This is a genomic window from Chitinimonas sp. JJ19, from assembly GCF_036961565.1.
In the GTDB taxonomy this organism is placed as follows: Bacteria; Pseudomonadota; Gammaproteobacteria; order Burkholderiales; family Chitinimonadaceae; genus Chitinimonas.
In genome coordinates, this window is sequence record NZ_JBAMDD010000010.1 from 1 (window position 1) to 57,671 (window position 57,671).

General features: G+C 60.9%; 47 protein-coding genes. 32 read left to right on the forward strand and 15 right to left on the reverse strand.

Translation table 11 applies throughout. The annotated features are described in order from the left end of the window. The first annotated feature begins 173 nt into the window (after window positions 1–173). From V7714_RS13225 to V7714_RS13285, 13 genes are all read left to right on the forward strand, one after another. Window positions 174–1,166, forward strand: coding sequence for a hypothetical protein (locus V7714_RS13225; protein WP_335710160.1), 993 nt, complete (start codon window positions 174–176; stop codon window positions 1,164–1,166). Between the two features lie 326 nt (window positions 1,167–1,492). After that, on the forward strand, window positions 1,493–2,362 hold the full coding sequence (locus tag V7714_RS13230) for a ferritin-like domain-containing protein (protein ID WP_335710161.1): 870 nt from the start codon (window positions 1,493–1,495) through the stop codon (window positions 2,360–2,362). A 10-nt stretch (window positions 2,363–2,372) separates the two neighbouring features. Then, window positions 2,373–2,870 (forward strand): D-glycero-beta-D-manno-heptose 1-phosphate adenylyltransferase, encoded by a 498-nt coding sequence (gene rfaE2, locus V7714_RS13235; protein WP_335710162.1) that lies wholly within the window; start codon window positions 2,373–2,375, stop codon window positions 2,868–2,870. A 4-nt stretch (window positions 2,871–2,874) separates the two neighbouring features. Then, window positions 2,875–4,200 (forward strand): mechanosensitive ion channel family protein, encoded by a 1,326-nt coding sequence (locus tag V7714_RS13240; protein ID WP_335710163.1) that lies wholly within the window; start codon window positions 2,875–2,877, stop codon window positions 4,198–4,200. Between the two features lie 58 nt (window positions 4,201–4,258). Continuing rightward, complete coding sequence (locus tag V7714_RS13245) at window positions 4,259–5,455, forward strand: DesA family fatty acid desaturase (protein WP_335710164.1); 1,197 nt, start codon at window positions 4,259–4,261, stop codon at window positions 5,453–5,455. 120 nt (window positions 5,456–5,575) lie between these two features. Then, window positions 5,576–5,926 (forward strand): RidA family protein, encoded by a 351-nt coding sequence (locus V7714_RS13250; RefSeq protein ID WP_335710165.1) that lies wholly within the window; start codon window positions 5,576–5,578, stop codon window positions 5,924–5,926. Between the two features lie 76 nt (window positions 5,927–6,002). Continuing rightward, window positions 6,003–6,620, forward strand: coding sequence for a MarC family protein (locus tag V7714_RS13255; protein ID WP_290332989.1), 618 nt, complete (start codon window positions 6,003–6,005; stop codon window positions 6,618–6,620). 33 nt (window positions 6,621–6,653) lie between these two features. Next, window positions 6,654–7,310: a ribose-5-phosphate isomerase RpiA gene (rpiA, locus tag V7714_RS13260; protein WP_335710166.1), complete on the forward strand. Its 657-nt coding sequence runs from the start codon at window positions 6,654–6,656 to the stop codon at window positions 7,308–7,310. Window positions 7,311–7,456: 146 nt separating this feature from the next. Beyond that, window positions 7,457–8,155 carry a phosphate signaling complex protein PhoU gene (gene phoU, locus V7714_RS13265; protein WP_284198166.1) on the forward strand — a complete coding sequence of 233 codons (699 nt, stop codon included), beginning with the start codon at window positions 7,457–7,459 and terminating at the stop codon, window positions 8,153–8,155. 102 nt (window positions 8,156–8,257) lie between these two features. Beyond that, window positions 8,258–9,754 carry an exopolyphosphatase gene (ppx, locus tag V7714_RS13270; RefSeq protein WP_335710167.1) on the forward strand — a complete coding sequence of 499 codons (1,497 nt, stop codon included), beginning with the start codon at window positions 8,258–8,260 and terminating at the stop codon, window positions 9,752–9,754. 1 nt (window position 9,755) lies between these two features. Further along, the gene (gene corA / locus V7714_RS13275; RefSeq protein ID WP_335710168.1) at window positions 9,756–10,814 is read left to right on the forward strand and encodes a magnesium/cobalt transporter CorA; all 1,059 of its coding nucleotides are present in this window, start codon (window positions 9,756–9,758) and stop codon (window positions 10,812–10,814) included. Between the two features lie 215 nt (window positions 10,815–11,029). Beyond that, a complete protein-coding gene (locus V7714_RS13280) occupies window positions 11,030–11,971 on the forward strand; it encodes a DMT family transporter (RefSeq protein ID WP_335710169.1) in 942 nt (313 codons plus the stop codon). Window positions 11,972–12,237: 266 nt separating this feature from the next. Next, complete coding sequence (locus V7714_RS13285; RefSeq protein WP_335710170.1) at window positions 12,238–13,533, forward strand: NupC/NupG family nucleoside CNT transporter; 1,296 nt, start codon at window positions 12,238–12,240, stop codon at window positions 13,531–13,533. A gap of 78 nt (window positions 13,534–13,611) precedes the next feature. Here the strand turns inward: V7714_RS13285 and aceK are convergent, their stop codons facing one another. Both aceK and V7714_RS13295 read right to left on the reverse strand, forming a co-directional pair. Continuing rightward, entirely contained in the window at window positions 13,612–15,381 is a 1,770-nt protein-coding gene (gene aceK / locus V7714_RS13290; RefSeq protein ID WP_335710171.1) for a bifunctional isocitrate dehydrogenase kinase/phosphatase, read from the reverse strand. Further along, a complete protein-coding gene (locus tag V7714_RS13295; protein WP_335710172.1) occupies window positions 15,381–15,971 on the reverse strand; it encodes a pseudouridine synthase in 591 nt (196 codons plus the stop codon). Before V7714_RS13295 ends, aceK begins: the two co-directional genes overlap by 1 nt. Before the next feature lie 159 nt (window positions 15,972–16,130). Between V7714_RS13295 and icd the strand changes: the two genes are divergently transcribed. Beyond that, a complete protein-coding gene (gene icd / locus V7714_RS13300; RefSeq protein ID WP_290332996.1) occupies window positions 16,131–17,363 on the forward strand; it encodes an NADP-dependent isocitrate dehydrogenase in 1,233 nt (410 codons plus the stop codon). A gap of 433 nt (window positions 17,364–17,796) precedes the next feature. Here the strand turns inward: icd and V7714_RS13305 are convergent, their stop codons facing one another. Further along, complete coding sequence (locus V7714_RS13305) at window positions 17,797–18,000, reverse strand: cold-shock protein (RefSeq protein ID WP_284198174.1); 204 nt, start codon at window positions 17,998–18,000, stop codon at window positions 17,797–17,799. A 312-nt stretch (window positions 18,001–18,312) separates the two neighbouring features. Between V7714_RS13305 and clpS the strand changes: the two genes are divergently transcribed. Together clpS and clpA are read left to right on the forward strand one after the other, a co-directional pair. Then, window positions 18,313–18,621, forward strand: coding sequence for an ATP-dependent Clp protease adapter ClpS (gene clpS / locus V7714_RS13310; RefSeq protein ID WP_284198175.1), 309 nt, complete (start codon window positions 18,313–18,315; stop codon window positions 18,619–18,621). Then, window positions 18,621–20,894, forward strand: a complete 2,274-nt coding sequence (clpA, locus tag V7714_RS13315; RefSeq protein ID WP_335710173.1) for an ATP-dependent Clp protease ATP-binding subunit ClpA — start codon at window positions 18,621–18,623, stop codon at window positions 20,892–20,894. The genes clpS and clpA overlap by 1 nt, the downstream gene beginning before the upstream one ends. A 60-nt stretch (window positions 20,895–20,954) precedes the next feature. Here clpA and V7714_RS13320 read toward each other — a convergent pair whose 3' ends face one another. The 5 genes from V7714_RS13320 to V7714_RS13340 all read right to left on the reverse strand — a co-directional run bounded on the left by V7714_RS13320 (window position 20,955) and on the right by V7714_RS13340 (window position 26,348). Beyond that, entirely contained in the window at window positions 20,955–21,713 is a 759-nt protein-coding gene (locus V7714_RS13320) for an SDR family NAD(P)-dependent oxidoreductase (protein WP_335710174.1), read from the reverse strand. 120 nt (window positions 21,714–21,833) lie between these two features. Continuing rightward, window positions 21,834–22,964, reverse strand: a complete 1,131-nt coding sequence (dapE, locus tag V7714_RS13325) for a succinyl-diaminopimelate desuccinylase (protein WP_335710175.1) — start codon at window positions 22,962–22,964, stop codon at window positions 21,834–21,836. 13 nt (window positions 22,965–22,977) lie between these two features. After that, window positions 22,978–23,328 carry an ArsC family reductase gene (locus V7714_RS13330; RefSeq protein WP_335710176.1) on the reverse strand — a complete coding sequence of 117 codons (351 nt, stop codon included), beginning with the start codon at window positions 23,326–23,328 and terminating at the stop codon, window positions 22,978–22,980. A gap of 62 nt (window positions 23,329–23,390) precedes the next feature. Next, window positions 23,391–24,554 carry a PilT/PilU family type 4a pilus ATPase gene (locus V7714_RS13335; RefSeq protein ID WP_335710177.1) on the reverse strand — a complete coding sequence of 388 codons (1,164 nt, stop codon included), beginning with the start codon at window positions 24,552–24,554 and terminating at the stop codon, window positions 23,391–23,393. A gap of 105 nt (window positions 24,555–24,659) precedes the next feature. After that, window positions 24,660–26,348: an AMP-binding protein gene (locus tag V7714_RS13340; protein WP_335710178.1), complete on the reverse strand. Its 1,689-nt coding sequence runs from the start codon at window positions 26,346–26,348 to the stop codon at window positions 24,660–24,662. Between the two features lie 340 nt (window positions 26,349–26,688). Between V7714_RS13340 and rimP the strand changes: the two genes are divergently transcribed. The 8 genes from rimP to V7714_RS13380 all read left to right on the forward strand — a co-directional run bounded on the left by rimP (window position 26,689) and on the right by V7714_RS13380 (window position 38,805). Continuing rightward, window positions 26,689–27,120, forward strand: coding sequence for a ribosome maturation factor RimP (gene rimP, locus V7714_RS13345; protein WP_308447086.1), 432 nt, complete (start codon window positions 26,689–26,691; stop codon window positions 27,118–27,120). A 93-nt stretch (window positions 27,121–27,213) separates the two neighbouring features. After that, window positions 27,214–28,710, forward strand: coding sequence for a transcription termination factor NusA (nusA, locus tag V7714_RS13350; protein ID WP_284198183.1), 1,497 nt, complete (start codon window positions 27,214–27,216; stop codon window positions 28,708–28,710). 30 nt (window positions 28,711–28,740) lie between these two features. Then, the gene (gene infB, locus V7714_RS13355) at window positions 28,741–31,599 is read left to right on the forward strand and encodes a translation initiation factor IF-2 (protein WP_335710179.1); all 2,859 of its coding nucleotides are present in this window, start codon (window positions 28,741–28,743) and stop codon (window positions 31,597–31,599) included. Window positions 31,600–31,744: 145 nt separating this feature from the next. After that, a complete protein-coding gene (gene rbfA / locus V7714_RS13360; RefSeq protein ID WP_284198185.1) occupies window positions 31,745–32,131 on the forward strand; it encodes a 30S ribosome-binding factor RbfA in 387 nt (128 codons plus the stop codon). Then, the gene (truB, locus tag V7714_RS13365; RefSeq protein ID WP_335710180.1) at window positions 32,103–33,035 is read left to right on the forward strand and encodes a tRNA pseudouridine(55) synthase TruB; all 933 of its coding nucleotides are present in this window, start codon (window positions 32,103–32,105) and stop codon (window positions 33,033–33,035) included. The genes rbfA and truB overlap by 29 nt, the downstream gene beginning before the upstream one ends. Before the next feature lie 98 nt (window positions 33,036–33,133). Further along, window positions 33,134–33,403 (forward strand): 30S ribosomal protein S15, encoded by a 270-nt coding sequence (gene rpsO / locus V7714_RS13370; protein WP_284198187.1) that lies wholly within the window; start codon window positions 33,134–33,136, stop codon window positions 33,401–33,403. 216 nt (window positions 33,404–33,619) lie between these two features. Further along, on the forward strand, window positions 33,620–35,785 hold the full coding sequence (gene pnp, locus V7714_RS13375; RefSeq protein WP_442891144.1) for a polyribonucleotide nucleotidyltransferase: 2,166 nt from the start codon (window positions 33,620–33,622) through the stop codon (window positions 35,783–35,785). A gap of 176 nt (window positions 35,786–35,961) precedes the next feature. After that, the gene (locus V7714_RS13380) at window positions 35,962–38,805 is read left to right on the forward strand and encodes a putative bifunctional diguanylate cyclase/phosphodiesterase (protein WP_335710182.1); all 2,844 of its coding nucleotides are present in this window, start codon (window positions 35,962–35,964) and stop codon (window positions 38,803–38,805) included. 93 nt (window positions 38,806–38,898) lie between these two features. Here V7714_RS13380 and acs read toward each other — a convergent pair whose 3' ends face one another. Together acs and V7714_RS13390 are read right to left on the reverse strand one after the other, a co-directional pair. Beyond that, window positions 38,899–40,866, reverse strand: a complete 1,968-nt coding sequence (gene acs, locus V7714_RS13385) for an acetate--CoA ligase (protein WP_335710183.1) — start codon at window positions 40,864–40,866, stop codon at window positions 38,899–38,901. 190 nt (window positions 40,867–41,056) lie between these two features. After that, window positions 41,057–42,739 (reverse strand): MFS transporter, encoded by a 1,683-nt coding sequence (locus V7714_RS13390; RefSeq protein ID WP_335710184.1) that lies wholly within the window; start codon window positions 42,737–42,739, stop codon window positions 41,057–41,059. A 313-nt stretch (window positions 42,740–43,052) separates the two neighbouring features. On the opposite strand from V7714_RS13390, the gene V7714_RS13395 reads away from it, so the two are divergent. After that, entirely contained in the window at window positions 43,053–43,940 is an 888-nt protein-coding gene (locus V7714_RS13395) for a LysR family transcriptional regulator (protein WP_335710185.1), read from the forward strand. A gap of 90 nt (window positions 43,941–44,030) precedes the next feature. Beyond that, complete coding sequence (locus tag V7714_RS13400; RefSeq protein ID WP_335710186.1) at window positions 44,031–44,567, forward strand: cysteine hydrolase family protein; 537 nt, start codon at window positions 44,031–44,033, stop codon at window positions 44,565–44,567. Window positions 44,568–44,583: 16 nt separating this feature from the next. Here the strand turns inward: V7714_RS13400 and V7714_RS13405 are convergent, their stop codons facing one another. The 4 genes from V7714_RS13405 to V7714_RS13420 form a co-directional block, all read right to left on the reverse strand. Beyond that, on the reverse strand, window positions 44,584–44,967 hold the full coding sequence (locus V7714_RS13405) for a sirohydrochlorin chelatase (protein ID WP_335710187.1): 384 nt from the start codon (window positions 44,965–44,967) through the stop codon (window positions 44,584–44,586). A gap of 103 nt (window positions 44,968–45,070) precedes the next feature. Continuing rightward, window positions 45,071–45,226 (reverse strand): 50S ribosomal protein L33, encoded by a 156-nt coding sequence (gene rpmG / locus V7714_RS13410; protein ID WP_072427662.1) that lies wholly within the window; start codon window positions 45,224–45,226, stop codon window positions 45,071–45,073. A gap of 17 nt (window positions 45,227–45,243) precedes the next feature. Next, a complete protein-coding gene (gene rpmB, locus V7714_RS13415; RefSeq protein WP_284198195.1) occupies window positions 45,244–45,477 on the reverse strand; it encodes a 50S ribosomal protein L28 in 234 nt (77 codons plus the stop codon). A 346-nt stretch (window positions 45,478–45,823) separates the two neighbouring features. Next, window positions 45,824–46,612, reverse strand: coding sequence for a substrate-binding periplasmic protein (locus V7714_RS13420; protein WP_335710188.1), 789 nt, complete (start codon window positions 46,610–46,612; stop codon window positions 45,824–45,826). Window positions 46,613–46,863: 251 nt separating this feature from the next. Here V7714_RS13420 and V7714_RS13425 point away from each other — a divergent pair, with 251 nt between their 5' ends. The 6 genes from V7714_RS13425 to V7714_RS13450 all read left to right on the forward strand — a co-directional run bounded on the left by V7714_RS13425 (window position 46,864) and on the right by V7714_RS13450 (window position 56,240). Continuing rightward, window positions 46,864–48,870, forward strand: coding sequence for a UvrD-helicase domain-containing protein (locus V7714_RS13425; RefSeq protein ID WP_335710189.1), 2,007 nt, complete (start codon window positions 46,864–46,866; stop codon window positions 48,868–48,870). Between the two features lie 74 nt (window positions 48,871–48,944). Beyond that, window positions 48,945–50,828 (forward strand): arginine decarboxylase, encoded by a 1,884-nt coding sequence (gene speA / locus V7714_RS13430; RefSeq protein ID WP_335710190.1) that lies wholly within the window; start codon window positions 48,945–48,947, stop codon window positions 50,826–50,828. Window positions 50,829–51,166: 338 nt separating this feature from the next. After that, complete coding sequence (locus V7714_RS13435) at window positions 51,167–51,679, forward strand: hypothetical protein (protein WP_335710191.1); 513 nt, start codon at window positions 51,167–51,169, stop codon at window positions 51,677–51,679. Window positions 51,680–51,860: 181 nt separating this feature from the next. Beyond that, window positions 51,861–52,493 carry a LysE family translocator gene (locus tag V7714_RS13440; protein ID WP_335710192.1) on the forward strand — a complete coding sequence of 211 codons (633 nt, stop codon included), beginning with the start codon at window positions 51,861–51,863 and terminating at the stop codon, window positions 52,491–52,493. Window positions 52,494–52,626: 133 nt separating this feature from the next. Further along, on the forward strand, window positions 52,627–55,137 hold the full coding sequence (locus V7714_RS13445; protein ID WP_335710193.1) for an ATP-binding protein: 2,511 nt from the start codon (window positions 52,627–52,629) through the stop codon (window positions 55,135–55,137). After that, window positions 55,134–56,240 carry a hypothetical protein gene (locus V7714_RS13450; protein WP_335710194.1) on the forward strand — a complete coding sequence of 369 codons (1,107 nt, stop codon included), beginning with the start codon at window positions 55,134–55,136 and terminating at the stop codon, window positions 56,238–56,240. The genes V7714_RS13445 and V7714_RS13450 overlap by 4 nt, the downstream gene beginning before the upstream one ends. Before the next feature lie 102 nt (window positions 56,241–56,342). On the opposite strand, the gene hemH is transcribed toward V7714_RS13450, so the two are convergent. Beyond that, the gene (hemH, locus tag V7714_RS13455) at window positions 56,343–57,431 is read right to left on the reverse strand and encodes a ferrochelatase (protein ID WP_335710195.1); all 1,089 of its coding nucleotides are present in this window, start codon (window positions 57,429–57,431) and stop codon (window positions 56,343–56,345) included. Between the last annotated feature and the right edge of the window lie 240 nt (window positions 57,432–57,671).

Here is a 57,671-nt window from a genome sequence, read left to right on the forward strand (position 1 = left end):
CACCGCCAGGCTCCCCTTGAAAGCCCCAGACTCAACAGAGTCTGGGGCTTTTGCTTTGGCGGGCGTATAGTCAAAACTGCTATACCTTTGACGGCTCCGACCGTATCAATGGTTGCGTTGAATAGTCTAGGTGCTTTTGCAGTAGGGGTGACAGCAGAGGTGAGGTATTGAATATGGATTCATGGATACTCTTGCAAGTAAGGGCTTTAACGTTATGTGACCTTAAAGACCTGATACCTGAAGGTTACTATGCAAATGCTGGCAATGAAATTGATTCTGGTCGTGCGGACTATACAATTGGAATGACTCTGTACAAGGGTGAGTCCACCAGCCCTGGTCTTAGCCCGCGTCAAGTATCGGCTGCTGATGTTCTTCTAAATATTGGCTTGTATCGATTTACGAACGCCGCTGTAGCCGATCATGTAAGAGTTCCAATTGACCTGCGAAATTACTATGAAAGCAGTCTTCCACAGTTAAAGACTAATCTCCTTGGCGCACTAAATGCATATGTCATGTATCTTACTGAGATGGAGGAGAAGCCCGTATACGCCATACTGAACGCAGAGAATTCACAGCCCTTACCAGAGTTAGTCCGGTATAGGAGCTACGAGCAGCTACGAAATGAAGTGAATACGATGTTTCTTGAGCTGGCTGAAATCATACGGACTTCCGCCATGCAGTCGGCCTTTTGGAACAAGACCGATTTTCAGAAGACGGTAGTAAACCGGCTCCCTAAGAGTGAGCCTGATGCTCAGCCGACTATCGCAGGATTGCTTCAGCCGTTATGTGACGCGAGAAACTTAGAGCTACATCGCGAATCAACCTTGGCTGGAGGATTCCTCGACTTTTGTATATCAGGGTTTGTTGAAGGAATGGGCATATGCCATGTTCCAATTGAGGTCAAGAATGCTCATGCAAGTGCATTAGACGCGGGCTTGACTCACCAGCTACCACATTACATGAAGGCAAAGAGAGCTGAATATGGCCTCTATTTGGTACTTTGGTATAAGGGCAATCATTTCTCGAAACCCAAGAGACACGTAGCCATCGCGGAACTCCGGTTTCATCTTGCCAGATTATGTTGCCAGCATGGTCTTGAAGGCCGAATTGAAGTGCAGGTGCTGGAGTTATCGGACTCAGCTCCTTCACCAAGTCAACTTCGATAAAAGCTAGCCGCTACTTGAGAAAAATACGGAATAGCATCTGTTTTCTATACTGTTAAGCGCTGACAGCGCCGCTAACAGTCTTAGCTCGTATGGTGGTTAGTACCCATGATTGCGGTTGCGATGACATATCTGTGCTCTTCACTGCAAACTGGAACGTTCTACTGCCCTGCTAGCCAGACGAGTGGGTAGCACTTGGGGGGACTCGCCAAGTGATGCTCCGGTGTAGATAGATGAGCAATGTGCATTAATTGTCCTGTACAATTTGTGTCATCAATCTGTCCTCTACCCTGCGCTATGCTAGCCAGATCGCGCCTAGGAGAATCGCCATGCTGTATCCCGAGTTGTTTGCCTCGCTGGAAAAAGCCCGCTGGAATATGCAGAGCGACATACCCTGGAGTAGTTTTGACGCCAGCCTGCTGAGCGACGAACAGGCCCAGACGGTAAAGCTCAATGCCATCACCGAGTGGTCGGCGCTGCCGGCGACAGAGATGTTTCTGCGTGACAATCGTGATGACAGCGACTTCTCTGCCTTTATGTCGGTCTGGTTCTACGAGGAGCAGAAGCATTCCCTGGTGCTGATGGAGTATCTGCGCCGGTTCCGGCCTGATCTGCTGCCAACCGAGCAGGAGCTGCATGCCGTACGCTTCGAGTTCGACCCGGCACCGGCGCTGGAGACCCTGATGCTGCATTTCTGTGGCGAGGTGCGGCTGACCCAGTGGTATCGGCGTGCGTCTGACTGGCATACCGAGCCGGTGATCAAGCATATCTACAAGACCCTGTCGCAGGACGAGGCTCGCCATGGCGGGGCCTATCTCAAGTATATGAAGCGGGCGATAGAGCGTATGGGGGATGATGCCCGCTACGCCTTTGCCAAGATAGGCGTGCTGATGGCGTCCAGCGGCAAGTCGGGTAAGCCCTTGCACCCGACCAATCTGCACGTGAACCAGGCGCTCTTTCCCAATGACACCATACAGAGCCGTCTGCCCGACCCTTCCTGGCTGGAGCGCTGGCTGGACCAGCAGATTGTGTTCGATAAGGACTGGGAAGCGCGCGTGGTTGGCGGTATCTTGCGCAATCTATCCAGCCTGTTTGACCGAACTTTTGATACTGTTGGTCAACTAAACCTTTACCGCAAAGAAGTGCAGCGACAGCTCCTGGCCAGGGACTCCGTCCAAGGGGGGCTGACTGCGGCATGACAAGACCACGATGACTGCCTATAGCAACCCTGATTTCACGAACAAGCTTTGTCCTCCTGAACAACTCGCAGAGCGGATCGCCCGCCTGCCCCGGCCCTTGGTATTCACCAATGGCTGCTTCGATATCCTGCACAGGGGCCACGTTACCTATCTGGCCCAGGCGCGTGCGCTGGGTGCGGCCATGGTGGTGGCGGTGAATACCGATGCCTCGGTACGGCGCCTGGGCAAGGGGGATGACAGGCCCATCAACCCGACCGAACACCGTGCTGCCGTCCTTGCAGCGCTGGCTTCTGTGGACCTGGTGACCTGGTTCGACGCCGATACCCCGATTGCCGAGATACTGGCAGTACAGCCCGACATCCTGGTGAAGGGAGGGGACTGGCAGCCGGACAGGATAGTGGGCAGCACCGAAGTGCTGGCGCGCGGCGGGCAGGTGCATTCCATCCCCTTCCTGTTTGACACCTCCACCACCCAGACCCTGCGCAAGATACGCGCGGCTGAGGGCTGAACCCATGGTGAAGGAGTTGCAACGTACGCCGTTATACGAATTCATCGAGGAGTTTCAGCGGCTGGGCCTGGCTGAAACCCATCTCCTGAGCCAAGCGCTGGCCCTGCTGGGGTGCGCGCTGTTGGCCTGGGTGGCCAGCCGCGTGCTGCAGCCACGCTTGCGGCAGGCTGGGCTGGCGCGTTGGCGCGTCAGTTCCGAGGGGATGGCGCGGGTGATGTATCCCGTGCTGTTCTGGTTGTGTGTGGAAATGGTGATCGTGTTCTGGCCCAGCGGCCAGAGCGTGACCTTGTTGCGCCTGGGTTCCAGCTTGTTGTCGGTATTGGCCATTGTGCGTACGGTGGCCTATCTGCTGCAGGAGTCGTTTATCCAGTCGGAATGGGTGAAGAAGGCGGTGCGCCTGCTGGCTTGGCTGATCTGGCTGGTGTTTGCCCTGCATATAACCGGTGTGCTGCCCGAGATACAGAAGCTGCTCGATAGCGTGGCCTTTGCCATGGGCAAGCAGCGTATTTCGCTGTTGATGGTGGTGAATGGCGGGCTGTCGGTGGCGGTGACCATGCTGGTGGCGGTCTGGCTCGGCCGCCTGGCTGAGCGCCGGGTGATGTCGGCCACCTCGCTGGATTTGAGCTTCCGGGTGGTGGCCACCAAGGTGATGCGCACCGTCCTGGTGGTGGTGGGGGTGATGATTGCCCTGCCTATCGTTGGCATAGACCTGACGGTGCTGTCGGTATTTGGCGGTGCGCTCGGTGTTGGCCTGGGTTTTGGCTTGCAGAAGATCGCCAGCAACTATGTGTCTGGCTTTATCATCCTGCTGGATGGTTCGGTACGCATAGGCGATCTGGTGAATATCGAAGGCCGCCAGGGCAGTATTTCCGGCATTACCTCGCGCTATGTGGTGCTCAAGCTGGGCGATGGTTCCGAGGCCATCATTCCGAACGAGGCCCTGATCACGTCGACCGTGCTCAATCTGTCGCACTCGGACAGCAAGCAGCGGGTAGTCCTGCCCGTACAGGTGGCGTATGACAGCGATCTTGAGGCGGTGGGTGCGCTGTTGGTGGCGCAAACCCAGGGCGAGGAGAGGATATTGGCTGATCCTGAGCCGGCCTTCTTTGTAAGGGGGTTTGGCGAGAGCGGCATAGACCTGGAGCTGGCCTTCTGGATAGGGGATTCGGACAAGGGAACGCTGGCCCTGCGTTCTGATCTGAACATGAAGATCTGGCGGGCTTTCCGTGAGCACGGCATAGAGATTCCCTATCCACGCCGTGATCTGCATCTGATTGCTGCAGCGCAGGATAAGAACTTTGCCCTGGATCAAACTTCGAGCACGCGCTAGGTGATTGATTTGCCGTAGAATCCCGTCGTCTGCTTATATTCCTTTACAAGGAACACCCATGCTCTCTTGGCTTAATGGCCTGATCGATCTGCCTTGGTGGGGTTACATTGTTGTTACCCTGGTGCTTACCCATATCACCATCGCATCAGTAACCATCTTCCTGCATCGCCACCAGGCGCACCGCGCATTGGATCTGCATGCTATCCCCAGCCATTTCTTCCGTTTCTGGCTGTGGCTCACCACCGGCATGGTGACCAAGGAGTGGGCTGCCATCCATCGCAAGCATCACGCCCGTTGTGAGACCGAGGAAGACCCGCACAGCCCCCAGGTTCTGGGCATCAAGAAGGTGTTCTTTGAGGGCGCCGAGCTCTACCGCGCAGAATCGAAGAACAAGGAAACCATGGAGAAGTTCGGCCATGGCACACCGGATGACTGGCTGGAGCGCAATCTCTATTCCAGGCGCAGTGTCTGGGGTGTGGTCACCATGGCGGTGCTGGATCTGCTGCTGTTCGGTGCCAACGGTATCTGGATGTGGGCGGTGCAGATGCTGTGGATACCGGTGACGGCTGCCGGCATCATCAACGGTATTGGTCATTACTGGGGCTACCGCAATTTCGAGAATGAAGATGCGTCCCGCAATATCATGCCTTGGGGCATCCTGATCGGTGGTGAGGAGTTGCATAACAATCACCACACCTTTGGTACCTCGGCCAAGCTGTCGAACAAGTCCTGGGAGTTCGATATAGGCTGGATGTATATCCGTATCCTGGAGTTGCTGGGCCTGGCCAAGGTGCGCCGGGTGGCGCCGTCGGTGCGCGAGGTGGCGCCCAAGCCCCAGGCTGACTTCGATACGCTGCAGGCCATCATTGCCAACCGCTACGAGATTGCCTCTGCCTACGCTCGCCAGTTGAAGGCGACGGTGGCCGGGGAGCTGGAGCAGTTGCGTGAACGTGCACCGCATATCTCGCAGTTCCAGTTCAACCCCAAGCGGGCAATGAAGCGCTGGCTCAAGCAGGATCGCAAGGATACGCCGCTGGCTGACCAGGCCAAGCTGGATGCCTTGCTGGCGGAATCCAAGGTGCTGGACACCGTCTACAACATGCGGCAGGAACTGACGGCTTTGTGGGAGCGTTCGTCCTCGTCCAAGGAGCAGCTGCTGAAGCAGCTGCAGGACTGGTGCGCACGTGCCGAGGCCAGCGGGATTGAAGCCTTGCGCGATTTCTCGCTGCGACTGCGCGGCGTGGCGCTGGCATAATACGGTCCCTATCTTGCCCGGGGCGGCTGGTCAGCCGCCCCTTTTGCATTCAGGGCATTCCCGTTTGTCTCGATGGGAAATCGAGCCTTCTGGGAATCCCTTTCAAGCCCGAGGAAAAACATGTCCATACAGCGCTATCACGTTGGCCCCCGCCTGTCTGAAATCGTCGTCCACAACAATACCGTCTACCTGGCCGGCCAAGTGGCCGAGGCGACCTTGGCCGATGCTGCCAAGGCCCAGACCGAAGAGATACTGGGCATGATAGACAGGCTGCTGGGCGAGGTCGGCAGCGACAAGACCAAGATACTGACTGCCCAGATCTGGCTGGCCGATATTGCGGATTACGATGCTATGAACGAAGCCTGGTCCGCCTGGGTGCCGCAAGGCCATACCCCGGCCCGCGCCACGGTCGAATCGCGCCTGGCCACGCCTGAGTACAAGGTAGAGATCAAGATCGTCGCCGCGCTGTAAGGATTACTACCTGTACGACCCGGCCCCCATTGCTTTTTGCTGTGGGGGCTTTGTTTTTCCCACTATGCTGTAAGCCATGGAAACCTCTACCTTTATCTCTGCCACCATCCTGCTGATCCTGGTAACGGATCCGCTGGGCAATATCCCTTTGTTCATTGGCCTGCTCCGGCAGGTGGATCCGGCGCGGCGGCGCCGCATCATCATCCGTGAAGTCTGCCTGGCTTTCGGCATCCTGCTGTTCTTCCTGTTCTTTGGCCGGCAGGTGCTGGCGGTCATGCATCTGAGCGAGACTTCGTTGGGTATTGCGGGTGGGGTGATCCTGTTCCTGATTTCGCTCAAGATGATATTCCCGCATCCGGAGGGGGCATTTGCCCACCAGGTGAAGGGTGAGCCTTTTCTGGTGCCCCTGGCCATTCCTTTCATTGCTGGCCCCTCGGCCATTGCCACTGTGTTGCTGCTGGTCGCCCGTGAACCGCATCGGCAACTGGAGTGGATAGGTGCGCTGACCGTGGCCATGCTGGTCTCGGCCGTGGTGCTGGGTTTTGCCGAGCGTATAGCCGACTTCCTGGGTGAGCAGGTCACCATGGCCTTCGAGCGGTTGATGGGCCTGATACTGACGGCGATCGCCATTGAGATGCTGTTGAGCGGCATACAGGCATTCGTGCTGCAGATTCAGCGCGCAGGCACCGTATAATCCGGTTTTCGCCGTCTCTTCTGGAGTAGCAGCATGACCCTTGATGAAATGAAACGCGCAGCCGCCCGCGCTGCTGTCGCCTTTGTGCCTGATAACTGCGTGGTGGGCGTGGGAACGGGGTCGACAGCCAATCATTTCATTGATGCGCTGGCCGAGATCAAGGGCCGCATCGACGGTGCCGTGGCCAGCTCAGAGGCTTCGGCCGCGCGCTTGAAGTCGCATGGCATTGCGGTGTACGACCTCAATGCCATTGATAGGCTGCCTATTTATGTGGACGGCGCCGATGAGATCAATCGCCACCTACATGCGGTAAAAGGCGGTGGCGCCGCCCTGACCCGGGAAAAGATCGTGGCTGCCGTGGCCGAGAAGTTTGTCTGCATCGCGGATGAAACCAAGCTGGTGGATATTCTGGGTAAATTTCCCTTGCCGGTGGAGGTGATACCGATGGCCCGCAGCCATGTGGCGCGTGAGCTGGTGCAACTGGGTGGTCGCCCGGTCTACCGCGAGGGGGTGATCACCGATAACGGCAATGTGATACTGGATGTGCATGGCCTGGCCATTGCCGAGCCGGGCAAGCTGGAAGGCGAGATCAACCAGATAGTGGGGGTGGTGACCAATGGGCTGTTTGCACGGCGGCGTGCCGATGTGCTGTTGCTGGGTACCGCCACTGGCGTGCAGACCTACCAGTAAGCTGGCGCACAGGCCTGGTCACGCCAGGTCGGTCGCTGCGTCACTTGTAAGAAAAATGTCACGGAAAATTCGTTTGGCGCTGAGCATGGCTCGTGCCAAGCTAGCGCCGTGAGGGATAGACCCCAGTCCGAAGAGGGAAGCACACCATGTCCGAACATATTTCCAAGCAGTTCGATGTAGAGCTGGAAACCGCACGCGGCAAGATTTTGGCCATGGCCGGCCTGGTGGAGGAGCAGTTTCGCGACGCCATGAGGGCGCTGGAGACTGGTGACGCCGAGATGATAGACAAGGTCATCGAAACCGAGAACCAGGTCAACACCATGCATATGGAGATAGACGATGACTGCATGCATATCATCGCCCGTCGCCAGCCTGCAGCCAGCGATTTGCGCATGGTGCTGACGGTCAACAAGGTGGTGAACGATCTGGAGCGCATAGGTGACAAGGCCTGCAAGATCGCCCGTCGTGCCAGGCTGATCTATGAAGGTGGGCGCATCAATGTGCCGCGCCTGTCCGACCTGACCTATCAATCCAATATCGCCCTGACCATGCTGCGTACCGCGCTGGATGGTTTTGCCCGGCTGGACCCCAGCGTTGCTGGCCAGGTGGCGCGCGAGGACATCAAGCTGGATGAGGAATTCAAGGCCATACAGCGGCAGCTGATTACCTATATGATGGAAGACCCGCGCACCATCACCCTGGCGCTGGAGATCATCGAAATCGCCAAGGCCATCGAGCGCGTGGGCGACCATGCCAAGAATATTGCCGAGTATGTGGTCTATCTGGTCAAGGGCATCGACGTGCGCCACAGCCCGCTGGAAGAGATAGAGAAGCAGGCTTCTTAAGCCTATTTGCGTAAATCAGGCCCCTCGTTTGCACGGGGGGCTTGTTTTTTGTCTGGCCGCTTCCGACAATCCGCCCATCCCCGCCTCGCTAGAAGAAGACCGATGAGTCCCTCGCACACCATAGCCGCCGTCGATCTTGGCTCCAACAGCTTCCGCCTGCAGGTGGCGCGCGTGGTGGAGGATCATATCTATCCGCTGGATGCCTTGAAGGACACGGTGCGCTTTGCCGCTGCCCTGGATGGCCAGGGGCGCCTGAACGACAAGGGCCAGCAGCGTGCCTTGGCGGCCTTGGCGCGGTTTGGCGAGCGCCTGCGCGGCATGGCACCCGAGCATGTGCGCGTGGTGGCGACCAACACCCTGCGGGTGGCCAAGAACGCCAGCGACTTCCTGCCACGTGCCGAGGCGGCGCTGGGCTTTCCCATCGAGGTCATTGCCGGCCGCGAAGAGGCGCGTCTGATCTATATCGGCGCGGCCCATTCCCTGCCTGCCAGCAAGGAGCGGCGGCTGGTGGTGGATATCGGTGGCGGCTCTACCGAGTTTATCGTCGGCCAGCAGTACAAGCCGCTCAAGACCGAGAGCCTGCTGATGGGTTGCGTCAGCTACAGCCTCAAGTTCTTCCCCGATGGGCGCTTGACCAAGCAGGCATTGCGCGATGCCGAGCTGGCTGCCCGCAGCGAGTTGCAGGCCATTGTCCAGGATTTCAACCATGAGCACTGGCAGCTGGCGATCGGTACCTCCGGCACCGCCCGCTCGCTCAGCGACATCATGGAGATGAACCGGCTGACCGAGAGCGGCATTACGGTGGCTGGCATGGAGAAGCTGCGCGAGATCATGCTCAAGGCCGGACACATAGACAGTGTGAATCTGGACGGTCTGCGGGCGGACCGGCGACCGGTACTGCCAGGCGGGTTTGCCATCATGGCGGCGGTGTTTGCCGAGCTGGGCGTGGACAGGATGGGTATTACCCTGGGGGCGCTGCGTGATGGCGTGCTGTACGACCTGATAGGCCGGCAGCACCAGCGCGATCTGCGCGAGGTGACCGTAGCCCAGTTCAAGCGCCGTTACCATGTCGACATGGCCCAGCAGAACCGGGTGGCCGCCCTGGCCGAGCATTTCTACCGGCAGCTGGCCGCCAGCATGGGCCTGGATGCAGAGCAGGACCTCAATCTCTTGCTGTGGGCATCGCGCCTGCACGAAATCGGCTTGTCGGTTTCGCATTCCAGTTATCACAAGCACTCGGCCTATATCCTGCAGCATGCCGACATGCCGGGCTTCTCCAGCCATGAGCAGGCCCGCCTGGCCTTGCTGGTGCTGGGCCATAAGGGTGGGCTGAAGAAGCTGGGCAGTGGCCATGCGCGTGATCGCTGGGCCAGGGTGCTGTCGCTGCGGCTGGCTGTGCTGTGCTGCCGCAGCCGTACCGACCGCCCCCTGCCGCCTGTGCAACTGGTGGCGCTGGGCAATGGCTTCAGCCTGACGGCAGAAGACGACTGGCTGGCGAACAACCCGCTTACCCATACCGCCCTGCTGCAAGAGGCGGAGGAGTGGCGCGAGATTGGTCAGGTGTTGCAGCTGTCCAGTAATTTCCTGCACTGGAGCTGATATGGCCAAGAAGCGACGCCTGCTGGCCCACCATGCGGCCAAGCCGGCTGGCAGCCATGTCGATGCGCAGGCCGAAACGCTGGCCACCTTGATTGAGTATGGCCCGGACGAGCAGGATCTGCGGGAAACCTGCTTTACCTCGTTGGCGCAGGGACAGGGCTTCCAGCCTAGCCACGGGACCTTGTGGCTCAATATCCATGGCCTGGGCAACCATGCCTTGCTGCAGGAGGTGGCGCGGCGCTTCAAGCTGCATCCACTGACGCTGGAAGACATACTCAATACCGGCCAACGCAGCAAGGTCGAGACCTTTGAGCACTACCTCTATATCGTGGCCAAGCTGGCCCGCTTCGATGACGCCAGTGGCTGCGTACTGACGGAGCAGATTTCAATTGTCCTGGGGCGTGGCTGGGTGCTGACCTTTCAGGAGCATCCCAGCGGCACCTTTGGCGAAGTGCGTGACCAGTTGCGCAAAGGTGCAGGGCAGGTGCGTAGGCTGGGAGCCGATTACCTGGTCTATGCCTTGCTGGACAAGCTGGTCGACCGCTATTTCGGGGTGCTGGAAGCACTGGGGGAGCGGGTGGAGACGCTGGAGGATGTGGTGCTGGAGAGCCCCAAGCCCGAGGTGCTGACCCATATCCACGCCTTGCGCCGCGAGATGCTGTATCTGCGGCGAGCCCTGTGGCCCATGCGCGAGGTGTTGAATGCCCTGCAGCGTGACGATGCGGACTTCTTCCTGAGCGAGACGCAGATTTATCTGCGCGATGTCTACGACCATGCGGTACATCTGATCGAGGCGCAGGAAATGCTGCGCGACATGATAGGTAGCCTGACCGACTTCTATATGTCGAATCAGGGCAATCGGCTGAATCGGGAAATGCGGATGCTGACGGTGATTGCCACCATCTTTATGCCGCTGACTTTTATTGCTGGCGTTTATGGCATGAACTTCGAGTACATGCCGGAACTGAAGTGGCACTACGGTTATGCCACAGTGCTTGCACTGATGGCGACCCTGGGCCTGGGCATGGGGCTGTTCTTCTGGCGGCGGCGCTGGTTGTAGCGATGCACCTTGGTGGTGCGATTGCACTGTTGCAGTGCACAATTTCCGCTGGTGTTTTTCTGTTTTTTCTTTAGAATCCGCGACCTTGCGTATCAGCCTTACCGGGTTGGCATGCAGCATCAAGCCCTGCGGCCTGTTATGGCCGACGGGGATTGATGTCATCACCCTGGTGCCACAAGCACCGGGCTACACCACCCTCTACCCGAGGTCGCTCCATGTTGCGTCGTCTGTTCCCTTCTGCGGCTGCCCTGCCGTATGTCCTGCTGGTCTTTGCCACCCTGTGCTGGGCCGGCAATTTCATCCTGGCGCGTGCCATGCACGCCGATATCGCCCCGATTACCTTGGCTTTTGGCCGCTGGCTGGTTGCGCTGCTGGTGCTGCTGCCCATCGCCTGGCCCCGTATCCGTGAGCAGCTGCCGCAGCTGCGCCGTGTCTGGAAGCGCCTGTTCTGGTTGGCTGCCTACGGCATTGCCACCTCCAATACCCTGATCTATATCGGCCTGCACCATACCAATGCCACCAATGCCGTGCTGTTCAACGCGCTCATCCCGTTGATGGTGATGCTGCTGAGCTGGGCGGTATGGCGCAAACCGCTGGCTGGCCGCGAGTGGCTGGGCATGTCCGGATCGCTGTTCGGCGTGCTGCTCATCATCTGCCATGGCCAACTGGGCCGTTTGCTGGCGCTGGATTTCAACAGCGGCGATGCGCTGGTGGTGGCAGGGTTGGCCTGCTGGTCGGTCTATACCGTGCTGCTGCGCGGCGTGCGCGAGAGCATGGATAGATTCGCCGTGCTGGCGGTTACCATCGCCCTGGGCTTGGTCATGCTGCTGCCCTTCCTGATCTGGGAGCTGAGCCATGTGGGCCTGCCGGTGGCATCGGGTGCCAATCTGGCCAGCGTGCTCTACCTGGGTATCTTCCCCTCAGTCATTGCCTTGCTGGCCTATATGCGTGCGGTGAATGTACTGGGGCCGACCCGTGCGGCCGGTTTCCTGCACCTGATTCCCGCTTTTGGCGCCGTGGGTGCCGGGGTGCTGCTGGGCGAGCAGCTGGCCTTCTACCATGTGGCTGGCCTCGCCATTATCTTTACCGGCCTGTATTACGCCCAGGGCCAGGCTGCGGCGAAAGTGCCGGCCACCGTGCTGCCGCAGCAACGCTAGCAGCCCCTGGGCATACGCTGGCTTGCACTGGTGTGGCCCATGCCGCCGACTTGCCACGCTGATGAACCGGATGGTTGCCGTGGCTCATCGGGGCGGCCACGCCATGCTGCCGCCGGGTTTCCCCTTTGATTTCAGATTGGTAGCGTCGGTCGGCTGCTTGCTCGCCCATGGACGGGCCATAATCAGACAGTGGCCAAAATTAATCAGTGCCGCAGCATGGCGCTGATATAGAATCGCGCGCTTTATAAAGTTCCCCGGAGCGCGCCATGTCGGTGGCCCTGCAATCCTTGATCGGCGTCATCAGCCTGCTGGCGATCGCCTACGCTTTTTCTGCCAATCGCCGCGCCATCAATTGGCGCATCATCGGTATAGGCTTGGTGCTGCATTCAGGCTTCTGCCTGTTGTTCAGCAAGGTGGTGGTAGCCCGCCATATGCTGGAGAGCTTCAGTGCGGGTTTTGTGCACATGCTCAATTTCTCGGGCGATGGCGCACGCTTCATCTTTGGCGACCTGGCCAATCCTGGCGGCAAGCTGGCTTTTATCTTTGCCTTTAACGTCCTGCCCATCCTGATGTTCTTCTCGGGCCTGTCTGCCTTGTTGTACCACTTTGGTATCCTGCAGCGCGTGGTGTTTGGCCTGGCGTGGCTGATGAAGCGCACCATGAGGCTGTCGGGGCCGGAGAGCCTGTCGGTAGCCGCCAATATCTTCATGGGCCAGTCCGAGGCCCCCTTGCTGGTCAAGCCCTATATCAGCCGCATGACCCGCTCCGAACTGTTCTGCCTGATGGTGGGCGGCATGGCGACCCTGGCGGGTTCGGTGCTGGCGGCCTATGTGAGCTTCCTGGGCGGTACTGATCCAGTTGAGCAGGCCAAGTTTGCCACCTGGCTGCTGCTGGCCTCGCTGATGAATGCCCCTGCCGCCGTAATCTTTGCCAAGATCATGATGCCGGAAGACGATCCCGAGCATATGTCATCCAACCGCATGGATTACGACCATGGGCACCAGGGGCACTTTATCAATGCCCTGGTGGCAGGTACGGTGGAGGGCCTGAAGCTGGCTGCCATCGTGGCAGCGGTGCTGATGGTGTGTGTATCCCTGATCGCCCTGATCAACCACCTGAGCCAGAACTGGCTGGGCGAGATGCTGGGTGTCAACAACTGGATACGTGACAGCACTGGTGGCGCATTCTCGGGTCTGACCCTGCAGTATGTGTTTGGCCAGCTGTGCCGGCCGGTGGCCTGGTTGCTGGGTGTGCCCTGGAATGAGACCTTGCTGGTGGGCTCGCTGCTAGGCCAGAAGGTGGTGGTCAATGAGTTTATTGCCTACCTGGACCTGGGCCGCATGAAGGAGCAGGGCCTGCTGTCGGCGCACTCCATCCTGATCTCGACCTTTGCGCTGTCGTCGTTCTCCAACTTCTCTTCGGTGGGTATCTGCGTGGCCGGTATCGGCGCCATGGCGCCAGGCAAACAGCAGACCATGGCGGAGATAGGCATGCGGGCACTGCTGGCTGCCGTCTTGGCAGGCCTCTTGACTGCCGCTGTGGGCGCGCTCTGGCTCAGCTAAGCCGCTAGCTGTTGTGGACACATGAAAAAGCGCCACCGGAAACTTTCCGGCGGCGCTTTTTTTTGCGTGGCTGAGGGGCTAGGCCGTCGAGTCGGTGGCTTGGCCGAACAGGTGGCAGAAACGCAGTTCGTGCGGGTAGGGGTAGAAGTCTTCCACGTGGCCGGCGCGGATGCGGTCCTGCCGGCTACGCCAGAATCGGGGATTGAGCAGATCGCGATGGTGCTGCAGGAACACCCGTCGTATCTCGCTGGGCCCCAGCAGGAAGCGGGCGAACTCTTCCGGGAAGACATCGTTGCGGGCGACCGGATACCAGGGCTCGCTGGCCATTTCCATCTCGGGCGAGGGGGCCTCGGGTATCTCGCGGAAATTGCAGTCCGTCATGTACTCGATTTCGTCGTAGTCGTAGAACACGACGCGGCCGTAGCGGGTGATGCCGAAATTCTTGAACAGCATGTCGCCGGGGAAGATATTGGCCGTGGCCAGCTCCCGGATGGCGTTGCCGTAATCGGCCACGGCCATTTCCAGCTGCTCGGTGGTGGCGCGGTTGAGGAAGAGGTTGAGCGGCTCCATGCGGCGCTCGATATAGAGGTGGCGGATGACGACTTCGTGCTCATCCTCCTCCAGCAGGCTGGGGGCCAGCGTGCGCAGTTCGGTCAGCAGCTCCTCCGTAAACCGGGCCTTGGGCAGTGCCACATTGCTGAACTCCAGGGTATCGGCCATGCGGCCTACCCGGTCATGCTGTTTCACCAACTGGTATTTGGCGCGGACTATCTCCTGGGTGACATCCTTGGTGGGGGCGATCTCGTCCTTGATCAGCTTGAACACATAGGGGAAGGAGGGCAGGGTGAATACCAGCATCACCAGGCCACGTATGCCGGGGGCGACGATGAAATCATCGCGGGAATGGCGCAGGTGGTGCATCAGGTCGCGGTAGAACACGGTCTTGCCCTGCTTGGCCAGCCCCAGCATGGTATAGAGCTCGGCCTTAGGCTTGAATGGCAGCATGGAGCGTAGAAAGCCCACATAGCCAGAGGGCGAGGCCATGTCCACCATGAAATAGGCCCGGTTCAGCGAGAACAGCACCGCGATGCGGCGTGGTTCCAGCAGCAGGGTGTCGAGGCAGAGGCGGCCGTACTGGTCGTGCAGTACGGGTACGGCGAACGGGTATTCCACCCCGCCGTTGACGGCCTTGCCGATGATATAAGCGGCCTTGTTGCGGTAAAAGGCGCTGGATAGCACCTGTATCTGGAAGTTCGCCTCGATCTCGGGCCACTTGCCGCCCACGTGCTGCAGCGCCGTCTGGATGACATAGTCGATATCACGATCGAGGTCGGCGAAATTGCGATCCCAGCTGAAGTCCTCGACGATGCGGCGCAGGCTACGGCGAAAGCCGCCGGCGCGGGGGTAGTAGCTACGGTAGGTGGGCGGATCGGACTCGATGTATTCGGTCGAGATGGCGGGCCGCACAAAGATGAAATCGTTGTGAAAGTAATTGCGGTGCAGAATCTTGCAGCAGACCGAGTTGAAGAAGGTTTCCGCCAGCTCGGGCTGCTTGTGGTTGACCAGCATGCCGATGAACAGCAGTTTGGCCTGTTGCCAGATATCGTCATCCAGCCAGTCGGCGTGGAATTCCTCGTGCAGCCTTGCCACGCACTCGTCCACCCGTTCATCGTAAAAGCGTATCCGCTCTTTGGAGGCAGACTGCACGGCATGCCAGTCGCCCGCCTCGAAGCGGGCCTTGGCTGCCCGGCTCACCTGCCGGAAGATGCTGTAATGGCGGTCAAAGCCATCGATCAGAGCCTGGGCGATGGCAATCGCCTTGGGGTGTTGGCCGGCGGGTATCAGCATCAGGGCCTCATGGGCTTGCGTGGGTTGCGGGGAGGGGCGGTGGGTGGCAGGTCGACGCTGAGCTGGCGCCATGCGCCGGGAGTGATGCCCTCCAGCGTCCAGTCGCCCACCTGTACGCGTATCAGCCGCAGGGTGGGCAGGCCCACCTTGGCCGTCATGCGCCTGACCTGGCGGTTCTTGCCTTCGCGTATGGTCAGGGCGATCCAGCTGTCGGGTATGAATTTCCGCACCCGTATGGGCGGTGTGCGTGGCCAGATATCGGGTGGGGCCAGCCGCTCCGCTAGGGCGGGCAGGGTGGTGAAGTCGCCCAGGTCCACGCCACGGCGCAGGGCAGCCAGGGCGTCATCGCTGGGGCTGCCCTCCACCTGTACCCAATAGGTCTTGGGCAGTTTGTGGCGCGGGTCGGCTATGTGGGCCTGCAGCTTGCCGTCATTGGTCAGCAGCAGCAGCCCCTCCGAGTCGGTATCCAGCCGCCCGGCAGGATAGAAGCCCGGCGCGTCGATATGGTTCGACAGGGTGGGGTGCAGGGCGTGGTCAGAGAACTGGGTGATCACGCCATAAGGTTTGTTGAACAGGATGACATCAGGCATATATACGGCCGAACTGGCAGAAAAGCAGGGTTTTGCCCGATAATAGCAAGGTTTACAACGTGAGATGACCCGCTGCACGTTGTGCCAAGAACTCGAATCAAGCAAGGGCTGTCACAAGCAGCCATCCCTACCCCCCAAGCAAACTCTTTCGGAGCAGGCATGAGCACTCAATCGCACATCAAGGTTCCCGCTGGTGGTCAGAAGATCGTCCCCGGCCAGGCCATTCCCGATCAACCCATCATCCCTTTCATCGAAGGTGACGGCATCGGTATCGACATCACCCCGGTGATGAAGAAGGTGGTGGATGCGGCCGTGGCCAAGGCCTATGGCGGCAAGAAGCAGATACACTGGATGGAAATCTACGCCGGTGAAAAGTCGACCAAGGTCTATGGCTCCGACGTTTGGCTGCCGGAAGAGACCATGGCCGCACTGAAGGACTATGTGGTCTCCATCAAGGGCCCGATGACCACCCCGGTAGGCGGCGGCATCCGTTCGTTGAACGTGGCCCTGCGCCAGGAGCTGGACCTCTACACCTGTCTGCGTCCCGTTCGTTACTTCACTGGCGTACCTTCGCCGCTGAAGCGTCCTGACCTGACCGACATGGTGATCTTCCGCGAGAACACCGAGGACATCTACGCCGGTATCGAATGGGCGTCGGAATCCGAAGGCGCCAAGAAGGTGATCGGCTTCCTGCAGAACGAGATGGGCGTGAAGAAGATCCGCTTCCCGGCCACCTCCGGTATCGGCATCAAGCCGGTTTCGAAGGAAGGCACCGAGCGCCTGGTGCGCAAGGCCATCCAGTACGCCATCGACAATGGCCGCAAGAGCGTGACCATTGTGCACAAGGGCAACATCATGAAGTTCACCGAAGGTGGCTTCCGTGATTGGGCTTATGCTCTGGCCAAGAATGAATTCGGCGGCGTCGAGATTGACGGCGGCCCGTGGCTCAAGCTGCCTGGCGGCATCGTGATCAAGGATGTGATCGCCGATGCCTTCCTGCAGCAGATCCTGCTGCGTCCGGCCGAGTACGATGTGGTGGCTACCCTGAACCTGAATGGCGACTACATCTCTGACGCCCTGGCGGCCCAGGTTGGCGGTATCGGTATCGCTCCAGGTGCCAACCTGAGCGACGATGTGGCCATGTTTGAAGCCACCCACGGCACCGCACCCAAGTATGCCGGCCAGGACAAGGTGAACCCCGGTTCGCTGATCCTCTCGGCTGAGATGATGCTGCGCCATATGGGCTGGACCGAAGCGGCCGATCTGATCATCAGCTCCATGGAAAAAGCCATCGGCGACAAGCAGGTCACCTATGACTTTGCCCGCCTGATGGACGGCGCCACCGAAGTCAGCTGTTCGGCCTTTGGCGATGCCATGATTGCCCGCATGTAATTGCGCGCAAGCCTGCCGTTCGTCGGCAAGACAAAACCCCGCTCAGGCGGGGTTTTGTTTTTGCTGAGGCAGGTTTCGACTGCCTTGGGCAATTTGGCGCTGTAGGCGGTCTTTTGGCGGCTTTGGGTGGGGTCTGGCTGTGTTGGGTGCCTGATGGGCCTGGCGTGGCGCCTGGTGTCGTTAAAGCGCCGTTGCCGGCGATTTCTGGCGGGCCGGGATGCCTGGTGGCGGTTGGTTCGCATGGCCGACTTGCGGTGGCCTGGCTGGTATCGTCAAACCGGGCTGGCGGCGGCGATCTGGTAGGGCTGTGGGCAGGTAATTTTGTTACAAATACAGGGCTAGCACATCTGCTAGTGATTGCCCGGAAGATTGGGGCAACAAAAAACCCCGCCTAGGCGGGGTTTTTTGACGCTTGCACGAAACTTCGGAACGCTTAGGCGTTCTGAATGTTCGACGCTTGCTTGCCCTTGGGGCCTTGGGTCACTTCGAAAGAGACCTTTTGGCCTTCCTTCAGGGTCTTGAAGCCATTCATGTTGATCGCCGAGAAGTGGGCGAACAGGTCTTCACCACCATCATCGGGGGTGATAAAACCAAAACCCTTGGCGTCGTTAAACCATTTGACGGTACCAGTTGCCATTGTGCTAATTCCTCAATTGCGGGTGCGAAGATAAAAGCGGCGAGCCGCTTGGGTGTTGTTATGGTTCAAGGCTCGCAAGACTGGCACTTCTATGTACTACGCAATCGCGTACAGCCGACAGCCGGTACTAGCTTCCAACTTGAATCCAAACGTTTGCCTTGTACCCCCCGCCGAATATGGCCGTCAAGCACCCTATGTGTGCCGCTTGGCGGGTTGTAGGGGAAATACATCACAAATACACCACTTGAAATGCTGGCGGCACGGGCCAAAATTAGGTAACAGTAGCAACTGCTCTTCTCACACAACTTGATCATGGCCATAAAGCACAACGACGGCGTTGAACTCGCCAAGTCACCAACCCGAGTCAAACCACCGTCGATGTACAAGGTGCTGCTGCTCAACGACGACTTCACACCTATGGAGTTTGTGGTGGTGGTACTGCAGCAGTTTTTTGCAATGGATCATGAACGGGCCAACCGTGTGATGCTCCAAGTACATACGGAGGGTAAGGGTGTTTGCGGGTTGTATCCCAAGGATGTGGCGGCGACCAAGGTCGCGCAGGTAATGGATTTTTCACGGCGGCATCAGCACCCGCTACAGTGCGTCATGGAGGAAAACTGATGATTGCCCAGGAACTCGAAGTAAGCCTGCATACGGCTTTTGTGGAGGCGCGTCAGAAACGCCACGAATACATCACGGTGGAACACCTCCTGTTGGCCATGCTCGACAACCAGAGCGCGGCGGAAGTGCTGCGCGCCTGCGGCGCCAAGATCGACCAGTTGCGCCGCGAACTGACCGACTTCGTGGCGGAGCACACGCCCATGGTGGCCGGTACTGGCGAGGTGGAGACCCAGCCCACTATCGGTTTCCAGCGCGTGATACAGCGTGCCATCCTGCATGTGCAGTCGTCCGGCAAGAAGGAAGTGACGGGTGCCAACGTGCTGGTCGCCATCTTCGGCGAAAAGGATTCACACGCTGTCTACTTTCTGCATCAGCAGGGAATCACCCGGCTGGATGTGGTCAATTTCATCTCCCACGGCATCAGCAAGGTGGCGCCGCAATCGGGCGGCCAGGCGGCGCCCAAGGGCGGGGAGGCGGAGCACGAGAGCGAAGCGGAAACCCAGAACCATGGTGCGTTGGAGAGCTTTACCCTGAACCTGAACCAGGCCGCCAGCCAGGGCCGTATCGACCCCTTGATCGGGCGTGACGCCGAGATCGAGCGGGTGATACAGGTGCTGTGCCGTCGGCGCAAGAACAATCCCCTGCTGGTGGGCGAGGCTGGCGTGGGCAAGACGGCCATTGCCGAGGGCCTGGCCAAGCGCATCGTCGATGGCGAAGTGCCTGACATCCTGGTGGATGCCACGGTCTACGCCCTGGACATGGGCGCCTTGCTGGCGGGCACCAAGTACCGTGGTGATTTCGAGCAGCGCCTCAAGGCGGTGATCAAGCAACTGGGCGAGGATCGCAATGGCATCCTGTTCATTGACGAGATCCATACCGTGGTGGGGGCAGGTGCGGCTTCAGGTGGTACGCTGGATGCCTCCAACCTGCTCAAGCCGGCGCTGAGCAATGGTGCACTCAAGTGCATAGGCGCCACCACCTATACCGAGTTCCGCGGCATATTCGAGAAGGACAATGCGCTCAGCCGTCGCTTCCAGAAGATAGACGTGAGCGAGCCCACCATCGAGCAGACGGTGGAGATACTCAAGGGGCTCAAGAGCCGCTTCGAGGAGCACCATGGCGTCAAGTACACGGCGGCGGCGCTGGCTACGGCGGCTGAGCTGTCGGCCAAGTACATCAACGACCGCCACCTGCCCGACAAGGCCATCGATGTGATAGACGAGGCTGGCGCGGCGCAGAAGATACTGCCCAAGTCGCGGCAGAAGAAGACCATAGGCAAGGGTGAGGTCGAGGAGATTGTGGCCAAGATCGCCCGTATTCCGCCCAAGAATGTGTCCAGCGACGACCGCAACGCGCTCAAGACCCTGGATCGTGACCTGAAGAACGTGGTGTTTGGTCAGGAGAAGGCCATTGATGCACTGGCGGCTTCGATCAAGATGGCCCGTGCTGGCCTGGGCAATCCGCAAAAGCCCATCGGCTCCTTCCTGTTCTCTGGCCCGACCGGGGTGGGCAAGACTGAGGTGGCGCGGCAACTGGCCTATACCCTGGGTATCGAGCTGATTCGCTTTGACATGTCGGAATACATGGAGCGCCATGCGGTCAGCCGGCTGATAGGCGCGCCTCCCGGCTATGTGGGGTTCGATCAGGGCGGGCTGCTGACCGAAGCCATTACCAAGCATCCTTACGCCGTGCTGCTGCTGGATGAGATCGAGAAGGCCCATCCGGACATCTTCAACGTGCTGCTGCAGGTGATGGATCACGGTACGCTGACTGACAACAACGGCCGCAAGGCGGATTTCCGCAATGTGATCATCGTCATGACCACCAATGCGGGGGCTGAATCCCTGAACAAGGCCAGCATAGGCTTCACCAACAACAAGGCGGTGGGGGACGAGTTGGCCGAGATCAAGCGGCTGTTTACGCCGGAGTTCCGCAATCGGCTGGATGCCACCATCAGCTTTGCCCCGCTGACTCAGGAGATCATCCTGCAGGTGGTGGACAAGTTCCTCATGCAGCTGGAGAGCCAGTTGCACGAGAAGAAGGTGGAGGCCCACTTCAGCGAGGCGCTCAAGGCCTATCTGGCACGCAAGGGTTTCGACCCGCTGATGGGCGCCAGGCCGATGTCGCGCCTGATTCAGGACACCATACGCAAGGCACTGGCAGACGAGTTGCTGTTTGGCAGGCTGGCCGGTGGTGGCGAGGTGACCATTGATGTCGATGAGGCGGATGTGGTCAGGCTGGATATCAAGGAAGTGGCTGCCGAGCCGGCCTGAGTTGGCTGGCAGGCAAGAAGACGCCCCGCAATGCGGGGCGTTTTTTCTTGTGGCCGGGCGTCAGGCTTGCCTATGTATGGCCAGGGGGCCGGGGGCCTGGCAGGTGGGCATCATCTCGATGACGTTGATGTTGACGTGGGGGGGCAGGCTGGCCAGCCATTCCACCGTGGCGGCAATATCGTCCGGCAGTAGCGGCTGGGTGCCCTGGTAGACGCTGGCGGCCTTGGCGTCATCGCCCTTGAAGCGCACGTTGGAGAATTCGCTGCCGCCAGCCAAGCCGGGTTCTATGCTGCTGACCCTGACGCCGGTACCGAGCAGGTCGGCCTTGAGGTTGAGGCTGAACTGGTGCACGAAGGCCTTGGTGGCGCCATAGACATTGCCGCCAGGGTAGGCGTAGTCGCCGGCAATGGAGCCGATGTTGATGATCAGGCCGCGGTTGCGGGCCACCATGCCGGGCAGGACGGCATGGGTGACGGCTGCCAGACCCAGGCAGTTGGTATCTATCATGGTCTGCCAGTCGTCCAGGCTGGCGCCTTGCGCTGGGGCCAGGCCCAGGGCCAGACCGGCGTTGTTGACCAGCAGGTCGATGGCGGCCCAGTCGCCAGGCAATGTGGTGAGCGCAGCGCGTATGGCCTGGCGATCACTGACGTCCAGCGGCAGCGCCAGTACCTGGCCGGGATGCTGGTCGGCCAGTGCGGCCAGCTTGTCTTGCCGGCGGGCGGCGGCGATCACGCGGTAGCCGCGTGCCAGCAGGCGCTGGGCGGTGGCCAGACCAAAGCCGCTGCTGGCTCCGGTGACGAGGGCAATAGGTTGGGTCATGGGGGTATCCTGGCGTCGGTTAAGGGTGGGTCGCCTGTGGTTAAGTAGGTGTTCAAAGTCTTTTCGACAGCGGGGCGTATCGCGGGGCGAAACGCGAGGCGAAAAGGCTTGGACGGTGCACTAAGACAGCAGGTGCTCCAGGGTGCGGCGATAGATGGCCGACAGCCTGGGCAGATCGGCTACGGTCACGCATTCATTGAGCTTGTGTATGGTGGCATTGAGCGGGCCGAACTCCACTACCTGGGGGCAGATGGCGGCGATAAAGCGGCCATCGGAGGTGCCGCCGCTGGTGGACAGCTCGGCCAACTGGCCGGTCTCGGCCTGTATGGCGGTCTGCAGCGCTTGCGACAAGGCGCCTGGCTCGGTCAGGAAGGGGCGGCCGCTCAAGGTCCAGGCTATGGCGTAATCCAGGTTGTGGCGATCCAGTATAGCGTCCACCCTGTCGCGCAGGCTCTCGGCCGTGCTGGCGGTGCTGTAGCGGAAGTTGAACTGCACCACCAGCTCACCCGGAATGACATTGGTGGCGCCAGTGCCAGCGTGGATATTGGATATCTGCCAGGTGGTGGGGGGGAAGTAGGCGTTGCCCTCATCCCACACGGTGACAGCCAACTCGGCCAGTGCCGGGGCGGCTTCGTGTACCGGGTTGCGAGCCAGGTGGGGGTAGGCGATATGGCCTTGCACCCCGTGTATGGTGAGCTTGCCCGAGAGCGAGCCGCGCCGGCCATTCTTGATGGTGTCGCCGAAGACCTGGGCCGAGGTGGGCTCGCCAACGATGCAGTAGTCCAGGGTCTCCCCTCTTGCGGCCAGGGTTTCTACCACCCTGACCGTGCCATCCAGTGCCGGGCCTTCTTCGTCGGAGGTGATCAGGAAGCCGATGGAGCCGGCGGGTTCCGGGTGCTGGCCTAGAAAATCCTCCACCGCCGTGATAAAGGCCGCCAGCGAGGCCTTCATGTCGGCGGCGCCCCGGCCGTAGAGCTGGCCATCGCGGATTGCCGGCGCAAACGGTGGGCTGTGCCATTGATCGCGCGGGCCTGTGGGCACCACATCGGTGTGGCCGGCAAAGCATAGCAGCGGTGCTGCCGTGCCCCGGCGCGCCCAGAAATTGTCTACCTCGCCATGGCGCATGCGCTCTATGGAGAAGCCCAGGGCGGCCAGCCGCGCTATCAGTATGTCCTGGCAGCCGGCATCGGCGGGGGTGATGGAGTCCAGGCCCACCAGTTGCTGGGTCAGTAGCAGGGTAGGGTCGGTCATGGCGGGTGTGGGCCTAAGTTGCGATCAGCCGGGCATATTGGTCGGGCTTGAAGCCGACGGTCAGTTGATCGCCGTGCTCAAGCACCGGTCGCTTGATGACGGAGGGTTGCTCCAGCATCAGGGCGATGGCGCTGCTGGCATCCACCACCTGGGCCTGGCGGGCCGGGTCCAGCTTGCGCCAGGTCGTGCCCTGTTTGTTGACCAACGGCTCCCAGCCTACCTTGGTGACCCAGCCAGCCAGTTGGGTGGCATCCACCCCTTGCTTCTTGAAATCGTGGAATTCATGCGCCTGGCCGTGTTCATTGAGCCAGCTGCGGGCTTTCTTGACGGTGTCGCAGTTGGGTATGCCGTGCAGTTTCATCATGTATAGGGATGGCGGTTGATGCCGGGCAGCTTGCCCGGCCAGGATAGGCCCGGCCTGGCGGCTCAGTGCAGGTCGATATCGAAGCTGATCTCGGGCTCGGCCGGCGTGGTGCGGGCGGCATCGGACTGCGCGCGCTTCTGGCTGCGCTCGGCGTCTTTTTCTTCCTGCGACTGGGCGTTGTTGATCAGCCAGGCCAGGTTGGTGGCCGAGTCGGCATTGGTCATGGCCTCGTCGTAGGTGATCTCGCCTTCGCGATAGAGCTTGTACAGGGCCTGCTCAAAGGTCTGGGAGCCCTGATAGAGGCTTTGCTCCATGGCCTCCTTCATCTGGTCGATCTCGCCGTTCTTGATCAGCTCGGCAATCCGGCTGGAGTTGACCATGACTTCCACTGCAGGGGTCAGCTGGCCCTGCTTGTTCTTGACCAGGCGCTGCGAGATGACCGCCTTGAGCGCGACGCTCAAGTCCATCAACAGGCTCTCGCGGGCTTCATGCGGGAAGAAGTTGATGATGCGGTTCATCGAGTGGTAGCTGTTGTTGGCGTGCAGCGTACTGATGATCAGATGGCCTGCCTGGGCATAGGTCAGGGCATGCTGCATGGTCATCTTGTCGCGTATCTCGCCTATCATCATGACGTCGGGCGCTTCCCGCATGGCGTTCTTCAGCGCATCGGAGAAGCTGTGGGTGTCTATGCCCACTTCGCGCTGGCTGACGATGCTCTTGCGATGGGGGTAGATATACTCGATCGGGTCTTCGATGGTGAGTATATGGCCCGGCGAGGTGGTGTTGCGGTGCTCCAGCATGGCGGTAATGGTGGAGGTCTTGCCCGAGCCGGTGGAGCCGACCACGAAGATCAGGCCCCGCTTCTCCATGATCAGCTGCTTCAGTGCGTCGGGCAGGCGCAGGTCATCTATGGTGGGCGAGATCGCCTTGATATAGCGAACCACGATGCCTACATTGCCGCGCTGGCGGAAGATGTTGATACGGAAGTTGCCTATGCCCTCGATGGGGTGGCCGAAGTTCATTTCCCATTCCGATTCGAACGTGGCCCTTTGGTCCTCGGTCATCAGCTCGTAGGCCAGGGTCTGCACATGGGCGGACTCCAGTACCTGCTTGTTCACCGGGTAGAGCACGCCCTGAATCTTGACCTGCACCGGGCTGCCTGCGGTAACGAACAGGTCGCTGGCCTTTTTCTCGGCCATCATCTTGAAGAAGGGAAGCAGGTTCATGAGTGTCTTTGCATGAGCGGATTTATGCCATCAGTTTAGCACGGCAAAAAAGGCAAACCCGCCATAGAGCGGGTTTGCCTTGGTCTTGCCGGTATGCAGCGGAGCTTACTTGGCCTTGGCCAGCTCCTCGTCGCGCAGGGCGCGGCGCAGAATCTTGCCCACATTGGTCTTGGGCAGCTCGGTGCGGAATTCGACGTACTTGGGCACCTTGTAGCCGGTCATGTTCTTCTTGCAGTGCTCGATGACGGCGGCGTCTGTCAGCGTGGCATCCTTCTTCACCACGAATATCTTCACCACTTCACCGGACTTGTCGTCAGGAATGCCGATACAGGCCACTTCCAGCACGCCGGGGTGCATGGCGACCACGTCTTCCACTTCGTTGGGATAGACGTTGAAGCCCGACACCAGGACCATGTCCTTTTTGCGATCAACCAGCTTGACGAAGCCATCGGGATGCACGATGGCCATATCGCCGGTGGCCAGCCAGCCATCTGCGTCGATGACCTTGGCGGTTTCTTCCGGGCGGTTCCAGTAGCCCTTCATGACCTGCGGGCCCTTGATCCAGAGCTCGCCGGCCTCGTCGAAGCCCAGTTCCTTACCGTCGGCATCGCGCACCTGGATGTCGGTGGAGGGCACCGGCAGGCCGATTGCGCCGTTGTAGGTCTTGAGGTTCATGGGGTTGATACAGGCGGCCGGCGAGGTCTCGGTGAGGCCGTAGGCTTCGATCAGCGGTACGCCGGTCATTTCCTTCCAGTGCTCGGCCACGGCTTTCTGTACCGCCATGCCGCCACCCAGCGCCAGCTTCCAGGTGCGGAAATTGACGTTCTTAAAATCCGGATTGTTGGTCAGGGCATTGAACAGGGTGTTCACGCCCGTCATGCAGGTAATGGGGAACTTGTTCAGTTCTTCCACAAAGGCCGGGATGTCGCGCGGATTGGTGATCAGCACGTTCATGCCGCCTATCTTGGAGAACACCATGCAGTTCGCCGTCAGGGAGAAGATATGGTACAGCGGCAGGGCGCAGACGATGACTTCCTTGCCTTCTTCCACCAGTGGCCTGAGCCAGGCGTGGGCCTGCTGCATGTTGGCGATGATGTTGCGGTGGGTCAGCATGGCGCCCTTGGATACGCCGGTGGTGCCACCGGTGTACTGCAGGAAGGCAATGTCGTCGTGGCCGACCGGGACCTTCTTCAGCTCGTGACGGCGACCGATGGCCAGGGCGCCGTTGAAGCTGACCGCCTGCGGCAGGTTGTAGGCCGGCACCATCTTCTTCACGTGCTTGAGCAGGAAGCTGATGATGGAGCCCTTGAAGCCCAGCATGTCACCCATTTCGGTGACGATGACGTTCTTCACCGGGGTCTTGCCTATGACTTCGGCCAGCACATGGGCGAAGTTGGCGACGATGATGATGGTGGTGGCGCCGGAATCCTTGAGCTGGTGCTCCAGCTCGCGGGGGGTGTAGAGCGGATTGACGTTGACGACGGTGAGGCCGGCGCGCAACACGCCGAACACGCAGACAGGGTATTGCAGCAGGTTGGGCATCATGACCGCGACGCGTTCGCCCTTGCCCAGCTTCAGTTCATGCTGCAGGTAGGCGCCCAGATCGCGCGAGGCGGCTTCCACCTCGCCATAGTTCATGGTGCGGCTGGCGAACTTGATCGAGTTGGCGAAAGCTGGCCGGTCAGCGAATTTCTTGGCGCTTTTCTCGAAGACCTCGCCCGCCGACTGGAATTCGTTGACGTCGATTTCGGCGGGAACGCCGGACTGATACTGGTTCAACCAGATTTTTTCCATCTCTGCTGTCTCCGTGTCTGCTGGTCTTTGTGCTGCCCGTCGGGGCAGGGGCGGTATCATTATTACTGGCTGACCCTTGCGGCATGGGGCTTGCAAGCCCGTGCTGCAAGCCGTGTCACAAGGCTCAATCGCATCCTTGCACCACCGGCTGGCACTGTACCGGAATAGCCAAAGTTGCGCCAAGTGCCAACCAAGCACATGCTCAGTCAATACAACAGCTGTATTAGTAATGCTATTGGGGTTCCGTTTCCGCCGCTAAGTCGCTAAAATAGCGGGGATTTCAATTCTTTGTGTATCTGAAGTGGGCTCGAGGGCCCATTTTTCATTTCTGCGGCGCGCTATGGACATGCAACGTTTGTTGGACACCACGCTACCTGGCCTGGGTTATGAGCTGGTTGATCTGGAGATCGGCCGGGATGGCTTGGTGCGGGTGTTTATCGACAGCCCGACGGGCATCACGCTGGATGACTGTGTGAAGGTGAGCAATCATCTCTCCCACTTGTTCACCGTGGAGAACGTGCCCTATGAGCGCCTGGAGATTTCCTCGCCGGGCCTCGATCGTCCCTTGAAGAAGGAGGCGGACTTCGTCCGTTTTGCGGGGCAACAGGTGAAGATCAAGTTGCGCGTGCCGCTGGAAGGTGGCCGCAAGATGCTGCAAGGCGAATTGAAAGGCATCTCCGATGGCAAGGTGGAGGTGCTGCTGGCCCCTGACCAGTTGGTGGCGGTGCCCCTGGCGCAGATCGACCGGGCGCGTTTGGTGCCGGTGTTCTGAGGCGCTGTTCGAGAGAACGGATGCTGTGCGGGATAGGGGTTTTTAGAGATTGGGGCCTGTGCCCGAAGCGATACGGTTGGAGGTATTCGAGAAATGAGTCGTGAAATCCTGTTGCTGGTCGATGCCTTGGCGCGCGAGAAGAACGTAGCGCAAGACATCGTGTTCAGCGCGCTGGAAATGGCGCTGGCCTCGGCCACCAAGAAGCGGTATGTCGATGATGTGGATGTACGCGTGGCGATAGACCGCGTCTCCGGTGATTATGAAAGCTTCCGTCGCTGGGAAGTGGTCGAGGACAACGACCATGAAGAACCCTCGCGTCAGTTTGCGATCACCGACGTGAAGGAAAAGGGTCTGGCGCTGACGATAGGCGACTTCTACGAGGAGCCGCTGGAGCCCATCGAATTCGGCCGTATCGGCGCCCAGACTGCCAAGCAGGTGATCCTGCAGAAGATCCGCGATGCTGAGCGCGAGCAGATCCTCAATGACTTCCTGGATCGCAAGGAGCACCTGGTAACCGGCACCATCAAGCGCATCGAGCGTGGCAATGCCATCGTCGAAGTGGGCAAGCTGGAAGCCAAGTTGCCGCGTGAGCACATGATCCCCAAGGAAAACCTGCGGGTCGGTGACCGAGTTCGTGCCTATCTGGTCAAGATCGACCGCGATGGCCGTGGCGCGCAACTGATACTGAGCCGCACGGTGCCTGAATTCATCGCCAAGCTGTTTGAGTTGGAAGTGCCGGAAATCGAGGAAGGCCTGATCGAGATCCGTGGTGCTGCCCGTGATCCGGGCGCGCGCGCCAAGATCGCCGTCAAGTCCAACGATCCACGGGTAGACCCGCAAGGCACCTGTATCGGCATGCGCGGTTCGCGCGTGCAGGCGGTGACCGGTGAGCTGGCGGGTGAGCGCGTGGACATCGTGCTGTGGTCGGCCGATCCGGCGCAGTTCGTGCTGGGCGCCCTGGCGCCGGCCGAAGTGCAGAAGATCATGGTGGACGAGGAAAGCCACAGCATGGACGTGGCTGTGGACGAGGAAAATCTCGCCATGGCTATCGGCCGCGGTGGCCAGAACGTGCGCCTTGCCGCCGAGCTGACGGGCTGGAACCTCAACATCATGACGCTGGAGCAGGTTGAGCAGAAGCACGAGGTGGAATACGCCAAGGTGCGCGAGCTGTTCATGGCTGCCCTGGATGTGGATGAAGAAGTGGCCGAGATCCTGGTGCAGGAAGGATTCGGCAGCCTGGAAGAAGTTGCGTATGTGCCCATCGACGAGATGCTGGATATCGACGGCTTTGACGAAAACCTGGTGAACGAGCTGCGTAGCCGCGCTCGTGATGCCCTCTTGACCCAGGCAATTGCCAAGGAAGAACAGGTCGAGAACAGCGTTGAAGAGTTGCAGCACCTGGAGGGCATGACCCCCGATATCGCTCGCGCGCTGGCCAGCAATGGCATAGCTACCCGCGACGACTTGGCCGAGCTGGCTGTGGACGAACTGGTCGAGATGACCAGCATGGACGCTGAAGCCGCCAAGCAATTGATTATGACCGCCCGCGCCCACTGGTTTGAACAAAACCAGGCGTTCGAGCAGCAGTAAGCCGGACACGGCAAGGAGACGGGAGCCAGAATGAGTCAAATGAACGTTAGCCAATTTGCGGCCGATCTTAGGATGCCGCCGCAGCATCTGTTAGACCAACTACGCGCAGCCGGCGTGGACAAGGCCGGTGTCGATGACGCCTTGACCGAACAGGACAAGACCAAGCTGCTGGCCTATTTGCGCAGCGTGCATGGTTCGGCCATGGACAAGCCCAAGGTCACTCTGGCGCGTAAGCAGACCAGCGAGATCAAGAAGTCCGACGCCACGGGCAAGGCCCGCACCATCCAGGTGGAAGTGAAGAAGAAGCGCGTGTTGCTGACGCCTGAGGCTGCGGCCAGTGCCCAGCCCGAGGCCGATGCCCATGTGGCGGAGCCGGTGATTGAGGCGGCCGTGGTGGCTGAGCCGGTTGCTGTGGCAGAAGCCGTGGTGGTGGCCGAGGCTGTCGTGGAAGCCGCACCGGTGGTTGAAGCTGCGCCCGTGGTCGAGGCGGCGCCTGAAGTGGTGCCCGAGCCGGTGGTGGAAGCCCCGGTTGCCGTGGTGGCTGAGCCCAAGGTGGAAGCCAAGCCCAAGCAGGACAAGCCCAAGGCCGAAGAGAAGGCCAAGCTTGAGCCCAAGGTGGAGCCGGTAGCGGCCCCCGTGGCTGAGGTGGCAGCCCCTGCACCAGCTGCTGCGCCGCTGTCGCGCGCCGATGTGCTGGGCCAGGCTGAACTGGATGCCCGTGAAGTGCAGGCTGCCCGCCAGCGCGCCCTGTTCGAGCGCCAGGCTGCCGATATCAAGGCCAAGCAGGACCGCGAAGCTGCCCGCAAGGCTGCGCAGGAAGCCGCTGCCAAGGCAGCGGCCGAGGCTGCTGCTGCACCCAAGAAGCCCGCCAATACCGAACATACCCTGCACCGTGCGCCCAGCAAGCCGGGCGAGGTCAAGAAGGATGCCAAGCCGGCTGCTGCCGACGTGAAGAAGGCTGCCGCACCCGCCAAGGATGGCTGGGGTGATGGCGCCAAGCGCCGTGGTGGCCTCAAGACCCGTGGCGGCGATACCGGCACGGGTGGCTGGAAGAGTGGCAAGAAGGGTGGCCGTGGCAAGGGCGGTGGTGGTGACGATAACAACGCCCACGGCTTCCAGGCACCCACTGAGCCTATCTCGCGCGAAGTCGATGTGCCGGAAACCATCTCGGTGGCCGATCTGGCCCACAAGATGGCGGTCAAGGCTGCGGAAGTGATCAAGGTGCTCATGAAGATGGGCATGATGGTCACCATCAATCAGGTGCTGGACCAGGAAACGGCCATGATCGTGGTCGAGGAAATGGGCCATCAGGCTGTTGCTGCGCGCCTGGATGATCCGGAGACCTATCTGGATGGCAGCGAAAAGCAGGAGCATGAACTGCTGCCGCGCGCCCCGGTGGTGACCGTGATGGGTCACGTCGACCACGGTAAGACCTCGCTGCTGGATTACATCCGTCGCGCCAAGGTAGCGGCGGGCGAAGCCGGCGGGATTACCCAGCATATCGGTGCCTACCACGTGGAAACCGAGAAGGGCATGATCACCTTCCTCGATACCCCTGGTCACGAAGCGTTTACCGCCATGCGTGCCCGTGGTGCCAGTGCGACCGATATCGTGGTGCTGGTGGTGGCTGCCGATGACGGCGTGATGCCCCAGACTATTGAAGCCATCCACCACGCCAAGGCCGCCAAGGTGCCTATCGTGGTGGCGGTGAACAAGATCGACAAGCAGGGCGCCAATATCGAGCGCATCCGCCAGGAACTGGTGGCTCACGAGGTGGTGCCCGAGGATTGGGGTGGTGATACCCAGTTCATCGAGGTGTCGGCCAAGATGGGTACCAATATCGACGGTCTGCTGGATGCCATCCTGCTGCAAGCCGAAGTGCTGGAACTGACTGCACCGGTAGATGCACCTGCCAAGGGCCTGATCATCGAAGCCCGCCTGGACAAGGGCCGTGGCCCGGTCTCCACCATGCTGGTGCAGTCCGGTACCCTGCGCAAGGGCGATGTGGTGCTGGCCGGTGGTGTGTTCGGCAAGGTTCGCGCCATGCTGGATGAGAACGGTAAGAACATCAACGAAGCCGGTCCTTCGATTCCGGTCGAGATACTCGGCCTGTCGGAAGTGCCGAATGCCGGTGAAGACGCCATGGTGCTGTCGGACGAGCGCAAGGCGCGTGAAATCGCCCTGTTCCGTCAAGGCAAGTTCCGTGATGTGAAGCTGGCCAAGCAACAGGCCGCCAAGCTGGAGAACATGATGGCAGCGATGGCCGATGGCGAGGTGCAGAACCTCCCCATTATCATCAAGGCCGACGTGCAAGGCTCCTTCGAGGCGCTGTCGCAAAGCCTGCAGAAGCTGTCTACCAACGAAGTGCGCGTCAACATCCTGCACTCGGGCGTGGGTGGCATCACCGAATCCGACGTCAACCTGGCGCTGGCTTCCAAGGCTGTCATCATCGGCTTCAACGTGCGTGCCGATGCCATGGCCCGCCGTCTGGCCGAGAACGAAGGCGTGGATGTGCGCTACTACAACATCATCTACGACGCCGTGGATGAGGTGAAGGCTGCGCTGTCGGGCATGCTGGCGCCGGAGAAGAAGGAGCAGATCATTGGTTCGGTCGAGATCCGTCAGGTCTTCACCGTGTCCAAGGTTGGCTCCATCGCCGGCTGTCTGGTGCACGAAGGCGTGGTCAAGCGCGGTGCCGGCGTACGCCTGCTGCGTAACCACGTGGTTATCCACCAGGGCGAGCTGGAAAGCCTCAAGCGCTTCAAGGACGACGCCAAGGAAGTCAAGGCGGGCTTTGAGTGCGGTCTGCAACTGAAGAACTACAATGACATCCAGGAAGGCGACATGCTGGAAGTCTTCGAGATCATCGAAGTGGCCCGTACCCTGTAAGCCGTAAATGGGCGGGGCGTGCGGTGCGCCGGCCCTGCTGCATCGACAGGCGCGAAGCCCGACTGGGCTTGGCGCCTGTTGTACTTTGAGAATTCAACATGGCGTGAGGGCTGTAAGCCGGCTCTCACGCCCGAGGCCATACATCATGCCTAAAGACTTTACCCGCTCCGATCGGGTGGCCCAGCAGATGCAGCGCGAGCTGGCAGAGCTGATCCGCCTGGAGCTGAAAGACCCGCGTATCGGTTTTGTCACGCTGACTGGCGTGGAAGTGACCCGTGACATGAGCCATGCCAAGGTGTTCTACACCCTGATGAAGGGCGATGAGCTGGAGTCGCAGTACACTCTGAATCGCTCGGCGGGCTGGTTGCGTAGCGAGCTGTCCAAGCGCATCAAGCTGTTCAAGATGCCTGAGCTGCATTTTGAATACGACCGCTCGGTCGAATATGGCATGTCGCTGGACAAGCTGATAGACCAAGCCATGCAGACTACCGGGCCGGCTGACGATGAAGCAGACGCAGATAAAAAGGATTAAGCGACCGGTGCACGGCGTGCTGTTGCTGGACAAGCCCTATGGGGCTTCCAGCAACCAGGCCCTGCAGAAGTGTCGCTGGCTGCTGCAGGCGGAGAAGGGCGGCCACACTGGCGTGCTGGATCCCCTGGCGACCGGCCTGCTGCCACTGTGTTTTGGCGATGCCACCAAGTTTGCCCAGCGCATGCTGGATGCAGACAAGCGCTATGTCGCCACGCTCAAGCTGGGGGTGACCACCACCACGGGCGATGCCGAAGGCGAAGTGCTGGATACCCGGCCGGTACAGTGTGACCGGGCGGCAGTGGACGCCGCGGTGGCGCGTTTTGTCGGCGAGATCGAGCAGGTGCCACCGATGTATTCGGCGCTCAAGCACGACGGCAAGCCCCTGTATGAATATGCGCGGGCGGGCATCACGCTGGAACGGGAGGCGCGCCGCATCACCATCTACGGCATCGAGGTGCTGCAATTTGCAGGCGACGAGTTGGTGCTGGATGTGCGCTGCAGCAAGGGGACTTATATCCGTACCCTGGCAGAGGACATTGCTGCATTGCTGGGTTGCGGTGCCCATCTGATAGGCCTGCGGCGCACCCAGACGGCGGGTTTCAGGCTGGAGGATGCCATCACGGTTGAGCAGTTCGAGGCCCTGGCGCTGGAACAGCGCGATGCCTTGCTGCTGCCGGCCGATAGCCTGCTGGCGGATTTGCCAGCCGTGACGCTGGATGCCGCCCAGACCGATAAGCTAACCCACGGATTGTCCGTGCGTTTTCCATCAGATGATGGGATAATCCCCGGCTTGCGCGTTTATGGCGACACCGGTGCTGGGCAGCCGACCTTTCTGGGCTTGGCTGAATTGACCGACCAGGTGCTGTCTCCGCGCAGATTGCTGTCTACTGTGGTTCACAGTTGATGGCGGCCCGGAAGCCAGGAGGGGTTGGCGGCATAGCCGACTCGCCTTGCTCGTCTGCACCGCTGAACGGTGCTTTTTAGTATGTGGAGTTACACAAAATGGCAGTGACCGTCGAACAAAAAGCCGAGATCGTCAAGCAATACCAACGTGCCCAGGGCGACACCGGTTCCCCCGAAGTGCAGGTTGCCCTGCTGACGGCTCGTATCAACGACCTGACCGGCCACTTCAAGGCTAACGCCAAGGATCACCACAGCCGTCGTGGTCTGCTGAAGATGGTTAACCAGCGTCGCAAGCTGCTGGCCTATTACAAGCGCACCAACCTGGATGGCTACCGCGAGTTGATCGCCAAGCTGGGTCTGCGTAAGTAAGCGTTTCAAGAAAAGCCGCTGCTAACTGCAGCGGCTTTTTGCATTTCAGGACCGGGCACTGCTGCGATGCGCCACAGGGCGCATGGCAGGAGTCTCTGCTCCGTACTCTGTTGGGCGTGAAGTGGTTCCGGCCACGCCCTGCGGCAAGCAAGCTGGCTGGAACCCCGGCGTCGGTTTATGCAATCACCGAATTCAGCGCGTCGGCGGATATGGGTCATGGTCGCTGGACATGACCAGTCGAAAAGGACGAAAAGCGTGTTCAATCGCATCTCCAAATCGTTTGCCTACGGCAAGCACACTGTTACTCTCGCAACCGGCGAGATTGCCCGTCAGGCCTCCGGCGCCGTGATGGTTTCCATGGACGATACCGTGGTGCTGGTCACCGTGGTGGGCGCCAAGAATGTCAAACCCGGCCAGGATTTCTTCCCCCTGACCGTGGACTACCAGGAACGTACTTACGCCGCCGGCAAGATCCCTGGTGGTTTCTTCAAGCGCGAAGGTCGCCCTTCGGAAAAAGAAATCCTCACCTCGCGCCTGATTGATCGCCCCATCCGTCCGCTGTTCCCGGAAGCCTTCTACAACGAGATCCAGATCGTCGCCACGGTGATGTCGGTGGATCCCGAGATTGATCCGGACATCCCTGCGCTGATCGGCGCCTCGGCCGCCCTCGCCATCTCCGGCCTGCCGTTCCAAGGCCCTATCGGTGCTGCCCGCGTGGGTTACGCCAATGGCCAGTACCTGCTGAACCCCACCAAGGCCGAACTGGCTGAGTCGCAGCTGGACCTGGTGGTAGCGGGCACCGCCCAGGCCGTGCTGATGGTGGAATCCGAAGCACAGGAACTGTCCGAGTCCATCATGCTGGGTGCCGTGGTGTTCGGCCACGAGCAGATGCAGGCTGCCATCAACGCCATCAATGCCCTGGCTGATGAAGTGAACCCCGAAGTTTGGGACTGGCAGGAGCCTGCTGTGGATGAGGCCCTGGTGGCCCAGGTCAGCGCCCTGTCCGACGAAGGCCTCAAGCTGGCTTTCCGTATTCCGCAAAAGCAGCTGCGCGTGGCGCAGATCAACGACACCTGGGCCAAGGTCAAGGCAGCGCTGATCGACGAGAATACCGACACCCTGCGTGCCAACCAGATCAAGGATATCTTCCACGGCCTGGAAGCCAAGATCGTCCGTAACCAGATCCTGGACGGCTACCCCCGTATCGATGGTCGCGACACCCGTACTGTGCGTCCTATCGAGATACGCACCGGCGTGCTGCCGCGTACCCACGGCTCGGCGCTGTTCACCCGTGGTGAAACCCAGGGCATCGTGGTTGCCACCCTGGGCACCAAGCTGGATGAGCAGAAGATCGATGCGCTGATGGGTGAATACACCGACCGCTTCATGCTGCATTACAACTTCCCTCCCTACTCGACCGGTGAAACCGGCCGTGTCGGTACGCCCAAGCGCCGCGAAATCGGCCATGGTCGCCTGGCCAAGCGCGCGCTGATCGCCGTGCTGCCCAAGAAGGAAGACTTCAGCTACTCCATGCGCGTGGTATCGGAAATCACCGAGTCCAACGGTTCGTCCTCCATGGCTTCGGTTTGTGGCGGCAGCCTGGCGCTGATGGATGCGGGTGTGCCCCTGAAGTCGCACGTGGCCGGTATCGCCATGGGCCTGATCAAGGAAGGCAACCGTTTTGCCGTGCTGTCCGACATCCTGGGTGACGAAGATCATCTGGGCGACATGGACTTCAAGGTGGCCGGTACCGAACTGGGCGTGACCGCCCTGCAGATGGATATCAAGATCAACGGCATCACCAAGGAAATCATGCGGGTGGCGCTGGATCAGGCACAGGAAGGCCGCCTGCATATCCTCGGCATCATGAAGGGTTCGCTGGACCACGCCCGTGAGGAAGTGTCGCAGCATGCACCGCGCCTCTACACCATGAAGATCAATCCGGAGAAGATCCGTGACGTGATCGGCAAGGGTGGCGCCGTGATCCGTGCCCTGACCGAGGAAACCGGTACCCAGATCGATATCCAGGATGATGGCACCATCACCATTGCATCGGTTTCCAGCGACGGTGCCGATGAGGCCAAGCGCCGCATCGCCGAAATCACCGCTGAAATCGAGATCGGCAAGATCTACGAAGGCCCGGTGATCAAGATCCTGGACAAGAACGTGGGCGCCATCGTGCAGATCATGCCGGGTCGTGACGGCCTGGTGCATGTGAGCCAGATCGCCAACGAGCGCGTCAACAATGTGGCCGACTACCTGAAGGAAGGTCAGATTGTTCGCGTCAAGGCGCTGGAGCAGGATGAGAAGGGCCGTGTGCGCCTCAGCATCAAGGCGGCGCTGGCTGATGAAGCCGCACCCGCTGCACCCGCCGAAGCCTGATCATCAGGTTGAAAGCAGAAAAGCCCGGTTTTTACCGGGCTTTTTTTCATGGTGGTTTTGCTTCTGTCGGTCGGGTGACAGATACTGCAGAATCGGCCTTGTCTGCCGCGCGGTGCCGTGCGCCCACCATCAGGTGGGGTGCGCTAGCGGCAGCTGCTGCAAGTACGGAGATTCGATTGGATACTGCAGTCTCTTCTAGCACGGTGCCAGCCACCTCACCCTGGTTGCGCATCAAGCATTGGCTGACCCACCTGAGCCTGCGGCAGGTATTCGTGCTGGTTGTCGCCGTGGGCCTGCTGGCGCCTGGCGTCATCTTCACCTTGTTGATGCTGGAGTGGCGCCGCCACGAGCTGACCTTGCAGTTCCGAGGCGAACAGGAGCGGGTGCTGGAGACGCTGGCGCTGGGTTTGCGGCAACCCTTGTGGGATCTCTCGCTCAATGCCGGCCAGCCCTTGGTGGACACCGCCATGAAGGATGTCCGCATCGTATCGGTACAGGTAGATGGCACCTTCCCCGGCGAGCCCTTTATTGCCGTCAGCCTGCCTGAGCGCCGGCAGGGGGTGGTGACCCATCTCTCCCGCCCTGTGAACTTTGGCGACCAGATCATAGGCAAGGTCACCATTACCTTTGATGACGGCGATCTGCGCCGCCGACTGGCCGCCCAGGGGCGGGAATACGTGCTGCTGATCGGGGTGATGCTGGTTGTCAGCCTGCTGCTTATCCTGTTGCTGCTGGATTCGCGCTTTCTGGTGCCGCTACGGCGCTTGTCGGAACAGGCCCGGGCGTTGACCAACCACGAGGCACCGTTGGGTACGGTCTGGACCCGCGAGGATGAGATAGGCGATCTGGGCCGGCAGCTTGAATGGGCCAGGGGGGAGCTGCACCGCCTGTTCGGTGAGCTGAACGACAAAAACGAGGCTTTGGAGCAGGATATCGTGGAGCGGGTGCAGACCGAGGAGGCCTTGCGGGCTTCCGAGGCCAAGTACCGTGAACTGTTTGTCTCCAACCTCGATGGTATCTGCGTGGTGGACATGGATGGCCGGGTGCTGGATGCCAATCCGGCCATGCTGGCGCTGCTGGGGGTGCCCAGCGCTGCCCTGGTGGGCCGGCCCATGAGCCAGTTCGTGGCCGAGGACTGGCGTAGCTACGATGACCATATGATGCAGCACCGGGTGCTGGTGGACGGTCATTGCAACGAATATGAGATCGAGTTGTACCGCCCCAGTGCCGGTCTGTTGCCGGTCAGTGCCAAGGGGGTGCTGATGCGTGACGTGGATGGCCGTGCCATAGGCATATGGCGCATCCTGCGCGATCTGACCGAACGCAAGGCGGCGGCCCAGCGCATGGAGCTGGCGGCCAAGGTGTTCGACAACACGGCCGAAGCCATCATGGTCATTGCGCCGGACAACCGTATCACTTCGGTCAACCGTGCCTTTACCGATATCCTGGGCTACCACGCCGATGAAATCGTCGGCCAGCCCAGCAGCGTATTGCGTGATCCCTCGGTGGATATCAAGGTGTACGAGGAAATCAATGCCAACTACACCCATGGCGGCGCCTGGCAGGGCGAAGTGCCATTCCGGCGTAAGTCAGGCGGAGTGTTTACTGCCTGGGCCCAGATCAATGTGGTGCGTGATGTGACGGGCCGCATCGGCGATGTGGTGCTGCTGATACGTGATATCAGCGATGCCAAGGCGGCACAGGAACGCATCCTGCACCTGGCGCGTTTCGATGCGCTGACCGTCTTGCCCAACCGGGCGTATTTCCGCGAACTGGCCGAGGAGGCCATCGCCGAGGCGCACCGGCACGGCGTGCATCGTGCACTGCTGTTTGTGGACCTGGATCACTTCAAGACCATCAACGATTCGCTAGGCCATGATGTGGGCGACCAATTGCTCAAGGAAGTGGCCAACCGCCTCAACGATGCCCTGCGTGCAGGCGATGCCGTGGGGCGGTTGGGAGGGGACGAGTTTGTCATCCTGCTGCGTAACCTGGATAGCGGCGAAGATGCCAGCTATGTGGCCAGCCGGGTGCTGGAACGGCTGGCGCGTCCCTTTGTTGTGGAAGAGCATGAGCTGGTGGTGACGCCTTCGCTGGGGATAGCGCTCTACCCCGAGGATGGCGAGGACTACGACACCCTGGTGCGTAACGCCGATGCGGCCATGTACCACGCCAAGGAGCATGGCCGTAACACCTTCCGTTTCTATACCGCCGATATGAATGCCAGGGCGCGCGAGATACTGGCGGTGGAGAATCAGCTGCGGCGAGCACTGGAGCGTGACGAGTTCGTGCTGCATTACCAGCCCCAGGTGGCCATGAGCAGCGGTGCCATCGTGGGTGTTGAGGCGCTGATACGCTGGCGCCATCCGGAGCGCGGCCTGATCGGACCCATGCAGTTCATTCCCATCGCCGAGGAGCGTGGGCTCATAGGCGATATAGGCGAGTGGGTGCTGCGTGAGGCCTGCAGGCAGAATCGTGCCTGGCAGGATGAGGGCCTGCCGCCCATCGAGGTGGCGGTCAATCTCTCAGCCATGCAGTTCTACCGCCGCGACCTGGCCGAGGACATCACCGGCATACTGAAGGAGACAGGGCTGGATGCCCGCTGGCTGGCGCTGGAGGTAACGGAGAGTGTGATCGTGCAGGATGTGGAGTCCACCATCGCCACCCTGGCCGCACTCAAGGCCATGGGGCTCAAGCTGGCGATTGATGATTTCGGCACCGGCTATTCATCGCTCAGCTACCTCAAGCGCTTCAAGGTCGACAAGCTCAAGGTGGATCGCTCGTTTGTGATGGATATCCCGGGCGATGCGGACGACAGCGCCATTACCCGCGCCGTGGTCAACCTGGCGCGCAATCTGGGCCTGCAGGTCATTGCCGAGGGGGTGGAGACACCGGAGCAATGGTCCTTCCTCAAGCAGGAGGGTTGCGATGAGGTGCAGGGCTATCTGGTCAGCCCGCCATTGCCTGCCATAGATCTGGCCAACCGGCTGGCGCGTGGTGCCTGGACCTTGCAGGGCTGAGCACCTTGCCGGAGCCTGGTAGCACTGCACAGGGCAGTGTGTGACAACAACAAAGCGCCACGACGGCGCTTTGTTGTTGGGTCAGTGCGATGCTCAGGCGGGTTCTTGCAACTGCTGCAGAATGGCTGGGTTTTCCAGGGTGGAGGTGTCCTGGGTGATGGCTTCACCACGGGCAATGGCACGCAGCAGCCGCCGCATGATCTTGCCGGAACGGGTCTTGGGCAGGTTGTCGCCAAAGCGGATATCGTCTGGCTGGGCGATCTTGCCGATTTCGTGCGCTACCCAGTTCTTCAGCTGCTCAACCATTTTTTTGGCGTCTTCACCGGTGGGGCGCGCACCCTTGAGCACCACGAATGCCACCACGGCCTCGCCCTTGATCTCATGTGGCTTGCCCACCACAGCGGCTTCGGCCACCAGTGGGTTGGCCACCAGCGCTGATTCGATCTCCATGGTGCCCAGGCGGTGGCCGGAGACATTCAGCACATCATCGATGCGGCCCATGATCCAGACGTAACCATGCTCATCACGGTGGGCCGAGTCACCGGCCAGGTAGTACTGGCCATTGAACTCCTCGGGGAAGTAGGTTTTCTTGAAGCGTTCCGGGTCGCCCCAGATGGTACGCACCAGGCTGGGGAAGGGTTTCTTGATCACCAGCATGCCGCCCTTGCCGGCTTCGACCGGCGCGCCGGACTCATCGACGATATCGGCGATGATGCCGGGCAAAGGCAGGGTGCAGGAGCCTGGTTTGGTCGCCACGGCACCGGGCAGCGGGGCGATCATCACCGAGCCGGTTTCGGTCTGCCACCAGGTGTCGACGATAGGGCAGCGGCCGCCGCCGACGGCCTCGTGATACCAGATCCAGGCCTCGGGGTTGATGGGCTCGCCCACCGTACCCAGCAGGCGCAGGCTGGAGAGATCGTGTTGCTGCGGGAAATCTGCGCCCAGCTTGATCAAGGAGCGTATGGCCGTCGGGGCGGTATAGAAGATGCTGACCTTGTGCTTCTCTATCATCTGCCAGAAGCGATGGGCGTCGGGGTAGGTGGGTACGCCCTCGAATATCACCTGGGTGGCCGCCATGCCCAGCGGGCCGTAGCAGACATAGCTGTGGCCGGTGATCCAGCCTACGTCGGCCGTACACCAGAACACATCGTTGGGCTTGGCATCGAATACCCAGCGGAAGGAATTCATGGCCCCCAGGAGGTAGCCCGCGCTGGAGTGCTGTATGCCCTTGGGCTTGCCGGTGGAGCCCGAGGTGTAGAGAATGAACAGCGGGTCTTCCGCATTCATCCATTCCGGCTCGCATTGCTCGGCCTGGCCTTCGGTCAGCTTGTGCCACCAGATATCGCGGCCATCCGCCCATGCGGTGGCGCCGTTGTTGCTGCGCTGGTAGACCACCACCTGGCGGACCGATTCGCAACCTCCCAGGCTGATGGCCTCGTCGATCACCGCCTTGAGTGCCACGGCCTTGCCGCCGCGCATGCCTTCGTTGGCGGTGACGACGGCAACAGCGCCGGCATCCTGTATGCGTTCCTGTACCGATTTGGCCGAGAAGCCGCCGAATACCACGGAATGGATAGCGCCAATGCGGGCGCAGGCCTGCATGGCCACCACCGCTTCTATGCTCATGGGCATGTAGATGACGACGCGTTCGCCCTTTCTGATGCCCAGTGCCTTGAGCCCGTTGGCGAACTGGCATACCCGCCTGTGCAGCTCGGCATAGGTGACGCGGGTGACGGCACCATCGTCGGCCTCGAAGATGATGGCGATCTTGTTGGCGTTCTGGGCCAGGTGTCTATCGAGGCAGTTGTAGCTGACATTGAGCACGCCGTCGTCGAACCACTTGAAGAACGGTGCATTGCTATCGTCCAGTACCCGGCTGAACGGTTTCTTCCAGCTGATCAGCTCGCGGGCGATATCCCCCCAATAGGACAGGTAGTGGTCGTCTGCCTGTTCGCACAGGGCGTTGTAGGCATCCATGCCTGGTATGGTGGCACGGTGCCGGAACTCGTCCGACGGTGGGAAAAGGCGCGTTTCCTTGAGTATGGAATCGAGCGTGGACATTGGGGGCTCCTTTGTTTTTGAGTGCTTGCTGTGACGCTGTTGGCGCTTGCTTCGCTTGGGCAAGGCAAGGGGCAACAGAACCAGAGACCTGACTATTCTGGGCTTGTGCCGGAGAAAACGAAACTATCGGTTGATCTGTCCCGTGGCAGGGTGGCTCCGTCCCGGGGAGCCACCCTGCCGAGGGGCACGCTCAGTCGTTGGCGTAGATATCCCTGTCCTTGGTTTCGGGTGCGAACAGGCAGCCAATGACGAAGGTCATCAGGGCAAACAGGATGGGGTACCACAAGCCATAGTAGATATCGCCGGTGGCCGCCACCATGGCAAAGGCCACGGTAGGCAGGAAGCCGCCAAACCAGCCGTTACCGATATGGTAGGGCAGGGACATCGAGGTATAGCGTATCTTGGTCGGGAACAGCTCGACCAGCCAGGCAGCGATGGGGCCGTACACCATGGTCACGAAGATCACCAGGATGGTGAGCAGTGTCACCACCATGGGGGTGTTCATGCTGGCCGGATCGGCCTTGGCAGGGTAACCGGCGGTGGTCAGGGCACTACCCAGCGACTTGTTGAAGCCATCTGCCTGGGCCTTGAAGGCATCCTTGTCCATACTTTCGCCTTCAAAGCTGGCAATGACGGTTTCGCCCACGCTGACGGTTGCCAGGGTGCCCGCTGGCGCGGCTACGTTCTCGTAGGGTATGCCCTTCTTGGCCAATGCCGACTTGATGATGTCGCAGGACTGCTTGAAGGTCGCCTTGCCTATGGGGTCGAACTGGAAGGCGCACTTGGCCGGGTCTGCCACTACCTTGACCGGTGCACGGGCGATGGCTGATTCCAGTGCTGGGTTGGCGTTGTGGGTCAGTGCCTTGAAGATGGGGAAGTAGCTGATAGCGGCAATCAGGCAGCCGGCCATGATGATCTTCTTGCGGCCTATCTTGTCCGACAGGGCGCCAAAGATCACAAAGAAGGGCGTGGCGATGGCCAGCGACACGGCGATCAGCAGGTCGGCCCTGTCTGCTTCCACACCCAGGGTCTTGGTGAGGAAGAACAGTGCGTAGAACTGGCCGGTGTACCACACCACGGCCTGGCCGGCGGTGCCACCGAACAGCGAGAGCAGCACGATCTTGAGGTTGGGCCAGCGGCCGAACGACTCTGTCAGCGGTGCCTTGGAGTGCTTGCCTTCCTCCTTCATCTTCTTGAAGGCGGGCGACTCGTGCAACTGCATGCGGATATAGACCGATACCGCCAGCATCACGATGGAGACCAGGAAGGGTATGCGCCAGCCCCATTCCTGGAAGGCCTCGGTACCCAGCGCATTGCGGCAGAGCCAGATCACCAGCAGCGACAGGAACAGGCCCAGGGTAGCGGTGGTCTGGATGAAGCTGGTGTAGAGGCCGCGTTTGCCATGGGGTGCGTGCTCGGCCACATAGGTGGCTGCGCCGCCATATTCGCCGCCCAGTGCCAGCCCCTGCAGCAGCCGCAGGGTGATCAGCAGTATGGGCGCCGCTATACCTATGGTGCCGTAGCTGGGCAGGATGCCGACGATGGCGGTGGATAGGCCCATGATCAGGATGGTGACCAGGAAGGTGTACTTGCGGCCTATCATGTCGCCCAGGCGGCCAAATACGATGGCGCCGAAAGGCCGTACTGCAAAGCCGGCGGCAAAGGCCATCAGGGCAAAGATAAAGGCGGTGGTGTCGTTGACGCCGGCAAAGAAATGCTTGGCGATGATGGCGGCCAGCGAGCCATACAGGTAGAAGTCGTACCACTCGAAAACCGTGCCCAGCGAAGAGGCGAAAATCACTTTCCGTTCTTCTCGGGTCATGGGCCTGGGCTCGGCATGCACGCCGGGCGCCGCGTTGGCGATATCTGTCATTGCAATGTCTCCATCTTCTCTGGCGGGCTTGCGCCCATCAAGGTTGCGGCCTCTTGCGGGCCATGGTGATCACGCTGCGGGCATGCCCGGCCGGTGTCGTGGCGCAAACCTACGCCTGCTTGCCTATGCCTATCCAATCGCAAATTCAGATACGCGCCATTTGCCGAGCGATGCTGCAGTGCGATAAACCTAGCGCTGGCGCGGGTTTTGAGGGCGGGTGAGCCATGATGCTGATGGCGCTGATAGATTTCGCTGATGGCGTGGGCCTGCGGCAGGCTGCACAATAGGCAGATAAGAAAACCTGGAGTGAGTGATGGAAATCTATCAACTGCGCACCTTTGTGACGGTGGCGCAGCAGGGCCACCTGACCCAGGCGGCGGAGATACTGCATCTGAGCCAGCCGGCGGTAACCGCCCAGATCAAGGCGCTGGAGGAGGAAACCGGCATCAGCCTGTTCGAGCGCAGTTCGGCCGGGGTGCAGCTGACCGAGGCCGGCAAGCTGTTGCTGCCCGAGGCGGAGCGGATACTGGCCGGTAGCCGCGAGATGCTGAACAAGGCCCGCGCCCTGAAAGGGCAGCTCAGCGGCAAGCTGCGGCTGGGTACCATACTGAGCCCAGAGCTGTTGCGGCTGGGCCCCATGCTGGCCTTGTTGAAGCAGCGGTATCCGCTGGTGCAGCTGAGCACCTTGCAGGGCATATCCGGCTCCATACTCAATGAAGTGCGCAAGAAGGAGCTGGATGCCGGTTTCTTTATCGGCAAGAACCCCTACCAGACCGTGCATTCCCTGACGCTGGAGGAGCTGCCCTATGTGGTGGCGGCGCCTGCTGCCTGGCGTGAGACCCTGCAGGGTTGCGACTGGCGCACGCTAGGACGCCAGCCCTGGGTGGGCGCCACCCAGTTCTCCAGCCTGTCCAAGCTGCATGCCGATATCTGGCGCGAACACAATATTGCCCCCAAGAAGGTCTACGACGTGGACCAGGAGCAGGCCATGCTGGTGTGCGTGGAGGCCGGGCTGGGCCTGTGCATGCTGCGGCGCGATGTGGCCGAGGCGGCAGAGCAGGATGGGCGCTTGTGGATATGGGGCGACGCCGAGGTCACGGTACCGCTGTCTTTCATCTACCCCGCCGAAATGGCAGACGATGTGCTGGTGCGCTTGCTGCTGGAGATACTGCGGGATGTCTGGCCGGAGAGTGGTTTGTAGCCGGGGCTGCGGCAGTGCTCCGGTATCGTCGCCAGCATCGCATGTCCGTTGATACATACGCCTGATGAACCTGATGGAAATACATAAGCTATGAAATCCGCTTTATTGATCATCGACGTCCAGCGCGGTTTGTTCGATCCCCTGCCGCACCCCTATGAGGCGGATGCCGTGGTGGATCGCATCAATCAGCTGTCTGCCCGTGCGCGCGAGGCGGGCATGCCGGTGGTGATGGTGCAGCATGAACGCCTGGGCAGCGCCTTGGCACATGGCTCTGAAGGCTGGCAGTTGCAGGAGGATCTGTTGGCGACGGCTGGCGATATCGTGGTGCGCAAGACCACGCCCGATGCTTTCTTGCGCACGCCGTTGGCCGAGTTGCTGGTACAGCATGGGGTGTCGCGCTTGGTGATCTGTGGCTATGCCACCGAGTTTTGCGTGGATACCACCACCCGCCGTGCAGCGGCGCTGGGCTACCCGGTGGTGCTGGCGGCTGATGCCCACACCACCCACGACAAGGCCCACGCTACGGCCTTGCAGATAAGAACTCACCACAATGCCACGCTGCCTGATATCACCAGTTTCGGGCCGGAGATCGTGGCCCTGCCTACGGCGGACATTACCTTTCAGTAGCGCCAGCGGCGGTGCTTCAGGCGTCCTGGCTGGCTGCTATCCAGTCGGCCATGGCGCCCAGGACCGCATCGGTCTCGCCCAGCGCCTCGGTGATGCTGATCTGCAGGTGGGGGTGCTGCTCGCGCAGTGCCGCCACCAGCAGGGGTAGATCCCGCCGCAGGTGTGCGCCACGGGCCATGAAGGCTGGTACGATGGTGATGCTGCCGACATTCTCGGCCGCCAGGCTGGTGACGCAATCGGCCAGATTGGGTGTCATCAGTTCCAGAAACGCCAGCCGCACCAACTGATGCGGGCGGCGTGCCGCTACCAGGGCGGCCAGTTTCTCGAAGGGTGCTGCCCACAAGGGGTCGCGGGCACCGTGGGCGAACAGGATGATGGCGTGTTGGGTCATAGCTGCCATGATGGCGGCTTGCGGGGAAAAACAAAACCCCCGCACGAGGCGGGGGCTTGCGAGTATGCATCACCAGCGCTCAAGTGTCGGCTGACTTGAGCGGAAACCGTGCTTACTTGAGCTTGGTTTCTTTGTAGGCAACATGCTTGCGGGCGACGGGATCAAACTTCTTGATCTCCATCTTTTCCGGCATGGTGCGCTTGTTCTTGGTGGTGGTGTAAAAGTGACCGGTACCTGCGGTCGATTCCAGCTTGATCTTTTCACGCATGATTCATCTCTCCCGGATTACAGTTCGCCACGGGCGCGAAGGTCAGCCAGCACCACATCGATGCCCAGCTTGTCGATATTGCGCAGGCCGGCGTTGGAAACACGCAGGCGCACCCAACGGTTTTCGCTTTCCACCCAGAACTTGCGATATTGCAGGTTGGGCAGGAAACGACGCTTGGTTTTGTTGTTGGCGTGGGAAACGTTGTTCCCGACCATCGGACGCTTGCCGGTGATCTTGCATACTCGAGCCATTTTGGACTCCCGACTGATTTACTGAAAAATGTTCTTCGACTGGCTTGTGGCGAGGCTGATAGCTCGTCGCGACAGGCGGCGGTCACGCAAAAGAGGCCGAACTATAGCCACTTTGTATGTCGGTGTCAATTTCGCTTTTGCATTCAGTGCTTAAGGCGGGACAGATGGGGTGTGGCGGCCGTGCCGACAGTGCCGCGCAGGGCATACGGACGGTGTAGCCACAGGCGCTTCCGGTGCCGCAGGGCCGTGCCATGGCCTTGCTGGTGCGGGAGCAGGCAGCACTTGAGGGCTGGTGCCGGGGCGGCCCGCCAGTGTCTGATTTGCGCACTGGCGGGCGAGCCGGCTGCTATTTGAATTGCTGGACCTGCTTCTTGTACTCGGCGGATTCGCGCACGGCGGCGACGGTATCCCACACCTGGGTGGCAAAGGCGGGGTACTTGGCCACAAAGGGCTTGGACAGCATCAGAAAGTAGGGCTTCACCACCAAGGGTGGGCTGATTTTCTCCAGCTTGGCGGCCAGCTCAGGCTTGCCGGCAATGCTGATATCGCCTTCCAGGGTCTGCAGCGCCACTCCGGCTACGCGGCCGTTGACCAGCTTTTGCAGGTTGTCGTCGGCACTGCGGGTGCCATCGTCCACCCGCACGCCCAAGCCCTTGAGCTGGTCGACGATGGAGAAACCGGCCTGGGCGCCTATGGCGGCGCCGTCGGCATTCTTGATGGCCTTGCCGTCCCACTCCAGCTTGCCGCCCTTGAGCCGGTAGAGGCTATAGCTGTCATCCAGCATGCGCTTGCTGCTGTCGGGTTTGTCGCCTGTCATGGGATAGTGGCCTATCTCCATGCGGTCGGCCTTGAAGCTGATCTTGAACAAGCCATCCATGGTGCCGGCCTTGACCTCTTCCATGCAGCGTTTCCAGGGCAGGGTCTTGATCTCGATCTTGGTGCCCAGCTGCTTTTCCACCTGGCGGATCATGATCATATTGAGGCCGGGCCTGTCCTTCAGCAGCCAGGGGTAGGATTCTTCATTCTCGGTACAAATATTGACGCTGGCAGGTTTGTCGGCGGCCTGGGCCATGCCAATAGGCAGCAGGGCGGCCAGCAGCAGGCCGGTCAGCAAGCGGTAGGGACGTGGGTACACGATGTTGCTCCTGTTCTAGGTTGGGTATGCCTGGTTCCGGCGCTTTATCGGGGGGGGGCCAACGAATAGTTGTTGCCCATCAGGCGGTGTGGTCATCTACCTGCCTGGCGAGGAAACTGACGTGGCTGTACGCCCCCGCTTGTCACATGGCTGTCGTATGAGTTTAGGCAGCATGGGCAGAAATGCCATCTCGTCTGGCGATGCGCTGCCAGCATGCTAAAATCCGCGCCCCTTCAAGGACTTGCCCCCTCATGCTGCACAAGCTCAACTCCCCGCAACAAGCCGCTGTACGGCATCTGGACGGCCCTTTGCTGGTGCTGGCCGGTGCGGGTTCGGGCAAGACCCGGGTGATTACCCAGAAGATCGCCTACATGATCGAGCAGGCCGGCTACGATGCCCGCAATATCGCCGCCATCACCTTTACCAACAAGGCGGCGCGCGAGATGCAGGAGCGGGTGGGGCATTTGATGGATGCCAGCCGGCTCAAGGGGCTGACTGTATCGACCTTTCACTCGCTGGGTTTGCAGCTGGTGCGGATGGAACATGCTGCGCTCGGCTACAAGCCGCGCTTCTCCATACTGGATAGTGCTGATGCGATGAAGATCGTGTCCGATATCCTGGCGACCACAGACAAGGATGAAATACGCGGCGCAGTCAGCACCATCTCGCGCCTGAAGAACGACTTTGTCAGCCCGGACATGGCGCTGACCTCGGCCCAGAGCGATGGCGAGCTGCGCATCGCCCGCGTCTATCGCGCTTACCAGGACACCCTGTTTGCCTATCAGGCGGTGGACTTCGACGACCTGATACGGCTGCCGGTGGAGCTGTTTGATCGTGAGCCCGAGATATTGACCAAGTGGCAGCTGAAGCTGCGCTACCTGCTGATAGATGAATACCAGGACACCAACGTCTGCCAGTATCGCTTGATCAAGCAGCTTACCGGCTTTCATGGCAAGTTCACGGCGGTGGGGGACGATGACCAGAGTATTTATGCCTGGCGCGGTGCCAATGTGGAGAACCTCAACCTGTTGAAAGAGGATTTTCCACGGCTGGAGGTGATCAAGCTGGAGCAGAACTATCGTTCCACCAGTCGCATACTGAAGGCTGCCAACGCGGTGATCTCCAACAACCCCAAGCTGTTCGAGAAGCAGTTGTGGAGTGAGCTGGGCATAGGCGACCCTATCAGCGTGGTGGAGATGAAGGACGAGGAGCACGAGGCCGAGATGGTGGCCATGCGCCTGCTCGCCCACAAGTTCGAGAACCGTACCCAGTTCAGTGACTACGCCATACTATATCGCGGCAACCACCAGGCCCGGATACTGGAAAGCCAGTTGCGCAATCACAAGATCCCCTACCAGATTGCCGGTGGACAGAGCTTCTTCGACAAGGCCGAGATCAAGGATGTGCTGTCCTACCTGCGGCTGATCGCCAACCAGAACGACGACCCCGCGTTTATCCGCGCCATCACCACACCCAAGCGCGGCATAGGCAATGTGACGCTGGAGAAGCTGGGTGGCCTGGCGGCCGAGCGCAAGATCAGCCTGTTCGAGGCGGTGTTCATGCCTAGCCTAGAGGGCCTGGTGCAGGCGGCGCAGTATGAGGCCTTGCAGACTTTCTGCGGTTTCATCAACCGTATCGCCGGCCGCGCCAAAGATGAGCCGGCCGGCGCCTTGCTGAAAGAGATACTGACGGCCATCGAGTTCGAGACCTGGCTGTATGAGACTGATGAACCCCGGCCGGCGGAGACCAAGTGGAAGAATGTGCTGGAGCTGGTGGCCTGGTTCGACAAGCGGGCCGAGGAGAATGGCGACAGCCTGATCGACATGGCGCAGAAGATTGCCCTGATCACCCTCTTGGAGGGGCGCAGCGAGGAAGAAGTCGACGCCGTGCGGCTGTCCACCCTGCATGCCTCCAAGGGGCTGGAGTACGGCCATGTGTTTCTGGTGGGGTGCGAGGAAGGCATCCTGCCGCACCAGCAATCTATTGATGGCGGCATGGTGGAGGAGGAGCGGCGGCTGATGTATGTGGGCATTACCCGGGCGCAGCGCAGCCTCACCATTACCTATTGCGGCAAGCGCAAGCGGGCGGGGGAGTGGAGTATCGTCGAGCCCAGCCGCTTTCTGCTGGAGCTGCCGCAGGACGATATCCGCATCAGTGGCCGCCTGGCAGGGCAAAAGAATGTGGTGGTCAGCAAGCAGGAAGGCCGCGCCAAGCTCGCCAACCTGCTGGCCGGCCTGGATGGCAAGTCGGGTAACTGAGCATCTGCGGTTACAATTCGATTTACCCAACGAAACAAATAGGCGGCATCACCGCCACCCTCTGGAGTACCGCTATGAGCTGGTCCGTTGCGCAAAGTCGCGCTGTCTATGGCATCCGTCACTGGGGCGCCGGTTATTTCGACATCAACGAAGCCGGCCACGTGCTGGTTCGGCCCCATGGCACCGGTGGTCATGCGCTGGATCTGCATACCCTGGTGGGGCAGCTGGAAAAGACCGGCCTGGACCTGCCGCTGATCGTTCGCTTCCCCGATATTCTGCAGGACCGGGTGCGCGACCTGTGCGGTGCCTTTGACGAGAATATCGCCAAGCTGGCCTACAAGGGCCGCTATACCGCCATGTATCCGATCAAGGTCAACCAGCAGGAGGCGGTGGTCAAGTCCATCATCGCCACCGCTGATGCGGCCATAGGCCTGGAAGCCGGCTCCAAGCCCGAGCTGATGGCTGTGTTGGCACTGGCGCCGCGTGGCGCCACCATAGTCTGCAATGGCTACAAGGATAGGGAGTTTATCCGCCTGGCCCTGATGGGCCAGAAGCTGGGCCACCGTGTGTTTATCGTGATCGAGAAGGAGTCCGAGGTGGGCTTCGTGATCGATGAGGCCCGCAGCCTGGGCGTGCAGCCCAATGTGGGCCTGCGCGTGCGCCTGTCCTCGCTGGCCTCCAGCAAGTGGGCCGATACTGGTGGCGAAAAAGCCAAGTTCGGCCTGTCGGCCGCCCAACTGCTGACGGTGGTGGAGCGCTTCAGCGCCGCCGGCTTCAAGGACAGCCTGCGGCTGCTGCACTTCCACATGGGCAGCCAGATTGCCAACCTGGCCGACTACCAGGCCGGTTTCAAGGAAGCCATACGTTATTACGGCGAACTGCGGGCCCTGGGCCTGCCGGTTGAGGTGGTTGACGTGGGTGGCGGCCTGGGGGTGGACTATGACGGCACCCATAGCCGCAATCCCAGCTCCATCAATTACGACATGGACGACTACGCCGGTACGGTGGTCGCCATGCTCAAGGAGTTCTGCGACGACAACGACCTGCCGCATCCGCACATCTTCTCGGAGAGCGGCCGCGCCATGACGGCGCACCATGCGGTGCTGGTGATGCAGGTGACCGATGTGGAGCGCCACCACGATGAGAACCCGCAGGTGGATGATATTGCTGCCCTGCCCGAAGTCATACGCTGGCTGTTCGAGCTGCTGGGCCAGACTGAGCTCGAGATGGCGACCGAGACCTACTATCGTGCCACCCACTATATGAGCGAAGTATCGGCCAAGTTTGCCGAGGGCAAGCTGACCCTGGCCGAGAAAGCCCTGGCCGAGCAGGCCTACTTTGCCATCTGCCGCCGTCTGCAGGGCCAGTTGCTGGCGGGCCAGCGCTCGCACCGGCAGGTGTTCGACGAGCTTAACGACAAGCTGGCCGACAAGTACATCTGCAATTTCTCGGTGTTCCAGTCGCTGCCCGATACCTGGGCGATAGACCAGGTACTGCCCATACTGCCTTTGCACAGGCTGGATGAAACACCCACCCGGCGCGCTGTGCTGCAGGACCTGACCTGCGATTCCGACGGCAAGATCAAGCAGTATGTCGATGGCCAGAGCATAGAGAACAACCTGGCTGTGCATGTGCTCAAGCCGGGTGAGGACTATCTGCTGGGGGTGTTCCTGGTGGGTGCCTACCAGGAGATACTGGGGGATATGCACAACCTGTTTGGCGATACCGACTCGGTCAATGTCTATATGGATGCCGACGGCACGGTGCGGCATGACGGTATCGAAACCCACGACACCATAGAAGACATGCTGCGCTATGTGCATCTGGAGCCGGCTGAACTGATGACCCACTACCGTGACAAGGTGGCGGGTGCACCAGGGCTGACCGAAACCGAGCGTACCGCCTATCTGGATGCCCTGCGCCTGGGTTTGACTCGCTCGGCTTATCTGGCAGCTTAGCGCGCCTGTCTGCACTGACCCGCCGTGGGTGGGCGGCTACCTGCGAAGCAGGCACCCGGGGAACCCGGGTGCTTAGCCTTCACAGCAGGCTCAGTCAGCGGCGCTCCCTTGATTGAATCCCACCCCTACCCCCCGCCCGCCGGCGGGGAACCTCGCTGCGCTCGAGGCGGCTTGCATGCGTTAGCCGGCAGTGAAGTGCGGCTACCTGCGAAGCAGGCACCCGGGGAACCCGGGTGCTTAGCCGGCCTGGCACGCTCAATCAGCGGCGCTCCCTTGATTGAATCCCACCCTTACCCCCGCCCGCCGGCGGGGAACCTCGCTGCGCTCAAGGCGACTGCGTGAGCTGGCCGGCATGGAGTACGGTCACCTGGCACCTTACGCGTGCGCAACAGCTGACAGGTGCTGCTGGCGGCGGCTTATCCATTGCCTATAGTGTGGGTATGGACAAGCCCTCGCCTCAGCGTTGGTCCTATCCAGCGCGCTGCATCAACCATGGCCTGGCCGTGGGCAACCTGCTGCTGGCGTTGGTCTGGGTGGCGGCGGGGGGCTTGGGATTGGCCGACTTTATCCGCCTGTTGATGGGCTTGGCGGTGGTGCTGTTGTTGGTTTATTCCCGTTGGCCCATCGTGCCCGACGATGACGACATGAACGTGGCGCCCGCCGTGGTGGTGTGGGCCAACGAGGCCTTGTGCTGCGGCCATATGTGCTACTGGGGTTTGCTGCTGGCGCTGTCGCAGCCCACCTTGCAGCTGGCGGCGGCACTGCTGGGTTTTCTGCTGATTCCTCCCATCGCCATCTTCTACCTGGGCGGCCTGAGCCTCATGGAGTACGACCGCGGTCGCTGGCGGTGACAGTTTGTCCTGAGTTGGATACCCCTCCTTGCAGCGCTGGCCCTTGCTGCGACCCCCAGGTTTTTTAGTCGCCTATGTGCATGGCCTGCTCGGACAGGCAGTTGCTGCTGCGCGCGTACTGTATCGGGTGTGAACTAGGCTGGCCGGCTAGGCTATGCCGTCCTCTTGCGCGGAGTCTGCCATGCCCAGCCCTGAAGCCTTGTTTTCCTTCGCCTTGCTGGCCTTGATGATGGCGCTGACACCTGGCCCCAATATGGCCTATATGGTGTCGCGCTCGCTTTGTCAGGGGCGGCGGGCCGGCTATGTCTCCCTGGCTGGTGTGGTGCTGGGCTTTCTGATCTATATGCTGAGTGCCGCTGTGGGCCTGAGTGCCCTGCTGCTGGCGGTGCCACTGGCTTATGATTTGTTGCGTTGGGGCGGCGCGGCCTATCTGGCCTACCTGGCCTGGCAAGCCGTCCGACCCGGTGGGCACAGTCCCTTTGAAGTCAGGACCTTGCCGGCCGAGAGTGACCGCCGGCTGTTCCTGACGGGTTTGTTCACCAACCTGCTCAATCCCAAGATCGCCATCTTCTATGTCTCCATGCTGCCGCAGTTCATCGACCCGCAAGGGGCTTCGGTGCTGGACCAGAGTGTGCTGCTGGGTTGCGTGCAGATAGGGGTGAGCATGAGCGTGCACCTGACATTGATCAGCCTGGCGGGCAGGGTGGCGGCCTTGCTGCAGCACCGGCCCGGCTTTGTGCGCCTGCAGCGCTGGCTGATGGCGACGGTGCTGGGGGGCATGGCTTTGCACCTGGCGGCAGATAGCCGTCGATAACGCACCGCGTGCGTTACTAGTTGCATTTTCTCGCACCTGGCCGGCGTCTCTGCTAGAAAGAGCCATGACCGGAATGTGCCTTGACCTGCGATGACGTGGGCGAGTGACCGGCGCCAGGATGAGGAAACCCCGCTTGTATACGCCCAGTCGTGCCCACGAAATATTCAGTGTCGTCTACCGCCACCTGCCCCTGCACGAGGTCCGTGCACAATGGGGCAAGCCGCCGACCCAGGGCTTGATGGCAGCCTGGTGTCTTTCTTTGCTGGCCTGTGTGGGGTTGGGCATAGCCTCCATCGTCTATCAGTGGTCCGGTCTGCCCCTGCATTTCGGTGGGGTGGATGTCTATCTCACGGCCTACCCGCCGTTGACCATCTGTGCCTTCTGGGTGCTGTGGTTTGGCTTTTGGTGGGGCGCCATACCGGCCTATGTTTCTACCTTGGTACTGGCGGTCTATTCCGGCATGCCCTTGGGCTGGTCGGTGCTGTTTGCGTTTTCCGATCCCCTGGCGCTGGCGGTATTTACCGTGGTCTATCGGGCTGTGCCCATCTCCTATGACCTGCGCTCGCTCAACTCCATCATGCTGTTTGCGCTGCTGGCCTTTGTGTCCGGCATCCTGGGCGCCAGCGGCTCCTTTGTCTGGACCCATACCAACACCATAGGCATGCACGATGCCTTCACCAACTGGCAAGGCTGGTGGCTGGGGGGCTTTGTGCAGCTATTGCTGACCGTGGCCCCGGTGCTGGCCCTGGTCAGCCCGGCGGTGGTGCGCTGGCGTGACCGGCATTTCATCACCGTGGCCGATGGCGACCATGACCAGCAACGGGTGCTGATGGCGGCGGGCATATTGGTGGCGGGGGTGTTGAGCTTTTTGTTGCTGTCCTTTGTACTGGCCCGGCAATCCAGCCTGCCCAACCCCGGCATGAGCGAGGTGGAGGCCTTGCGGCATGCGGCAAGGCTGGCCAATGAGGCGGCCTCGGCGGTCTACTGGGTGCTGGCCATCCTGCTGTTGTCCATGTCCTTCCTGGGCTATCGCTTTTTTGTGTACTGGACCAGCACGTTGGAGCTGGCACTGCGGGAGGCCGAGCAAGCCAGTCTGGCCAAATCGGATTTCCTGGCCAGGATGAGCCACGAGATACGCACCCCCATGAATGCCATTGTAGGGATGACGCGCCTGTCGCTGCGCACTGAGTTGACCCCCCGCCAGGTTGATTACCTGGAAAAGATACGGGCTTCGTCCGATGCCTTGCTGGGCATCATCAACGACATACTGGACTTTTCCAAGGTGGAGGCCGGCAAGCTACAGCTGGAGCACATACGCTTCAGCCTGGACGAGGTGCTGGACAGTGTCAGCTCCATGGTGCTGCACCGCGCCGAGGCCAAGGGGGTGGGACTGCATATTGTGGTCAGCCCAGACGTGCCGGCTGCTTTGCAGGGTGACCCCCTGCGCTTGGGGCAGATACTGACCAACCTGGTGAGCAATGCGGTCAAGTTCACCGATCAGGGTGAGGTCAGGGTCGGTATCCATCTGGTGCTGCTGGAAGGCGGGACGGCGCGGTTGCAGTTCGATGTGCGCGACACCGGCATCGGACTCAATGCCGAGCAGATCAACCGTTTGTTTGATGCCTTTACCCAGGCCGATGAATCGATTACCCGCCAGTACGGTGGTACCGGACTGGGCCTGGCCATCTGCAAGCAGCTGGTGGAGGCCATGGGCGGGCAGTTGTGGGTGGACAGCCTGCCTGGAAAGGGCAGTTGCTTCAGTTTCAGCCTGGATTTGCAGGTGGCCGAGCCGCTGGCGGCAGCCGAGCCGCGCAACCCGCCCCTGGCGACACCGGTGGAAGCCACTGCGCTGCAGGGGGCCCACGTGCTGCTGGTGGAAGACAACCCCATCAATCGCGAGATTGCCGAGGCCTATCTGCACGATGCCGGGGTTAGGGTGACGGTGGCCGAGAATGGGCAGCAGGGGGTGGACCTGGCTACGGCCCAGGTATTTGATGCCGTGCTGATGGATGTGCAGATGCCCATCATGGATGGCCTCAGTGCCGCCCGGCGTTTGCGTGAAGAGGCGAGGCTGGCCCAACTGCCCATCATCGCCATGACAGCGCATGCGCTGTCGGGCGACCGCGAACGCTGCATCGCCGCGGGCATGAACGATTACCTGACCAAGCCGCTGGACCATGATCTCCTGTGTGCCATGCTGGCCCGCTGGATGGGGCGTGTGCCACAGGCTGCAGCGGTGGGCCAGGCCGAGGCGGACAATGTGCTGCCTTTGCCGGTGTTCCCCGGCATAGATCTGGCGGTGGGCCTGCGTCGGCTGAATAACCGGCGCGAACGCTATTTCTCCATCCTCGGCAATTTCCGGCGCAATCATGCGGGCACGGCCCAGGGCATCGTGCAGGCGGCGCAGGCCGGCGAGCATGAGGAAGTCCACCGCATTGCCCACACACTGAAGTCGGTTGCCGACTATATGGGTGCATCCGAACTGACACGGCTGGCATTGGCACTGGAACTGGCCAGCGCTGAGCCTGAGCACGACTACAGCGAGGAACTGCAGGCCTTCGTAGCGGCACTGCAGGCGTTGATGCAGGCGCTGGACAGCGTTTTACCCACCGCAACTAACCCCCCCATAGAGGAGACGGTATGAGCTGGAAAACAGGGATGATGGTCGTCGCCGGCATGCTGCTGGTACAGGCCGCCCACGCCAAGGATGTGAAGGTAGACCTGGGTAGCAAGGAGCGGGTCATCCGCTTGTTTGCCTACCCCAACAACTGCAATGTAATCTGCTATCGCAACTGGACCTTGCAGCAGACGGTGGAGCATTACCTGGGGCAGAGCCTGCAGCGCGATGGCTACGCCGATGCCAAGGTCAAGGCCACAATCAGCAAGGGCCGCGTGCACGCGACCTTCCGTGGCGTGCCGCAAGGCTACGACAAACCCCTGAAAGCACTGCTGAAGACCGGCGACCTGGCCTATAGCGGTGCCAGCAAAGCCAATGCCGATGGCAAATGGGCGTACAACTGGTATTTCTTCCTGCCCCTGGGCATGGCGCTTGAGAATCGCAAGAGCGTGGAGCTGTTGCACTTTCCGCCGGATTATTCACTGACCCAGGCGCAGGACTACCTGGAGTCGGCCACGACCGACCGCTGGGCCAGCCTGCTGGAAACCAATGGCGTGGCCAAGAATGCCACGCCCGGCTATCAGACCATCATCGATATCGCCCCGATTGCCGCGCCAGCCAGTGCCGGCAGCACGCTGGAGAATATCTACGGCTATTTCACCGACTATCAGTCCGGCATGGTGGCGCAACTGACCGCGCCGGGCAGCGCTGGCGGTCCGAGCAAGCCCATGGTGGCCTTTGGCGGGCCGGTGCGCGACTGGATCAAGTCGCAGTATGGCGTCAGCCTCAGCGTGCTGGGCCTGGGCAGCATTACGGCGGCGCCGGGCCAGAATGTGTCGGTGTTGGGTTCCAACCATCCCAGCTATATCTGGTATGCGGCCGACCCGGCCAACTATGGCGGCGACCAAGCCAAGGCGGATGCCATGGGGCTGAAAGTGATGGGGCAGGACATCACCGCCGCTTGCTGGCAGGCCACCATGGGCGGGCAGCCGACCAGCGACCCGACGGCCACGCTCAATACCTGTACCCAGAAGTGGCAGGTGACCGACAAGGTGCAGACCTGCGAGTTGTTCTATACCTCCATCCGCAACCTGACACCGCAGCAGGCCCAGGCCAAGTGCCAGGCTTGATGGGCTAAGCCGGTCAGTATCAGCACAACGGCCGCGATGCGGCCGTTGTGCTGGGTATGCTGTCTGAAGGCCTGCCCGAAGGCTGATCGGGTCGGCCCAACATCAGTGCTTAGCGCCCAGTGCCCGTGCCTGGCTCAGGCGGGCGGTGGTGGCCTGCTTGTCTTCCTGGTGCTCCAGCCAACCACCCAGGTGGGGCGCCAGTATCCGGGCCAGGGCAATGATCCAGTCCGGTTCGGCATTGAGCGCCGGGATATAGCGGTACTGGCCACCACCTGCAGTCAGGAAAGTCTCCTTGCCCTCCATGGCGATCTCTTCCAGGGTTTCCAGGCAGTCGGCCACAAAGCCGGGGCAGATGACATCGAGCTTGCCGGTCTTGCGCGTGCCGAGTTGCTGCAATACCTCGCTGGTATAGGGCTTGAGCCATTCGGTGCGGCCGAAGCGCGACTGGAAGGCGACGGTGTACTGGTCCTTGTTCAAATCCAGCTGCTCGGCCAGCAAGCGGGCTGTCTTGTGGCATTGGCAATGGTAGGGGTCGCCTTTGTCCAGGCTGAAGCGCGGAATGCCGTGGAAGCTCATCACCAGGTGATCGCCACGACCCTGCTGGGCCCAGTGGCTTTGTACCCGTCGCGCCAGCGTGTCGATATAGGCCGGGCTATCGTGGAACTGCTTGACGATGCGCAACTCAGGCGGGTTGCGCAAGGTCTTGATGGCGTCGGCCAGTGCGTCCATGGCGCTACCGCTGCTGGAGGCGGCGTATTGGGGGTAGAGCGGAACCGCCAATACCCGATCACAGCCTGCGGCCTTCAGCGCCCTCAGCTTGTCGGCCACGCTGGGCTGGCCATAGCGCATGGCCCACTCCACCATCACCTGTTGCCCCGCATCCCCCATATAACCTTGCAGCAGCTTGGCCTGTTGGCGGGTGTAGATCGCCAGGGGGGAGCCGTCACGTGTCCAGATGCTGGCGTATTTGGCGGCCGATTGCTTGGGCCGGGTATTGAGAATGATGCCGTTGAGGATGAACCACCAGGCCAACCGGGGTATTTCCACCACCCGTGGGTCGGACAGGAACTGCTTGAGGTAGGGCCGCACCGCCGCCGCAGTTGGGGCAGCCGGCGTACCCAGGTTGATCAGCAGTATGCCGAGGCGGCGGGGCTGATCATGGCGGAATTCGGGTTCGGTCAGATAGGGCATGGCTTTGTCGCGTGTTTGTCCAAGACGGGATCGCTGGTCACCATGATAGCGCCAAGCGCTGCCGTCTGGGCGGGCGAGTAGGGCATACGCGCTCTGTACGTCCAAAATAGGCGCAGTCGAGCGCAGCGAGGTTCCCCGCCGGCGGGCGGGGGTAGGGGTGGGAATCGATCAAGGGAGAGCCGCTGTTTGAGTTGCTGCCATGGTCAGCACCCGGGTTGCCCGGGTGCCTGCGGTGGTCGC

Coding starts and splice junctions, on each gene's coding strand:
- V7714_RS13225 (WP_335710160.1), top strand. CDS start 174: ATGGATTCATGGATACTCTTGCAAGTAAGGGCTTTAACGTTATGTGAC.
- V7714_RS13230 (WP_335710161.1), top strand. CDS start 1,493: ATGCTGTATCCCGAGTTGTTTGCCTCGCTGGAAAAAGCCCGCTGGAAT.
- rfaE2 (WP_335710162.1), top strand. CDS start 2,373: ATGACTGCCTATAGCAACCCTGATTTCACGAACAAGCTTTGTCCTCCT.
- V7714_RS13240 (WP_335710163.1), top strand. CDS start 2,875: ATGGTGAAGGAGTTGCAACGTACGCCGTTATACGAATTCATCGAGGAG.
- V7714_RS13245 (WP_335710164.1), top strand. CDS start 4,259: ATGCTCTCTTGGCTTAATGGCCTGATCGATCTGCCTTGGTGGGGTTAC.
- V7714_RS13250 (WP_335710165.1), top strand. CDS start 5,576: ATGTCCATACAGCGCTATCACGTTGGCCCCCGCCTGTCTGAAATCGTC.
- V7714_RS13255 (WP_290332989.1), top strand. CDS start 6,003: ATGGAAACCTCTACCTTTATCTCTGCCACCATCCTGCTGATCCTGGTA.
- rpiA (WP_335710166.1), top strand. CDS start 6,654: ATGACCCTTGATGAAATGAAACGCGCAGCCGCCCGCGCTGCTGTCGCC.
- phoU (WP_284198166.1), top strand. CDS start 7,457: ATGTCCGAACATATTTCCAAGCAGTTCGATGTAGAGCTGGAAACCGCA.
- ppx (WP_335710167.1), top strand. CDS start 8,258: ATGAGTCCCTCGCACACCATAGCCGCCGTCGATCTTGGCTCCAACAGC.
- corA (WP_335710168.1), top strand. CDS start 9,756: ATGGCCAAGAAGCGACGCCTGCTGGCCCACCATGCGGCCAAGCCGGCT.
- V7714_RS13280 (WP_335710169.1), top strand. CDS start 11,030: ATGTTGCGTCGTCTGTTCCCTTCTGCGGCTGCCCTGCCGTATGTCCTG.
- V7714_RS13285 (WP_335710170.1), top strand. CDS start 12,238: ATGTCGGTGGCCCTGCAATCCTTGATCGGCGTCATCAGCCTGCTGGCG.
- aceK (WP_335710171.1), bottom strand. CDS start 15,381: ATGCTGATACCCGCCGGCCAACACCCCAAGGCGATTGCCATCGCCCAG.
- V7714_RS13295 (WP_335710172.1), bottom strand. CDS start 15,971: ATGCCTGATGTCATCCTGTTCAACAAACCTTATGGCGTGATCACCCAG.
- icd (WP_290332996.1), top strand. CDS start 16,131: ATGAGCACTCAATCGCACATCAAGGTTCCCGCTGGTGGTCAGAAGATC.
- V7714_RS13305 (WP_284198174.1), bottom strand. CDS start 18,000: ATGGCAACTGGTACCGTCAAATGGTTTAACGACGCCAAGGGTTTTGGT.
- clpS (WP_284198175.1), top strand. CDS start 18,313: ATGGCCATAAAGCACAACGACGGCGTTGAACTCGCCAAGTCACCAACC.
- clpA (WP_335710173.1), top strand. CDS start 18,621: ATGATTGCCCAGGAACTCGAAGTAAGCCTGCATACGGCTTTTGTGGAG.
- V7714_RS13320 (WP_335710174.1), bottom strand. CDS start 21,713: ATGACCCAACCTATTGCCCTCGTCACCGGAGCCAGCAGCGGCTTTGGT.
- dapE (WP_335710175.1), bottom strand. CDS start 22,964: ATGACCGACCCTACCCTGCTACTGACCCAGCAACTGGTGGGCCTGGAC.
- V7714_RS13330 (WP_335710176.1), bottom strand. CDS start 23,328: ATGATGAAACTGCACGGCATACCCAACTGCGACACCGTCAAGAAAGCC.
- V7714_RS13335 (WP_335710177.1), bottom strand. CDS start 24,554: ATGAACCTGCTTCCCTTCTTCAAGATGATGGCCGAGAAAAAGGCCAGC.
- V7714_RS13340 (WP_335710178.1), bottom strand. CDS start 26,348: ATGGAAAAAATCTGGTTGAACCAGTATCAGTCCGGCGTTCCCGCCGAA.
- rimP (WP_308447086.1), top strand. CDS start 26,689: ATGGACATGCAACGTTTGTTGGACACCACGCTACCTGGCCTGGGTTAT.
- nusA (WP_284198183.1), top strand. CDS start 27,214: ATGAGTCGTGAAATCCTGTTGCTGGTCGATGCCTTGGCGCGCGAGAAG.
- infB (WP_335710179.1), top strand. CDS start 28,741: ATGAGTCAAATGAACGTTAGCCAATTTGCGGCCGATCTTAGGATGCCG.
- rbfA (WP_284198185.1), top strand. CDS start 31,745: ATGCCTAAAGACTTTACCCGCTCCGATCGGGTGGCCCAGCAGATGCAG.
- truB (WP_335710180.1), top strand. CDS start 32,103: ATGAAGCAGACGCAGATAAAAAGGATTAAGCGACCGGTGCACGGCGTG.
- rpsO (WP_284198187.1), top strand. CDS start 33,134: ATGGCAGTGACCGTCGAACAAAAAGCCGAGATCGTCAAGCAATACCAA.
- pnp (WP_442891144.1), top strand. CDS start 33,620: ATGGTCGCTGGACATGACCAGTCGAAAAGGACGAAAAGCGTGTTCAAT.
- acs (WP_335710183.1), bottom strand. CDS start 40,866: ATGTCCACGCTCGATTCCATACTCAAGGAAACGCGCCTTTTCCCACCG.
- V7714_RS13390 (WP_335710184.1), bottom strand. CDS start 42,739: ATGACAGATATCGCCAACGCGGCGCCCGGCGTGCATGCCGAGCCCAGG.
- V7714_RS13395 (WP_335710185.1), top strand. CDS start 43,053: ATGGAAATCTATCAACTGCGCACCTTTGTGACGGTGGCGCAGCAGGGC.
- V7714_RS13400 (WP_335710186.1), top strand. CDS start 44,031: ATGAAATCCGCTTTATTGATCATCGACGTCCAGCGCGGTTTGTTCGAT.
- V7714_RS13405 (WP_335710187.1), bottom strand. CDS start 44,967: ATGGCAGCTATGACCCAACACGCCATCATCCTGTTCGCCCACGGTGCC.
- rpmG (WP_072427662.1), bottom strand. CDS start 45,226: ATGCGTGAAAAGATCAAGCTGGAATCGACCGCAGGTACCGGTCACTTT.
- rpmB (WP_284198195.1), bottom strand. CDS start 45,477: ATGGCTCGAGTATGCAAGATCACCGGCAAGCGTCCGATGGTCGGGAAC.
- V7714_RS13425 (WP_335710189.1), top strand. CDS start 46,864: ATGCTGCACAAGCTCAACTCCCCGCAACAAGCCGCTGTACGGCATCTG.
- speA (WP_335710190.1), top strand. CDS start 48,945: ATGAGCTGGTCCGTTGCGCAAAGTCGCGCTGTCTATGGCATCCGTCAC.
- V7714_RS13440 (WP_335710192.1), top strand. CDS start 51,861: ATGCCCAGCCCTGAAGCCTTGTTTTCCTTCGCCTTGCTGGCCTTGATG.
- V7714_RS13450 (WP_335710194.1), top strand. CDS start 55,134: ATGAGCTGGAAAACAGGGATGATGGTCGTCGCCGGCATGCTGCTGGTA.
- hemH (WP_335710195.1), bottom strand. CDS start 57,431: ATGCCCTATCTGACCGAACCCGAATTCCGCCATGATCAGCCCCGCCGC.